Source organism: Mycobacterium sp. NGS35, assembly GCF_059812855.1.
Map to the genome: position 1 here is coordinate 1 of NZ_JCALDL010000001.1, position 55,403 is coordinate 55,403.

Here is a 55,403-nt window from a genome sequence, read left to right on the forward strand (position 1 = left end):
GAGTGGAGCTAAGGGGACTCGAACCCCTGACCCCCACACTGCCAGTGTGGTGCGCTACCAGCTGCGCCATAGCCCCGAGATACGTGCCCATCGAAGCTACACCACCAGCGAAGGCTGCTCAAAGTCGCAGCTAAGAGGCCAGCGGGCGGGCCGACGATCTCTCTGTTGCCTCGGCGAACGCCGCGTCAGGGCACCTCACCGCCCGCTTCGGGCCCTAGTGCGCGCGCCGGTGTAGGCCCTGCCGGCCGATGCCCGCGCGTCTCAGGCGCCAGCACCCAGCCTCCGGCTGCGACCAACAGGATGACCCCGCTGATCGCGAACGCCGCGCCGAACGACACATGCTGCGCGATCTGCCCCACGGCCAACGAGCCGGTGATGGATCCGAGGTCGGCCATCATCTGAAACGTCGCCAACGCGGTTCCCGCCCGCGACTTGCTGCCGATGATGTCCGCGACGGCCGCCTGCTGCGGCGAGCTGAACATACCCGCCGCCGCGCCGGCAACATAGGCACCCGCCAGAAACAGCGGTAACGACGACGCCCACCCGACCATGCCTGTCGCGATCCCCGACACCGACAGCCCGACAATCAGCAGCGTCCGCCGGCCCACCCGGTCGGACAAATATCCGCTGGGAATCACCGCCGAGACGTTGCCCACGGCGAACGTTGCCAATGCCAGCCCTGCCATCCCCGCACCGTGCGCCAGCACCTCGGACACGAACAGCGGCACCAGCGCCATGCGCAATCCGAAGACCGACCACCCAGTCGCGAAGTTCGACACCAAAGCCGCGCGATATGCCTTCTGCCGCAGAGCATCCCGCAACGTCACGTCCGGCTCCGCCTGGCGCTCCGGTGCGGCCAACGACGAATGCCGCAAGCTGAAAAACACCACCGCGGCCGCTATCACCAGCGCGATCCCGTAGATCACGAAGGGCGCCGAGAGCCCAAGTCCCGCCGTCAAACTGCCCAGCACCGGCCCGGCCACCGACCCCACGAGAAACGCCGACGAGAACATGCCCGCCACCCGGCCTCGAGCATCCTCAGGACTGACGCGGATCATCAACCCCAGCGACGACACGAAGAACATCGTCGACCCGACACCGCCGAGCGACCGGAAAAGCAAGAGCTGCCAATATGTTTCAGCGAACGCGCAGGCACCGGTGGATAGCGCGACGATCAAAATCCCGCTGACGTAGATGCGCCGCTCGCCGAGCCGTTGCACCAGCAGACCGCTGACTGGGGCGAAGCACAGCCGCATCGCCGCGAACGCGGTGATCACGAAGGTCGCCGCGCTGATGCTCACCCCGAAGTTGCGCGCGTACTGCGGCAGCACCGGCGACACCACGCCGTAGCCGAGTGCGATCACCGCATTGGCCGTGATGAGGACCCAGACCTCAGGGGGCAGTCGAGTCTGGGTCCGACACTCCCCCTCCGCAGGCGTCGCACTCACGACAGCGCCTTCGCCACCACCTCGCGCGCGGCCTCCTGCACCTCACGCAAATGGTCCGGCCCGCGGAATGACTCCGCGTAGATCTTGTACACGTCCTCGGTTCCCGACGGCCGCGCGGCGAACCACGCGTTGGCAGTCGTCACCTTCAGCCCCCCCAGCGGAGCGCCGTTGCCGGGCGCCGTGGTCAGCTTGGCCGTGATCTTCTCTCCCGCCAGCTCGGTGGCCGTCACCTCATCAGCCGACAGCTTCGACAGCCGGGCCTTCTGCTCCCGATCAGCTGGCGCGTCGGTGCGCGCATACGTTGGTGCACCGTACTTTTCGGCCAGTTCCGCGTACCGTTGCGACGGTGTCTTTCCGGTGACCGCCAAGATCTCCGATGCCAGCAGCGCCAGAATGATGCCGTCCTTGTCGGTGGTCCACACCGAACCGTCCATCCGCAAAAACGACGCGCCCGCGCTTTCTTCGCCTCCGAAACCGATGCTGCCGCCGATCAATCCGTCGACGAACCACTTGAAGCCGACTGGAACCTCGATGAGCTTGCGCCCCAAGCCGGCCACCACGCGGTCGATGATCGAACTGCTCACCACCGTCTTGCCGACTGCGGTCGACGACGGCCACGACCTTCGGTGACTGTAGAGGTAGTCGATCGCCACCGCCAGGTAGTGATTCGGGTTGAGCAGGCCGCCGTCCGGCGTCACGATGCCGTGCCGGTCGGCGTCCGCGTCGTTTCCAGTCGCGATCTGATAGCTGTCGCGATTGGCGATCAGCCCGGCCATTGCGTTCGGCGAACTGCAATCCATCCGGATCTTGCCGTCGGTATCGAGCGTCATGAACCGCCACGTCGCATCGACAAGCGGATTGACCACCGTCAAGTCGAGGTTGTGCCGCTCGGCGATCGCCGCCCAGTAGTCCACGCTCGCACCACCGAGCGGGTCGGCGCCGATGCGGATGCCTTCGGCGCGAATGGCGTGCAGGTCAACGACATTGGGCAGGTCTTCCACATAGGCGTCCAGATAGTCGTGCCGCTGCACGAACTTCAGCGCACGGGCCAGCGGTACCCGCTTCACGTCGCCCAGCCCACCACGCAGAATCTCGTTGGCGCGCTTGGCGATTGCCCCAGTGACGTCCGTGTCGGCAGGTCCGCCGTTGGGCGGGTTGTACTTGAACCCGCCGTCGCGAGGCGGGTTGTGAGACGGGGTGACGACGATCCCGTCGGCCAGACCGTCCGACCGTCCGCGGTTGTAGGTGAGGATCGCGTGACTGATCGCCGGCGTGGGCGTGTAGCGGTCGGCTGAATCGATCATCACCGCAACGTCATTGGCGGCGAGAACCTCCAAAGCCGACACCCACGCCGGCTCAGAGAGCGCATGGGTGTCTCGACCGATGAACAGCGGGCCGGTGGTGCCCTGCACGGCCCGGTACTCGGCGATCGCCTGAGAGGTGGCCAGAATGTGCGCCTCGTTGAACGCGCCGTCAAGGCTCGATCCGCGGTGCCCCGACGTGCCGAACACCACTTGCTGCGCCACATCGTCCGGCTCGGGTTCGATGGTGTAGTACGCGGTCACCACATGCGCCACATCGATGAGGTCCTCGGGTTGCGCCGGCTGACCGGCACGGGGATTGGCCGCCATGAGTGCGATTCTGCTCCAGCGGCGGCGGCGCCGAACCGCGGACCTCGCCGAGCGGTCGTGGATACTTTGCGACATGGCCTTCGACCGACGCGAGCTGGTGGCCGTGTTCGCCGGAGGAGCACTCGGCACCCTGGCCCGCGCCGGTCTCACCGCGCTGGCCGATCCACGGCCCGGGCAGTGGCCGTGGCCGACGTTCGGCGTCAACATCGTCGGCGCATTCTTGTTGGGCTACTTCACCACCCGGCTGCTGGAACGCCTGCCGCTGTCGAGCTACCGGCGGCCGCTTCTGGGCACCGGCCTGTGCGGCGGGCTGACCACGTTTTCGACCATGCAAGTGGAGACCCTGCGCATGCTCGAAGACCACCGTTACGGCCTGGCGGCCGGCTACACCGGCGCCAGCATCGCGGCGGGCCTGTTCGCGGTCTACGTGGCCACCGCCATGGTGCGGCGGGTGCGGGTTCGGGCATGACGGTCGCAGTGTGGACGGGCGTCGTGCTGCTCGGCGGTGCCGGCGCCGTGCTGCGCTTCCTGGTCGACCGCGCGGTCGCCCGACGGGTCGTCAAGCCCTTTCCGTTCGGCACGCTGACGGTCAACCTCACCGGCGCCATGCTGCTCGGTCTGCTGTCGGGTTTGACGCTGAACCACCACGTCTCGCTTCTGGCCGGCACCGCTTTCGTCGGCTCCTACACCACGTTCTCGACCTGGATGCTGGAGACTCAGCGGCTCGCCGAGGAGCGGCAGATCTGGCCCGCCGCGGCCAACATCGTCGTCAGCACGGTGCTCGGCGTCGCCGCCGCGGTGGCAGGCCAGTGGATCGCGGGCCGGCTGTGAGCGACGCGTTGAAGCTGACCGCCTACTTCGGTGAGCGCCAACGCGTCGACGGCCGGTTCCTGGCCGAGCAGATGCTGGCGCTGTACGCCGAGCGAGCCGTTGCCACCAGCGTGATGCTGCGCGGCGTCGCATCGTTCGGGCCGCGCAAACAGCTGCGCAGCGACGAGTGGCTGAGCCTGTCGGAGGACCCGCCCGTGGCGGTGGCGGCGGTGGACACGCGCGGGAAGATCTCAGCGCTTGTCGACGACGTAGCGGAGTTGACCCCGACCGGGCTGATCACGCTGGAGCGGGCCCGGCTGCTCACCGGCCTCACGGAACCGCCGCCGTCGGCCACTGATGCCGCGAAGCTCACGGTGTACATCGGCCGTCAAGAACGCGTGGACGGCGTGCCGGCATACATCGCGATCTGCGACCTGCTCTACCGCGAAGGACTGGCCGGCGCGTCGGCATTCCTCGGCGTCGACGGCACCGTGGGCGGCGAGCGCCGGCGTGCCCGGTTCTTCAGCCGCAACGTCGACGTGCCGATGATGATCATCGCGGTCGGCAGCGCCGACGCCATCGCCGACGTGCTGCCGCGGCTCAGCGCGATGGTGCGCCATCCGCTGTTCACCGTCGAGCGCGTTCGCGTATGCAAACGCGACGGCACCCTGCTGGCTCGCCCTGACCGGTTGCCGACGACCGACGGCCACGGCCGGCCGCTATGGCAGAAGCTGACGGTCTATACGTCCTCGGCCGCTCTTCACCGCGGTGCACCGGTACACCGCGCGCTGGTCCGCGAACTCCGCGCCGGCGGAGCGGCCAGCGGCGCGACGGTGCTGCGCGGCGTCTGGGGGTTTCACGGCTCGCGTAAACCTCACGGCGACAGGCTTTTTCAAGTTAGTCGGCGCGTTCCGGTGACCACGGTCGTCGTCGACACCCCAGACCGCATCGCCCGCAGCTTCGACGTGATCGACAGCTTCACCGGCGAGCACGGGCTGGTGACCAGCGAGATGGTGCCGGCGCTCGTCCTCGTGGACGGCGACGAGCGCATCGGCGGCACACAGCTGGCCGACTACCGCTACTGAATCCGTTCCCGGCTGTCAGCGCGCACGGTCAGCAGCACGACCGAATCCTCGACGGCTTGCAGACTGTGCCGGACGGGCGGGATGACCAGGTAGTCGCCGATGGCGCCCTGCCAGGAGTCCTCGCCCGCGGTCACCTTCACTTCACCTTGCAGCACCTGCAACGTGGCCTCGCCGGGACTGTTGTGCTCGGCCATTTCGTGGCCGCCCAGAATCGCTATCACCGTCTGCCGCAGAAAGTGCTCGTGGCCCCCGTAGATGGTCTGGGCCGACCGCCCACTGTTGGACTGGCGCGCCCGGGCCAGCTGTTCGTCGGCCACTGCCGTCAATGACAACGATTCCATCGTTCCTCCTCGTCGGCGTCACGCGGCCAGCAACAGAATGCCGGACACCAGCAGCGCCATCACCTTGATCCCTTCGAACCCGACGTAAACGTAATGTGCGCGCGAGCGCCCACCTTGTCCGTCCTCCCCCGCCAGCACTGCGTCAGATCGCCGCGCCAAGTGCCTGCGAACGCCCAGCAGCTGCGCGGCCAGCGCAGCGACCGCGACGAACACGGCAACGAGTACCGCCACTGGCGGCGACTTGAACGCCAGCGCCACCAGCACCACCGCGGCCAGCACCACTTCGGTGCCGTTGAGCGCACGAAACACCAGCCGACCGATGCCCAGCCCGATCTTGAGCGTGACCCCGGGCGCCCGGAACTTCAGCGGCGCCTCCAGAAACGAGATCGCCAGCACCATGCCGAGCCACACGAAAATCGCCGCCACGGCGACCGCCCAGGCTGCGGTCATGGAGTCCTTTCCAACAGTCGTGCGAGCACCACGAGATGGCTGTGCTCGACATCCTTCGCGGACGTGAGCAGCGTAACCGGCCCCGCGTCGGCGAGGTTTCGGAGCTCGTCGAGCGCCTGCTGTGCGGCCGGCTGCGCAAGCTCGTGTGCGTAACGGGCGACGAACCCGTCGTAGCGAGCGGGATCGTGGTGGTACTAACGACGTAGCTCCGACGACGGCGCGGCGTCTTTGATCCAGTGGTCAATCCGCGGATCGTCTCACAACCGGCGGGCACAGGTTTGAGCTCCGCCGCCACGCGCAATTAGTCCTCTCATGGTTTGGGAGTGCATCGTGGTGGGCGGCGGCGCGGCCGGGCTGAGCGGGGCGCTGGTGCTGGGCCGAGCCCGTCGTCGCACATTGCTGGTCGACGCCGGCGAGCAGAGCAACCTGCCATCGCAGGGCGTCGGTGGGCTGCTCGGCCATGACGGACGTCCACCTGCGGAGTTGTACGCACTCGGCCGGCGAGAGCTGTCCGCCTATCCCAGTGTGGAGATCCGCGACGGCCGGGTCACCCGAGGCGCTCCCGTCGACGACGGCTTCGAGCTCGAACTCGACGACGGCGAACTGGTTCACGCAAAACGCGTGCTGCTGACCACCGGCATGCGTTATTGCCCGCCGGAGCTGCCCGGGCTGGCCGACATGTGGGGCAAGTCGGTGTTCCAGTGCCCGTTCTGCCACGGCTGGGAGATGCGCGACAAGCGGCTGGCTTCGCTGGCGGCCGGCGAAGAGGCCGTGCATGCGGCCCTGATGCTGCGGGGGTGGAGCGAAGACGTCGTGCTGCTTACCGACGGGCCGCCGAAACTCTCCCCTGAAGAACGCCGGCTGCTGGACGCGGCCAAGATCACCATCGAGGAGCGTCGGGTCGTCGAACTGATCGGGCATGACGGGCAGCTGGGCGCCATCGCGTTCGCCGACGGCACTCGCCTGGAACGAGACGGCTTGCTGGTGGAGGCGCCACTGCGGCAGCACTCCCAACTCGCCGAACAGCTCGGGGCCACCTGCACGCCCGGCCCGCTCGCGCCAGACACCATCGGAGTGGATTCACTGCATCGCACCAGCGCGGGCTCGGTGTTCGCAGCCGGTGACGTCTGCACCGAGCAGCCGTACGTGGCAGGCGCCATCGCGGCAGGTTCGCAGGCGGCGATGATCATCGTGCAAAGCCTGCTGGCCGACGAATTCGGTATGCCATATCCGCCCGACGCGGACGACGATTAGCACAGCGTGACATCGTGCAGTCATGGGTGATCGCGCAGAAAGCGGTATGACAGACGGGTTTCGGCGGGAGCTGTTGCAAGAGCTGCTCTACACGTACGGGCCATGCGGGCAGGAGGACGAGGTCCGCGACATCTGCCGCCGCGAATTGCAACCCGTGGTCGACGAAACCTGGGTAGACGAAGCGGGAAATCTCATCGGGCTCATCCGCAGTGGCGAGCAGAATGCACCCGCCACTCGGGTGATGGCGCACATGGACGAGCTGTCGATGGTGGTCAAGCGGGTGGAGCCGGACGGCACCCTGCACCTGACGCCGCTGGGCACGATGTACCCGGGCAACTTCGGTCTGGGCCCGGTCGCGGTGCTCGGCAATCAGCAGCAGCTGATCGGCGTCTTGGCGCTGGGTTCGGAGCACACGACCGCCGAGAGCCAGCGGATCTGGCAGACCAAGCCCGACGGTGGAGATAAGTCACTGGACTGGCCGCACGTCTACGTTTTCACCGGGCGCACGCCGGAGGAACTCACCGAAGCCGGCGTGCGGCCCGGGACAAGGGTGTGCGTTCATCGAAGCAAGCGCACGCTGGTGGAGGTCGGCGATTACCTCGGTTGCTATTTCATGGACGACCGGGCGGCGATAACGGCACTCCTGCAGGTGGCGCAGATGATTCGGCAGCGCGGGCAGCGCCCGAAACGCGATGTCTACGTTGTGTTCACGACCAACGAAGAAATCGGGGGCGTCGGTGGCTCCTACGCAAGTCGGACCCTTCCCGGCGACCTCACGCTGGCGCTGGAGGTCGGCCCGACCGAAGCGGAATACACCACCAGCGTCGGCGGCGGGCCGATCGTCGCGTACGGCGATGCGCTCTGCGTCTACGACAAGGACATCGCTGACCGATTGATGGACATTGCCGGCGAATGGGCTTGTCACCCCAGGCCGCCACCCTCGGTGCATTCGAGTCCGACGCATCGCATGCGAAAGCCCAAGGCATCACACCGCGCGCAGGGCTACTCAGCCTGCCGACGCTTAGCACCCACGGCTACGAAGTCATTGCACGCGAGGCAATTCCGTCGATGAGCCGGGTGCTGGTCGAGTTTCTGCTCACTCACGAGTAGCGGCATGCCGAATGTGGGGTTGATCCACGCTTCGGGGCGCGCGGCGTGGCTCAACCCAACATTCGGCCCTGGTGCATGACGCCGTTGATGTCCATATCCGGGCCGAGTACCACCAGGTCGGCGCTCGCTCCGGGCGCCAACCCGGTGAAGGGCAGGCCGAGTGCGCGAGCCGGGTTGATCGAGGCCTGCCGCACGGCTGACATCAACGCCTCCTCACGGGGTAATCCGCTGTGCGCCAACGCGAATGTGAACACGTGGTCCATGGTGGCGGTGCCACCGGCGATGGTGTGGGTGCCCGCAACTCGGGCCACACCGTCCACGACATCCACTGCCACCGGCCCGAGTCGGTAAGCGCCGTCGGGCATTCCGGCCGCGGCGATCGCGTCGGTGACCAACGACACCCGGTCGGGGCCGGCGCTGCGGCACACATGCCGGTACAACGCAGGGTCGACGTGCACGCCGTCGGCGATCAATTCGACTGTCACACGGGCATCTTCGAGCAGCGCAATCACCGGCCCGGGCTGCCGATGGTTGATCGGGCGCATCGCGTTGAACAGATGTGTCCCCACCGTCGCGCCCGCGTCGATCGCCGCCCGCGTCTGTTCGTAAGTCGCGTCGGTGTGCCCGATCGCCGCAATCACGCCGGCGTCGACGATCCGCCGGATCGCCGCCAGCGCACCGGGTCGCTCCGGCGCCAGTGTGATCATCTTGATGGTCCCGCCACCCGCGGCGAGCAGCCGGTCGAGTTCGCTTGGATCCGGATCGCGCATCAAAGACGGCTCGTGGGCACCGCACCGCTCGGCGGCCAGCCATGGGCCTTCCAGGTGGATCCCGGCGATCGAGCCTTGCCGGACGTCCTCGGCCAGTGCCTCCACCTGGCGAAGCAGTTGTGCCGGACCCGCAGTGACAAGCGAGGCCACCAGCGTCGTGGTGCCGTGCCGGCGGTGCAGTTGCGCCGCGACGGCGGTGTCGGCAGGCGATGCGGCGGAAAAGTGCGCGCCGCCGCCGCCGTGCACGTGGGTGTCGACGAACCCGGGCACCACCGTGAAAGCGCCCAGGTCACGGTCGGCAGGCCGCGGCGGTGCACCGGCATCGAGCGCAGCCACTGTGCCGCCGTGCACCTCGATCCACCCGGGTCGCAGCAAACTCGAGCCGGTCAGCACGGTGTTTGCGGTGATCAACATGCCGCTCTACTTCACCGCGGTGAAAAGCGCTGCGCCGACAGTAATTTCAGTACCGGCCGGAACGGCAGGGATGACGTTGCCCAATGTGCGTTCATCCATCACCACCACAGGCACCACGGGATTGAGCCCCTTGGATTGCACCGCCGGCACGTCGTAGGTGGCGACGAGCTGGCCCACCGCGACGTCGTCGCCCTGCTTGACATGCACGGTGAAACCTTCGCCGTTCAACCGGACCGTGTCGAGGCCCAGATGGACGAGAATGCCTTTTCCCTCGGCAGTCACCACGACGAAGGCGTGCGGCAGCAGCTTCATGATTCTTCCGGCCACCGGCGCAACCGCGTCGACGATCCGGCGGGGCGGGTCGACGGCGGCGCCGTACCCCACCATGCCTGCTGAGAAGACCGGATCGGGCACGTCGGCGAGCGCAACCACACGGCCCCCGATGGGCGCGGCGACGGCCGTCTCAATCACATCAGGAGGATAGATAGTCGCCGACGCGCACCGTACGGGAAGCCAGCAGGACCTGGAGAACTCCTGGTCTAAGCTTCCGCTGAGCTGTGCCGGTCTGACAGCCGTGCGCGGGAAGGTGCAGATGATGAGCGACAAGACCAAACCGCAAGAGCCACAGGCGAAGTCGGGTCTTCGGGTGCCCGGGTTCGCGCAGTTGCAGCGGCTGGGCAAGAGCTTGATGTTGCCGATCGCCGTTCTGCCCGCGGCCGGCATCCTGCTGCGGCTCGGCCAGGACGATCTGCTCGGCCGGATCCATTCACCGGTCATCGGATCGTTTTTCAGTGCGATGAGCGCTGCCGGCGGGGCACTGTTCACCAATCTGCCGCTGCTTTTCGCAGTCGGCGTCGCAATCGGATTCGCCCGGAAGGCCGACGGGTCCACCGCGCTGGCCGCCGTCGTCGGATACCTGGTGATGCAGGCTGTGTTCAAGACCATGTCGCCGATCGTGCTCGCCGGCGTGGTCGACAAGGCAGGCGAACAGGCGCAGATCAACTACAGCGTCTTCGGCGGCATCGTGGTCGGGCTGCTGACGGCCGCGCTGTTCGACCGCTATCACACGATCGCGCTGCCGTCATACCTCGGGTTCTTCGGCGGGCGCCGGTTCGTGCCGATCGCGGTGTCGCTGGCGAGCCTGGTGATCGCGTTCGCGATGAGCTACTTCTACCCGCTGTTCGACGCCGGACTCAAAGGCCTCGGGGCGTTTATCGGCGGCTCGGGCGCGCTGGGCGCATTCGTCTACGGATTCGCCAACCGGATGTTGATCCCGTTCGGCCTGCACCACATCCTGAACTCGTACGTGTGGTTCCTCTACGGCAGCTATCCGCACGACGGAACTGTCGCCACGGGCGAACTCACCAGGTTCGCTGCCGGCGACCCGACCGCCGGGATATTGACCTCAGGCTTTTACCCGGTGCTGATGTTCGGGCTGCCCGGCGCGGCCCTGGCCATGATCCACGTCGCCGACAAACGCCAGCGCAGGGTTGCCGTCGGCATCCTGTCGGCGGCCGCGCTCACCGCATTCCTCACCGGGGTGACGGAGCCGCTGGAGTTCGCGTTCATGTTCGTCGCGTTCCCGCTCTATCTCATCCATGCGGTTCTCACCGGGGTGTCGCTGGCCGTCGCCTACCTGCTCGACATTCATCTCGGCTTCTCGTTCTCGGCCGGTTTGATCGACCTGTTGCTCTACGGCACGGCGCCGGCCGCGAGGAACATCCCGGTGCTCCTCGTCGTTGGCGTGGTGTTCACCGCCGTCTACTACGCCATGTTTCGGTTCGCGATCACGAAGTGGAACTTGCGGACTCCGGGGCGCGAGCCCGACGCCGAGTTTCAGGCCGAGCAAGACGCGAACCTCGGCGAGGGCCGCGATTCGGCGACGTCGGTGGACGCCGCGCCCGCCAGCAAGGCCGAGCAGGTCATCGCCGCGTTCGGCGGCCGCGAGAACCTGGTCAACGTCGACGCCTGCATCACCCGGCTGCGGATCGAAGTCTCCGACCCGACCAAGGTGGACCGAGCCCGCTTGCGAAATCTCGGAGCGGCCGGCGTGGTGGAGCTGGGCAGCAGTGTGCAAGCGGTCTTCGGAACTGCGGCCGAGGATTTGAAGAACCAGATCGTCGACATCCTCTAGGGGCTACTGGCTGCGGCGGAATCGTCGTATCCGCCGTAACGCCGCGCCGGCCGCCGCCGCCGCCGCGAGAAGAAGGTACAGTCCGCCGATCAGGATCGGGTCGATCCACATGTGGTTGCGGTCCACCCGGTTGGTTCCGAACCGCGACGTCAGGTGGCCGCTCAGCATGAAGGAAGTTGAGGCTCAACGGAATTCACCCGGTCTGTGGCGATCAGCAGTAGCCTGTTCGACCACGCCGATGATTTCGTGCCCGAAGGTCATGCCGACCCGCGTGTCGGGCATCATGCGTGATAGAGGTGCAGGTCGGACCCGCAGATCGCGGCGAGCGTGACGCGCACGATCGCGTCGTTGGGGTGCTCGATCGGCGGCACGTCCTTCTCGACAACGCGCACCTTGTCAGGCCCGCGGTAGACCATCGCGCGCATGCGCGCCACCTGACGTTTGTGATTGCCCCGCGGTCGACTTCAAAGCCGGTCAGAAACCCGGCCATCGATTCGCGACGACCCTGCCGCGGTTGATACCCGCGGGCGTCGGCGCCGAAACGACGCGATGCCGTTCGGTCGTTTATGGCCAGCGTTGCCGGGTAGCCGCTGACGACAGGTGACTACTAATCGTTGAGGAGGAATCGTGGCTACGGGAGAAACCGGTTTCGACGACGTCAGCTTCGATCTGATTTCCGTTCAATACCATTCGCTGAAGGCAGGCCACGACTACGGCCAGTATGTGCGGGACGCAAAGAACGCGGGGCTGGACGACGTGGCGTCCTTCTTCGAAGAAGTCATGGCGCAAGACTCCGAGCGGGCCAAGCGCTGTCACGAATTTCTGGCGAAGCTGCACTCTGGCTAGGCGCGAGCTAGGCGCGCCGGCCTTCAGCGCGCGCCGCGCACCAGCCGACCGGGCCGCGCGCCAGTGTCGACTCCGTCGCGCCGCGTCACCACACCGCTGACAATCGTGGCGGTGTAACCGGAAGCACTCTGCACGAGCCGGTGGCCGCCGGCAGGCAGGTCGTAGGCCATCCGCGGCACGTGAAGGTTCAGCGCGTTCATGTCGATCACATTGAGGTCGGCCTTCTTTCCGGTCGCGATCACTCCGCGGTCGGTGAGACCGAACAACTGCGCTGTGTCATGAGATTGCTTGCGGATCACGTACTCCAGCGGCAGCTTGTCGCCACGCCGACGGTCGCGCGCCCAATGCGTGAGCAGAAACGTCGGATAGGAGGCGTCACAGATCATGCTGCAGTGAGCGCCGCCGTCGGACAGTCCGCAGACACCAGCGGGATGGGTCAGCATCTCGCGGATCGCGTCGTGGTTGCCCTCCGCATAGTTGTAGAGCGGCAGCAGCAGCATCGCGCCGGCATTGTTCTCCAACATCAAGTCGTACATCGTCGCCAACGGATCCTCGCCGCGCTCCCGAGCGATCGCGGCGACGGTACGGTCTGGTGTCGGCTCGTAATCGGGTGGCTCGCCGATCGCGTACAGCCTGTCCACCGAGTGCTGCGCGAACGCGAACATGCCGTCGAACAACACGTTTGGATCGGCCGGCAGATCGTCTTCCGCGAGAATGGCCGCGCGCACGGCCGGCTCGGCGAGCCGGGCGGCGAGTTCCTCACGGCTGCATTGGGCCTTCAGCCGACGATACGTCGGGCGGTGGGTGAAGGCGTGGTGACCGGGAAAGCCCAGCAGCATCCCGAAGGGGCGCGCCGCGATCTGGGGGTGCAAGCGGCTGCCTTTCTCGTGTGCCGCGGCCGAGATGTCGAGCTGCTCGCGCCACAGATTGGGGTCGGCGTCCACTTGGATCAGCGCGAAGCTCAACGCGCAGTCGATCTCAGCGCCGAGCCGCTGCATCCATTCGAGTTCCTTCTTCGGCGCGATGATGTCCTCACCGGCCGCGCCCTGCGGCGCGAGCTCGAACACCGCTCCGCCGCCTGCCGCCATCGCGCGGCCGAGAGCAAACAGCTCGTCCTCGGCCGCGAACGTGCCGGGCACCGGTTCGCCGTCCATCGCGCGGTGAGCGAGCGTGCGCGACGACGAGAACCCCAGCGCTCCGGCTTCAACCGCCTCTTGCACCAGCCGGCTCATCGTCGCGATGTCCTCCGGAGTGGCCGGCTCGTTGCGGGCGCCACGCTCCCCCATCGCGTAGGCGCGAACCGTGCCGTGTGCAATCTGGCTTCCGATGTCGATGGCGAGCCTGCGGCTGCCGATCACGTCGAGGTACTCCGCGTAGCTTTCCCAGCCCCACGTAATCCCTTCGGACAGAGCGGATCCCGGGATGTCCTCGACGCCTTCCATGAGTTCGATGAGCCATTCCTCGGTGCCGGGGCGAACCGGCGCGAAGCCGACACCGCAGTTACCGGCGACAACGGTGGTGACCCCGTGCGAGCTGGACGGCTCGAGGAGGTCGTCCCAGCTGACCTGGCCGTCGTAATGGGTGTGGATGTCGACGAAGCCCGGCGCGACGATCTTTCCGGTCGCGTCGATGGTCTGCGCGGCTTCGCCTTCTAGCGGCGGGTCGGCCGGTCCGCGGCGGCGAACCTCGACGATCTTGCCGTCCTTGACGGCCACGTCGGCGCTGAACCGCGCCGCACCCGTGCCATCCACCACGGTGCCACCGGTGATCTTGAGGTCGAACACGATTGCTCCCTACAAATGCCGCGCCAGCCGCTACAGTGGCTCACTGTAACACCGTTACAGAGCGCCGACTCAGCGATTTCGGTGCGCAAAACGGCGCGCAGCGCACGTTTGCGCACCGAAATCGCCACAGGAAGGGGTGAACAGTGACGGGCCGCCGAGAGGACGCGATCGGCACACCGCCGAAACGCCCCACGCTGGTGCCCGCGGAACGCTACTTCTCGCCGGCATTCGCACAGCTCGAGGCAGAGCACATGTGGCCGAAGGTCTGGCAGGTTGCCTGCACCCTCGACCACGTCGCCGAACCGGGCGATTACTTCGAATACCGTTGCGGCACATACTCGGTACTGATCGTCCGCGACGACGACGGCATACTGCGTGCGTTCCAGAACGTGTGCCGGCACCGAGGAAACACCCTATGCACCGGCTCGGGCTCGCAGTTGCGTGAACTGCGTTGCGGGTACCACGGCTGGACGTGGGATCTCTCCGGCGCACTTCGGCGCGTTCCCCGCCGCAAGGGCTTCGGCGCCCTGCGGATGTCCGACTTCCCGCTCGTCGCTGTCAACGTCGATACGTGGGAGCGGCTCGTTTTCGTCAACCTGGACCCGGACGCGGTGCCGTTGCTGGACTACCTCGAGGCAATGCCCGAAGACATCGCCTGGTGCGGGCTCGGCGACTTCCGCTGCTACGCCACGATGACCATCGAGGTCGACGCGAACTGGAAGACCATTGCCGACGGCTACAGCGAGACGTATCACGTCCAGACACTGCACCCCGAGTTACACCGGTGCATGGACGACGTCTATGCGCCCCAAGTGATTTGGGGACACACCGGCAAATCCGAACAGCTCTACGGCGTTCCGAGCCCGGCACTCAATGAGCCACTGTGCGACAGCGACGTCTGGGACGCGTACGTGCGCACCCAAGGTGCGCTGATGGGCGTGGCCGAAGATACTCCGTTTCCGGCCGATGCTCAGCGCGCCGGCGAGTCGGTGGCCGACGTGATTGCCGAACGCACAAGGGCTTTCGCGGCTGACAGAGGTGTCGACTTGGCGTGGGCCACCACAGACCAATTGATGCGGCTGCACCAGTACAACGTCTTTCCCAACATGACGCTTCTAACCAACGCCGACCACCTGACCGTGATGACCTCCCATCCGGGACCCGATCCCGATCGCGGCGAGCTGGTGATGTTGTTGTGGACGCGGATGGCGCCCGGCGCGCCGAGAACCAAACCGGCCGACGTCCACATGACGGCGCGGGAGGCACATCCTGGCCTGGTGATGACCCAGGACATCGCAGTGCTGGCCGGTTTGCAGCGCGGCCTGCATCAGCCGGGCTTCACGCACCTGGTGCTGTCCAACGAGGAACGCCGCGTGATCAACATGCATCGCAACCTCGAGCGCTATCTCGACCTGCCCGAGGCACAACGCATCACAGGGGGTGAGACACCTGGCGGTTCCGCAGCGCAGGCCTCGTCATAGCGCCAGAACCTCACGCCCGCAGGAGGTCATCAGCGCAGAGATGATCCTCGATGCCGCGGCGGCACTGATCGAGCGGGAAGGGGTCGAGGCGTTCACGATGCGCGCGCTCGCCGAACAACTCGGCGTTGCGGTCACCTCCATCTACTGGCATGTCGGAGGCCGCGACACATTGTTCGACAGGCTGGTCGACCGGCTGCTGAGCGACATGGCGGACCTCGCCGTCGATGGCGATACACCGGTGGAAAGGATTGCGTCCCTTGCCCGCTCGCAGCGGACGGCTTTGATCAAACGGCAGCATCTGCTCGCGATCGCACACGAGCGTGATCGCACGCCACTGCTGTTCCTGCCTATTCAGAAGACGCTGGCGGCCCAGCTGGCCGAACTCGGCGTCCACGGCGCCGATGCCGCTCTGGTGTTGCGAGCGGTTCAGGTGCACGTAATTTCGTCGGCGCTGATGCAGTTCTCGACGATCCGCCGTCCCGCCCACGAGGAAGAGGATCCGTCGCTGTGGCCCTCCGACTGGCCCGACCAGTCGCTGGCCGAGGCACTCAGGTCGCCGACCGACTATGACGCCGTTTTCGAATATGGACTCCAAGCCTTGCTGGCGCCGCTGCGGTCGCGCGCCGACGGCAAGCGTTTTCCGCGCCGACGATCCGGGTAGGCGACGCGGAGACCATTGAACGGAGGACACATGACCACCGCGGAACAGCCCAGCCAGGGCGATCAACCTCCCCAAGCCACGTCCGTCGACCAAACCCAGGAAAGCTCCCAACAGCCGCCACCGGCGTCCCCCGCCTACTCCACTCCCCCGCCAGAGGGCATCGGGGATGCCGAAGAAGGCTGAGCCACAAGACGCGTCAGGGCTGCGACATCGACGCGAGCCGCTTGAACAACGGCGCCGCATCGACCAGTAACGAGGCTTCCTCGTCGGTCATCTCGGCCAGCTGTGCGCGGATACCGGCGACCCACGCGTCTTCGATCATCCGCTTGTGCCGCACCGCTTTTGCGGTGAGCCGCAATCGGGCCGCACGGCGGTCGTGCTCGTCGGCGGTGCGGTCGACCAAGCCGCGCTCGACGAGCCGTCGCACCGTGGTGCTCACGTTGCTCTGCGCCAAGCCGAGCATGCGTGCAACGTCCGAAACGGTGATGTCTGGATGGTCCGCCACCGTACGGATGACCTCGAACTCCGAATGAGGCAACGGCTCGAGCCCGACCTGTCGTTCGCCGAAACGGCGCAGCGACCAGACGACCGTCCGCACCGCCGTCGCCACTTCGCGAGCAGCCTGAACGGGGACCGCTTTTCGAACACTCGGCACATCGCCTACAATACATATAACTTTATATGTAAATCTACGTTGTCAGGATCCCTATGAGCTCCGTTGCCGTCGACAGAACAGAAAAGGAAGACAAGCGGTCGTCCGCCGTGCCGCTGAGTTGGCTTGGCGTGCTTGCTTTACTGACTGCCGTCGCACCGTTGTCCATCGACATGTATCTGCCGGCCTTTCCTGTGATGGCCAAGCAGTTCGGAACCACCGCGTCGGCGATCCAGTTGACCCTGACCACCTTTATGGTCGGTCTGGCGCTCGGGCAGCTTTTCATCGGCCCGCTGTCGGACCGCTTCGGCCGACGCCCGCTCATGCTGGCCGGCACCGCAGTCTGCGTGCTCACGAGCGCGGCGTGTGCGCTTGCGCCCAATATCGCATTCCTGACCGCCTTCCGCTTCTTGCAGGGCTTCAGCGGTGCGGCCGGCGTGGTGCTCAGCCGGGCGGTCGTGGCGGATCGGGCGCGCGGTGCCGCAGCAGCGCGGGTGTTCAGCCTGATGATGATCATCAACGGGGCCGCACCGGTGGTCGCACCGCTGATCGGTGGATCGCTGATGAACCTGATCGGCTGGCGCGGTGTGTTTTGGATCCTCACCGGCCTGGCCGTCCTGATGTTCGCCGGCGTGAGCGTGGTGCTCACCGAGACGCATCCGCCGGAGCGTCGGAGCACCGGCGGCCCGCTCGCTATGTTGCGCGACGCCCGCTCCGTGCTGAGCAACCGCCGATACGTCGGCTACACAATGACATTCGCGTTCGGTTTCACGGTGATGTTCGCCTACATCTCAGCGTCGCCGTTCGTGTTACAGAACGTGCTCGGCCTGCCCGTGGTCGGCTACTCATTCGCCTTCGCCTCCAACGCGGTGGGCCTGGTGGTCATGAATGCGGTCAACGCGCGGATCGTCAGCCGGTTCGGCCAGCGCCGGTTGCTGCACATCGGTGTCGGATTACTCGCGCTGTTCTCGGCCCTGCTGCTGATCGACGCGGTCGTCGGGCCGGTGCTGTGGGCCACCCTGGCTCTGCTGTGGTGCACGGTAGCGAGCTTGGGACTGGTGGTGGCCAACGCGACGTCGCTCGCGCTCGACGAGGTACGCCACGCAGCGGGTTCCGGCTCAGCTGTGTTGGGCGCCTTGCAATTCGGCTCCGCGGCGGTGGTGGCGCCTCTAGTCGGAATCGGCGGCGCCCACACCGCGATTCCGATGGCGGTCGCCATGGTCATCAGTGCGGCCGTCGCGGCCACGGCGCTGCTGTTTCTGACTCGGCACCCCAAGCGGATCCCCGCCTGATCAACTGCCCGCGGACCGCCGTGCCCGGGCGCGCCGTTTGCCTTCATGCATGGCGGCCACCCGGGCCACCGGAATGGTGCGTCCCTGCTCGATGAGATCGGGTGGCAGGCGCTGCGGGGTGGGCATCGCCTCAGCCCACGGGTCGTGACCGGAAAGGGCGTTCACGGCGGTATGAAGCGTGAAGTCGGTAGGCATGATCTGGCTCAGCTGCGACCAGGCGACCGGGAACGACACCGGGATGCCGGGCCGCAGGCGTGGACTGTAGGCGGCGACGACCGTCGCACCACCGGCACGGGTGGAGTCGATGAACACTTTGCCTGCACGGTCCTCAACGATGAAAGCCGTTGTCGCACTCGATGGATCGAGCGCTTCGGCGCGGGCGGCGAGGGCGCGGGTGGCCGCCGCGACGTCGTCGACGGCAGCGCTGTCGTCCACCGGCACGAAGATGTGAATCCCCTTGGCACCACTGGTCTTCACCGCGCCGGCGAGGCCGCAGTCAGTGAGCGCCTGCTGCACCAGGTGGGCGGCCGCGACTGCGGCGGCGAAGTCTGCGCCAGCCGGTGGATCGATGTCGAGCACCAGATGCGTCGGGCGGTAGATGTTGTCGGCCAGCCCGAGTGTCGGGTGGTATTCGACCGCGCGCTGGTTGGCCAGCCACAACAGTGTTCGCTTGTCGTCGCAGACCGGGTAGCGGACCTCCCGATGAGACGCCTCGGCCCACATCGACACTGTGCGCAGCCACTCGGGGGTGTACCTGGGCACGTTCTTCTGCATGAACGGCGCGCGACCGCGCAGCACCCTCAGCACGGTCAGCGGCCGGTCGGCCAGCACAGGCAACATCCGGTCGGCTACCGCATCCAGATAGTCGACGAGGTCGCGTTTGGTCGCCCCCGCATCGGGACTCAGCGGTTGATCCAGGTTCGTCAGGTCGATGCCCGCGCGTTGTTCCCCCGCAGCCATCGGTCCACCTTATGAGCAAGTCGCGGACGATCCGCTACTTCCAGGCGAACACGGGCTGCTCGAGCTGGTCGACGCGGTCGTGCCGGCCTTCCAGACACAACCACCGAAGTTGCAGCAACACCGCACCCGTCGGCGCGTGAATGAGGTCGTTTCCCAACGGAATCTGCACGACCGGGCGCGGGCTCTCCGGAATCGTGATGAACCGTGGCGAATCGGCGCGCTGAAGTTGGTGCAGTCCGACACGGTAGACCGCAACCACCTCGTCGGGCGCCGGGTGGAGGTCGAGGCGCCCGCCGCCCCAGATGATCACCGGTGTGATGACGTAACCGGATCGGGTCGGGTAATCGTCGAGCAGTCCGAGCACAGCCGAGGGCGGCAACGTCACCCCTACCTCTTCGTCCAGTTCTCGCAACGCCGCGTCGACCACCGTTTCGCCCGGATCGAGGCGACCACCGGGCAGCGCCCACTGGGCGGCATGAGACGAGAGCCGAGATGTCCTGCGGCACAACAGGAAAGCAGCGCCACCTGACACGCCGACCATGCGGCCGTCCAAGCTCGGTTCCATCGGCCGCCCGGCGATCCAGTCGTCCACCGGCGCGGGATCCACCCGGTCCTCGCCCACGTCGGATTCGACGAGCACCACCGCCACCGCCGCCCGCCGCTTGGTGGGGTCTGTCACGGTTCGGCGCTCATGACGGGCCAGATGCGATGCAATGCGGTCCCGCAGTTCGCTGTCGTAGGCGATCGTCACCGCTGCGCTCACGGAAGTTTGATCACCGACACGTACATCTGTACGGCGGGACGATAGAGGTCGATGTCGTCGAGCTCGCTGCCCAAGACGACGGAGTCGCTGGTGGCGATCAGCACCTGAGCGAACGTCGACGCCGGAATCAGCAGCGTTCCGCCCAGCCGCTCGATGCCCTCGACGATGTACTTGGTCAGCGCCTCGACGACCTCTGACCGCTTGGCCGCCACCCTTTCCCGCGCCTCGGGATTGCGCAGCAGATAGAGAGTGAACTCGTGTCCTAACGCCGCGTGTTCGGCTCCCCGGTCATGGCTCAGCTGACGCCACCTGGCAGCGATGTCGTCGAGCTCACGCGCCCCGAGCTGCTTCGCCGCCGATATGACCTCGGCGAAATTGTCGAAGTAGCGTCGCCAATACCGGTCGCTCACCGCCAGGAAGAGGTCTTCCTTGGTGGCGAAGTGCTTGTAGATGGCGCCCTTGGTGTACCCGGCAGCGTAGGCGATGTCGTCGAGAGTCGCTGGTGCGAAACCTTTCTCGGCAAACACGTCTTCGGCGGAGTCGAGCAGCAGCGAACGAGTGTGCTCCAGACGGCGCTCTTTGGTCCAACGCTCGACCATGCGGTGATTGTGCCAGTGCCGCAGCGCCGGCCGGTCGCCGGTTAGCCTGTCGTCGTGAGCAGCCAACAAGTACCTGGTGGCGTGGTGCACAAGCTGCCCGCCGACCTGCGCGACGCTTTGACGGCCAACGCCACAGCCCTCGCCGCCTGGAAGGACATCACTCCCCTGGCCCGCAACGAGTTCATCTGCTGGGTCGAAGACGCCAAGCAGGAGAAGACCCGACAGCGGCGCATCCGCCGGACTCAAGAAGAGTTGGAGGAAGGCAAACGCCGGCCGTGCTGCTGGCCGGGTTGCAAGCACCGCGAGCGCAACGGCAAATAACCGCGGCTCAGCTCTCGGAGACCGGTCGCCGTTCCACGCGCCGACCCAGGATCACCTTCGCGGTGATGACACCGAGTTTCGCCATGCCGATGTAGGTCGACGGATTGAGCAGCGTCGGCCACACCGTGCGGGTGCGGTGCTCACTCAGCGGTCGTCCGGTGAACCGGTCGCGCAGCCAGCGCAGCGCCATCGGCGTCGACATCGGGTGCAGCAGCAGATGTCCACAGAACCGGTCGCGGTGGTACACGACCGCTGCCCCGTCCCGCACATAGGTGTCGACCAGGCGGTCGACGTCGTCGACGCTGATGATGCGGTCGTGCACGGCCTGCACTACGAGCACGGGCGGCTTCGGCACCGACTTCCCCAGCCGGGTTTCTTCGAAGATATGGCGAACCTCGGGCAGATCCCAGAGCTCGTCGGCGGTCATGTCGACATACGAACCGATGTCGGTGTGGCGCAGCCGCCACACGGCACCACCCGTGGTCATCGTGCGCAGTTCGTCGAGCAATTGTTTGCCCTCAGCGGTGGCGTGCTCGTCGACCACTCGCCGAGCGCCCGGGAAGACGTCGGTGAGCGCCGAGATCATCAGCGCCGCGAGCCCGGCGAAGAAGGACTGGTTGAGCCGGCGTGCCACGCTGCCGGGGTCAGCCACCGGCGATCCCAACACCGCGCCGACGACGTTGAGTTCGGGGGCGTAGTCGGCGAGGAGTTCAGCGGCCCACGCGGACGCCAGACCGCCACCGGAATAGCCCCACAGACCGATCGGCGACGTCGACGACAGGCCGAGACGCTCGCAGTCCAGCGCAGCGCGCAGGCCGTCGAGGATCCGGTATCCCGGTTCGCGCGGCGCCCCCCACATGCCGTGGCACCCCTCATGGTCGGGCACCGACACCGCCCACCCTTCGGCCAGAGCGGCAGCGATCAGCAGAAATTCCGACTGGACGAATGCGCCGACGGGCCGCGCACGGTGGCGCAGCGCGTACGACGGGAAGCAGCGCGACGCCACGGCGTCGATCGCACACTGATACGACAGCACCGGGCATCCCGCGTCCGGGTCGCGCTGCTCAGGGACCAGCACGGTGGTGACCGCCACTTCCGGTTCGCCGTGCAGGTTGGTGCTGCGGTAGAGCAGCTGCGTGGCGGTGAACCCCTGCGGGATCACACCGAGGAACCCGAGCTCGACATCGCGCGAGCGCAGCAGCGTCCCCGGTTCGACGTGCTGGTAGCCGCTCGGCGGCTGATAGAAGGGGTCCTGCTCCGGGGGCAGCGGCGTCTGTCCGAGGCGAAGATCCTCGTGAGGTGGGCGTGGCGGCGTCTCTGTCGCGCTGATGTTGCCGTTCATTGTGAACGTCTCCCTCCGGGCGCACATGCGTGACTGCCCTCAGGCGCAGACTACCCACGACTGAGGTTGCCGATACCAGCGGTACCGCCATCAGCCGGCGGTTCGCCGGACTCCACCGCTCACCTTTCCGGCGACGACATGGAGCAACGCACCTGCCGCAAGCAGCACGGCGGCGAACCCCCACACCTTGGCGCTCTGCTGGGTGAGCAGAAGCACACACGATGCGATACCCAGAATCGGCACCACCGTCCACACGCGGAAGTGGTCGTGCTCGACGGTGTCGCGCCGCAGCACCAGCACCGCGAGGTTCGTCGAGATGAAGACGAAGAGCAGAAACAGCACCACCGTTTCGGCGAGGGTCGCCAGGTTGCCGACCAAGCTCAACAGCATGGCCGCCACGGTCGTCGTCACGATCGCGGCCCAGGGTGTGCGCCGCTTCGGCAGCACCTTGCCGAGGATGCTGGGCACCAGGCCTTGCTCGGCCATGCCGTAGGTCAGCCGGCTGGACATGATCATCGTCAACAGCGCTCCGTTGGCGACCGCGATCAATGCGATGAAGCTGAAGAGCCAGCTCGGGATCGCCACTCCAGATTTTTCGACCACAGCCAGCAACGGGCCCGACGATCCGGCGAGCTCACCGGGCGGCAACGCTATGACGCTTGCGAGCCCCACGAGTACGTAGACCACCCCGGCGGTGACGAGCGCCGCGAACAAGGCGCGGGGATACACCCGGCTGGGATCGCGGATTTCTTCGACGACGTTGGCTGACGTCTCGAAGCCGACGAACGAGTAGTAGGCCACGATCGCGGCCCCGAGAATCGCCAACGCCGGGTTGACCCCGTGCGGCAACTGCACCACCCGATTGACGTCGCCGTCGCCTGCACCGAGCATGACGGCCCCGACCGCGACCACCAGAAGCAGACCGCTGAATTCGACGACGGTCATCAGGGCGTTCGACTTGACGGACTCGCTGATCCCTCTGGCGTTCACGCAGCCAACCACGGCCAGGAAAACGACTGCTGCCGGTATTGCCGGCACGTGGATGAATGTGGCCAGATACTCGCCGGAGAAGGCCAGCGAAAGTCCGGCTGCACTCGTCACCCCAGCCGCCAGCATGCAGAAGCCGACCAGAAACGAGACGACGGGCACCTTGAACGCGCGCTCAGCGAAGACGGCCGCGCCACCTGCCCGCGGATATTTCGTCACGAGTTCGGCATACGAGCCGGCGGTGAGCAGAGCGAGCAGGAGTGCCAAGACGAGTGGCGCCCACACGACGCCGTTGACCTTTTGCGCCAGCACACCGATCAACGCGTAGATGCCGGCGCCCAGGACATCGCCGAGGATGAACAGGAACAGAAGCGGCCCGGTGATCTTGCGCGCCAGCTTCGACGCCGAAAACGCCTCGGGGTCCTGTTCGTGTGTTCCCGCTTCCAATGCCATCGCGCCTCCATGCTGTGAATCGGTCTGCCCGTGAGGGTCTGGCCCGACATACCCCGTCAGGCGCGATTCGACGCCCAGACCGTCCGCGCGTGACCAGTCAGCCGCTCCGCAGCCCGGCGATGAACCGTTGCACGCTTCTGGTCAGCGAGCGCGGTACGTGGTCGGGGTCCATCAGCTCGTTTTCGGCCAGCGGGCTCGCTTCCCCGGCCACGGTGCGCTTGGTGAACGCCCGCAACGTGCGACCCTCTCCGCGAAGCGCCTCGATCGCCTTGAGCAACGACCCGAATTGCCGTGTAGCGCAGGCAAATTCGTCGACGGTCGTCGCGAGGTGTTCGGATATCAGCTCGTCACGCACCCAGGTGATCTGGCGGCGCACCGCGGCATGCTCGGCTGCTTGCGGGTGGGCCTCGATCGCCACATCGCATTCACTGTCGAAGCCCATGGACCGGTTGTTGAAGTTGGAGGACCCGATGCGCAGCAGCCGATCGTCGACCACCATCACCTTGGAATGCACGTAGATCGGCGCGCCGCCGTCTGTCACCGGCCAGTAGATGCCCAGGCGGCGATGATCGTCGGCGTCCCACAGCACCTGAATGAGTCGGTGGCGCGCGCCGTCCATCGTTTCCCGCTCGAGGGGGTTGTTGCCTCTTCGGGGCAGGACGATGACGATCTCCGGACCGTCGTCTTCTTTCAGACGAGCGGCCAACGCATCCACGATCCGGCGGGCCGCCAGGTACTGGTTCTCCAGATAGATGGTGTGACGGGCTGCCGCGATGGCCTCGAGGTTGAGTGTCTCTACCTCCCGCACCTCTGGACGGCCGTCAAGTTCCGGCAGCGTGCGCGCGATCCCGACGTCGACGCCGCGCAGAATCGGTGCGAGCTTCGTGGGCCAGGCGACGTGTTTGGGTTCCACTGGCGCCAAGGTTTGCTCCGTCGCGGCGTGCCAGCGTTCCCGGGCCAGCTCACCGAGCGCCCGCGCCGCGGCACCGTCCACCGCCGCGCCGACCTCATGTCGCGGTCCATAGGTACGTCCGACCGTCCGGCGGCCGCGACTTACGTGCTCGTGCGCGCGGGTGTCCCATCGTTCGACCGTGAGGTCGATGCCGCCGCAGAAAGCCACCGCATCGTCGATGACAGCGATCTTCTGGTGATGGACGGCACCGGTGGGCCGGGCCCCATCGATAGCGAAATGTATTCGCCTGCTGGTGATTTGGTTCACCAGCGACACCGGGGTGAGGCCGAACCAGATGCCGTCGAAGGCTGGAAGCAGCCGCAGGTTGGATTTCAGTAGATAGACCTCGAGGGTCGGTCGCTTCCACAACATCCAATAGAGGAACGCGCCGAGCTGGTTGGGGCCGGGCAATGTCTTGGCGCCGCGCTCGAAAGCCGTTCGGGCGTCGAAGTCCCAGCCGATAAGCATGATCCGGTGCCGCGCCCGCAGCATCGCCGACTTGACGTGCCGGAAGTACTCGGCGGCGTCCACGATGCACGCGAACTGCTCCGCACGCTCGACGCGCCAGCATGTCTCGCCCGGAGTCAGCAGCCTCCGGTCGCCGTTGCGCGCGGGCATGGCGCTGTGTCTATCACAGGCGCTCAGCGGCGGTAACGGTCGACCTGTGCCGCGAATTCGTCGAGCAAGCGCAGCGATTCGTCGTGCGGTCGGGTGGGCAACAGCAGGCCCAGCTGGCCGAATCCCAATTCGTCGGCGGAGGCCCAATACCCGGGGTCGACGGGCGTGCCGAACATCGCCAGAGGTACGTCGCGGCCACCGAGCTCGCGCATCTGATCGATGCGCTTGGCGAGCCGGTCGACCGGCAGCGGGTTCGATATCCAGCCCGCGTCATGGCGGACCACCCGCTTGACGGTGGCGTCGGAGTCGCCTCCGATGAAGATCGGCGGGTGCGGCTTCTGCACCGGCTTCGGACGACTGAAAGAAGCGTCGAAATCGACGAATTTGCCGTGGTATTCGGCGGGCTCAGTGGTCCACAGCGCCTTGATCGCCTCGATGCGTTCGTCGAGCAACGCTCCGCGTGTCTTCGGGTCCGTGCCGTGATGCCGCATCTCTTCGAGGTTCCACCCGGCGCCGACGCCGAACACGAACCGGCCGCCGGAGATCAAGTCGATGCTCGCGGCCTCCTTGGCGGTGATGATGGGATCGCGTTGGATCAGCAGCGCAATGCCCGTGAACAATTCGATGGTGGAGGTCACAGCTGCCGCCGCGGCGAGCGTGACGAAAGGGTCGAGTGTCCGGTAGTAGACAGACGGCAACTCGCCCCCGCCTGGGTAGGCCGACTCGCGGCTGGCCGGAATGTGAGTGTGCTCGGCGACCACCAGCGAGGCGAACCCGCGCTCCTCGACGGCGCGGGCAAGCGATACCGGGTCGATGCTGTCGTCGTTGACGAATGTGGAAATCCCGAACTTCATCTGCACCCTCTTCGACGGTTATGTTGCGACGGTCATGTTGCGCGGTCCTGTTGTGGCGGGCATCTTGCGCAAGCAACGCATGCCGATGCCACGCTAATCCCGGCCGTCAGCGGCGGCGCAGCGGCCGACGCAGTAGGGTCGACCAGATCCGTCGGTCCCCGGCAGCAAGAAAGCACGACACACTTATGACGAGTTCGTTTCGGACTGCAGCATTGGTCATCGCCGGCGTCCTCGCGGCGATCTTCGCCGCCGTCGGATCGTTCGGTCCGGGACTGGCGGCCGCCTCGCCTTGTGATCCGCTGGGCCTCGCCATGACACCGCAGCCTGTGCTGTCGTGTCCGAATGCGGTCGCCGCGACGCCGCCCGTCGTGAACCCGGACGGGATGCAGCCGAACGGTCAGCTCAGTTATCTCAGGGAGATTTGGCACGAATTCCACAACGGAGTTCCCGCCGATCTGCTCTTCGGACCCGCGCCGTTGGAGACCGCGCCGGCGCCGGCCGGCGAGCCTGCACCGCCGCCGGATCAGTAGCCGACCGGCACCGCCTGATCGGCAGCGGGCTACAGGGTTTCCTCGAGTTGGCCGAGCCGGTCGGTGAGCCGTAGATTCTCCGCGTAGTCGACCGGGCAAGCGATGATCGACACCCCGTCGTCGTCGAGGGCACCTTTGAGCGTCGGCAGCAGCTCGTCCGCGCTGCCGATCCGATAGCCCTTGGCGCCGAACGCTTTTGCGTATGCGATCACGTCCGGGTTGGTGAACTTGACGTTGTAGTGGTCGCCGAGCTCGAGGTCCATCTTCCATTCGATGAGCCCGTACCCGCTGTCCTCCCAGATGAGGACCACCAGTGGAATGCGCTCGCGCACGGCCGTCTCGATTTCTTGGGAATTCATCAAGAAGGCGCCGTCACCAACGACCGCCAGTACCTTGGCGTCCGGGCGGGCCAGCTTCACCCCGAGTGCGCCCGGCAGAGCAAAACCCATGGCCGACAATCCATTCGAGATCAGGCAGGTGTTGCTGGCGTAGGTGGGATACAGCCGGGCCATCCACATCTTGACCGCGCCGGTGTCGACGAGGACCACGTCGTCGCGGCCCAACGCCGCCCGGGTGTCGGCGACGACGCGTTGCGGCGCCAGCGGAAACCGCGAATCCGCTTGGCCGCGGGCGAATTCGTCGGCCAGCAGGCCGGCCACCGGAGCGTCGGCGCGATCATAGCGATGCCCGCCCATTTCGTCGGTGAGCGCGTTCAACGAGGCGCCGATGTCGCCGATGATTCCGACGTCCACCGAATAGTGCGCGTCGACCTCGGCGGGGAAGCGGTGCACATGGATGATCGCCTTGTCGGCGGTGGGGTTGATTCGCGCCGGATCCAGTTCCTGGAGCTCATATCCCACGGCGATGACCGCGTCGGCGGCGTCGAACCCGAAGTTGGCGTGGTCGTGGCCCATGAACCCGATCGCGCCCATGCTGTGGGGATGGTCGTCGGGCATGACGCCCTTGCCGTGGAAGGTGGTCGCGACCGGCACCCCGAGCTCGTCGGCCAACCGGATCAGCGCCGCAGTGGCTTGCCCGCGTGCGGCGCCGTGCCCGGCGAGCACTATCGGGCGCTTGGCGTCGCGCAGCACCGCCGCTGCGCGCTGGACCTGGGTCGGCGACGGCGCGTCGGGGCGCACCACGTTGCGGGGCAGCGGGGACAGGTCGTAGTCGGTGTCGTCCGCGTCGATGTGTTCCGGCACGGCCAGATATACCGCCGCGGGACGCTCGGTCTCGGCCAGCTTGAACGCCTTGCGCACCATTTCCGGGATGGCGCGCGGCGTGGGCACGGCATCGGCCCAGCGGGTGATGGGACGAAACATCGCCACCAAGTCGACGTATTGGTGGGATTCCTTGTACTCGCGGTCGTGGCCCACCTGCGCGGAGAGTACGACCAGCGGCGTGCTGTTGGTGCTGGCGTCGGCCACGCCGAGCTGCGCGTTGATCGCTCCTGGGCCCAGCGTGGTCGACACCACCGCGGCCCGGCCGGTCACCCGGCCGTACATCTCGGCCATGAACGCCGCGCCCTGCTCATGGCGGGTGAGCACGTATCGGATCGAGGAGTCGGCCAGCGCCTGCACCAACCGGATGTTCTCTTCGCCGGGGATGCCGAAAACTACCGAAACACCTTCGTTCTCCAGGCATCTCACGATCAGTTGGGCCGGTGTGCTCATCGGCGTGTCACCTCGCTGCTTTCAGGTGGGCCCGGGCCCGCAATCGTTGACGACCTCCGCCGAGGATGGCACAGACCTGGACCTGCGCGCCTCAGCGGCCACGGCAGTGAACATGTGTTTCATTGCACACACCTGCTGTAGCGCTGCGTTTGCACTTTCAGTGTACGAACGTTTACTATTTGTGACGACGCGGGGACGCTTGGCCGCCCCGACCGACGAGTTATGGGGAACGCACCGATGACGGCTTTCACTGCCGCAGGCTCCGAAGGGGGCGGCGCGGCACTTGACCAAGTGATCGGCCTGACGGTCACCGCTGTGGTGGTCTCGGCGGCGCTGGTCTGGATCGGCTACCTGCACCGTGCCCGGCGCATCACCTGGCTGCACCGCGCGGCCGAGGCGTGCGCGCGTCGGCTGAACCGGCCGGCGTGGGTAGCGCTGCCGGTCGTGGTGTTCGCGGCAAACATCATCTTCGCGCTGTTCGGATTCATCTGGGATGTGAGCCTGCACATCGGCAAAGGCCGCGATCCAGGGCCGCTGGCCAACCCTGCGCACTACTTCATCCTGATCGGCCTGTTCTTGCTGTTCGTCGGGGGCATGCTCGCCGTGGTGCTGCCCTATGACAAACCCGGGCCGGCGGCGGTGCGCATCACGCGCAACTGGTACGCCCCGGTCGGCGGGCTGCTGATCGCCGGGTGCGGCCTGTACGCGTTGATCGGCTTTCCCCTCGACGACATCTGGCACCGCCTGTTCGGCCAGGACGTCACACTTTGGGGCCCGACCCACCTGATGATGATCGGCGGCGCCGGCCTGTCGACGCTGGCTTCTCTCCTGCTCGAATACGAAGCGAGCAAGGCTGCGGGCGGGGCCGCAGACGACGACACCTTCGGGCAGCGAATGCGCCAGTACACCCGATTCGGCGGCCTGGTCATCGGCCTGTCGGTGTTTCAAATCGAATTCGACTTCGGGGTACCGCAGTTTCGACTGGTGTTTCAGCCGATGCTGATCGCGGCGGCCGGCGCCCTGGCGTTGGTGGCCGCACGGCTCAGTTTCGGGCGCGGCGCGGCGATTCTGGCGGCAGTGCTGTCGGTGGTGATACGTGGCGCCGTGGCGCTGGTGGTCGGTCCCATTCTTGGTGCACCGATCAGCTGGCTCCCGCTGTACCTCGGCCCGGCGATCGTCATCGAATTGCTCGCACTCACATCGCTTTTCGCCCGGCCACTGCTGTTCGGCGCGATCGGTGGGCTTGGCGCTGCCACGGCGGGGCTGTGGCTGGAGTCGTGGTGGATCAACGCCGTGTACGCCTACCCGTGGCCGATGTCGATGTGGCCTGAGGCGCTGGCGATGGCCGTGCCCGTCGCGGTGCTGGCCGGCATGTGCGGCGGAATGCTCGGCATGGTGCTGACGGGCCGGCGGTTGCCGCGCCGCGCGGTCGCCCTCGGAACCGTAGCGCTGACCGTGCTGACGATCGGCGCCGCGACCGCCAACGGCCTGCACTACACCGTGCCCGAAAACGCCAGGGCCACCGTAACATTGACCAACCAGCCGACCAGGCCCGGACAACTCACCGTGTCCGCCGACGTGCGGATCGACCCGCCGGATCTGATCAGCGCCGACCCGCAGTGGGTCTCGATCATGTCGTGGCAGGGCGGACTGGCCAACCAGCGGGGCATCATCGTCGACCACTTGCAGCGCATCGGCCCGGGTCATTACCGCTCCACCCAGCCCATCCCGGTGTGGGGCAGCTGGAAGACGCTTCTGCGAGTGCAGGACGGCCGCACGATGGCCGCCATCCCGATCTATCTGCCGCAGGACGCGGGCATCGACAAGCCCGCCGAAGGGCTGGCCGTCTCCACCCCCCTGGCCACGCCGAGCAATCCGACACCTTTCGTCCAGGAAGCCAAGATCTTGCAACGTGAGCGCAACCTGGGCGCGCCGGTGTGGCTGTGGACCGCGGGCTGCCTGGTGGTGCTGGCCTGCACGCTGAGCGTCGTCGCAGCCCTGTGCTGGGGTGCCGGGCGAATCAACAACAGCGAGACTGATATTCAGACCCATGCCCGACCGCCGGTGGCGGCCTGAAAAGAGGAAGACCAACCATGCAGACATCCTTTTCCCTCGACGTGCCCGAAGACGTCGCGCACGTGCGCGACTGGGTGCACGAGTTCGCCGCCGAAGTGATTCGGCCCGCTGCCGCCGAGTGGGATGAACGCGAAGAAACGCCGTGGCCGTTGATCCAGGAAGCCGCCAAGGTCGGCCTCTACACCCCGGAGTTGTTCGCCGAGATGGCGGCCGAGCCCAGCGGGCTCGGCCTACTGACGGTCTTCGAGGAGGTGTTCTGGGGCGACGCAGGCATTGGCCTGTCGATCCTGGGTACCGGCCTGGCGGCGGCGGCACTGGCCGCGAGCGGCACGCCCGAACAGATCGGCGAGTGGCTACCGCACATGTTCGGCACTCCCGGCGACCCGAAGATTGCCGCATTCTGTTCGTCGGAGCCCGGCGCGGGATCCGACGTGGGTGCCGTGCGAACCCGGGCACGCTACGACGAGGCCGCCGACGAGTGGGTGCTCAACGGCACCAAGACGTGGGCCACCAACGGCGGCATCGCCAACGTGCATGTGATCGTGGCCTCGGTGCACCCCGAGCTGGGCACGCGCGGGCAGGCGACGTTTCTGGTGCCGCCCGGCACACCGGGGCTGTCGCAGGGCCAGAAGTTCAAGAAGCACGGCATTCGCGCGTCACACACCGCCGAGGTGGTCCTCGACGATGTCCGGCTACCCGGCAACATGATTCTGGGTGGTCGCGAGCGCTTCGAGCGGCGAATCGCCAAGGCGCGCGAAGGCAAACGCACGTCGAGTCATGCAGCGATGATGACGTTCGAACGCACCCGTCCGGTTGTGGGCGCGATGGCGCTCGGTGTCGCGCGTGCGGCCTACGAGTATGCGCTCGACTATGCCTGCCAGCGTGAGCAATTCGGCCGCAAGATCGGCGAGTTCCAGGCCATCGCCTTCAAGCTGGCCGACATGAAAATGCGCATCGACGCCTCGCGGCTGCTGGTGTGGCGGGCGGGCTGGATGCACCGCAACAACAAGCCGTTCTCGTCGGCGGAGGGGTCGATGGCCAAGCTGCACGCCAGCGAGACCGCCGTGTATGTGACCGACGAGGCGATCCAGATCCTCGGGGGCAACGGCTACACCCGCGACTACCCGGTCGAGCGGATGCACCGCGACGCCAAGATATTCACCATCTTCGAGGGAACCAGCGAAATTCAGCGGCTCGTCATGGCCCGGGCGCTCACCGGGCTGCACATCCGCTAGCAATGGGCGGCGGTCGGCCCGCCGCGCTGCCGCAGCGGTCGGTTCGCGCCGATCCCCTCGGTGCGTCGCTCAACTGAAAGGCCTGTGCATCAATCTGTTTCGGCCCTTGTGAGCTGTGCGCCATGCACCCCCGGCAGTGAGCTGCGACATGTCAGCGCCCTTGCGCCCGATAACGATTCCCCACCTCAATGATTGCGAATCAGTACGCGGGCCTGAGTGCACCGCTTGGAAAATTATGGTTGCCAAGTGCACCGTCGAACGGCCATCAAGCTGCCCCTGCTCATCGCGGCAGGCGCTGCATTGGCGCGAGTGCCCCGCGCCTCGGCCGAACCAGGCCGGTGGTCGAGTGAGCGCGCCGACCGGTGGTATCAAGCACAAGGTTGGCTGGTCGGCGCGAACTACATCCCGGCAACCGCCATCAATCAGCTCGAGATGTTTCAGCCGGGCACATACGACGCCGGACGCATCAACCGCGAACTGGCCCTGGCTCGGCAAGTCGGATTCAACTCCGTGCGAGTCTTCCTGCACGACCAGCTGTGGGCTCAGGGTCCCCAAGCCTTTCAAAGCCGTCTCGCACAGTTCGTCGCCATCGCGGCCAGCCACCGCATCAAGCCACTCTTTGTCTTGTTCGACTCCTGCTGGGATCCGTTCCCGAAGGCAGGCCCACAGCGCGCGCCGACACCAGGAGTCACGAACTCCGGATGGGTGCAGAGCCCTGGCGCCGAACGTCTCGGCGACCGCAGTTATGCCGGCGTTCTGCGCGACTACGTCACGGGTGTGGTGAGCCAATTCCGCAACGACGACCGCGTTTTGGGCTGGGACCTGTGGAATGAACCCGACAATCCTGCGCGTGAATATCGCAAGGTGGAGAGGAAAGACAAGCAGGAGCTCGTCGCGGCGCTACTCCCCCAGGTGTTTCGGTGGGCACGGTCAGTCGATCCTGTTCAGCCGTTGACAAGTGCTGTCTGGCAAGGCAATTGGGGAGATGCAGGCAATCGCAGCACAATCAGCGCGATTCAACTCGACAACTCCGACGTGATCACGTTCCACTGCTATGACAAGCCCTCGGCCTTCGAGGCGCGGATCGCTGAACTCTCGCCTTTGGGCAGACCGATCCTGTGCACTGAGTATCTGGCTCGGTCGAGGGGTAGCACCGTTGAGGGCATATTGCCAATTGCCAAGCGACACAATGTCGGTGCGTTCAACTGGGGCTTGGTGGCTGGCAAGACCCAGACGTATTTCCCGTGGGATTCGTGGGACCACCCCTACACGGCGCCTCCGAAAGTGTGGTTTCACGACCTTCTTCGACCCGATGGACGGGCCTATCAGGACACCGAAATTCAAGTGATTCGGAATCTGAGCGGGATTGGTCAGCGCTGAGATACTTCGATCACTTCCGAAGCTTGGGCGCCGGCGCAGAGCCCGGACAGTCCGGCGACCTTCCATGACCAACGTCGCGAACAGGAACGGGTCACCGTCAGCTTCTGACATTTACCGTTGATTCGGGCCCCTCGTTTCCCGGCTTTCGGTCTCGATTCGCGCGGAGGTGACAGCAGTATGTAACCGATTCTCGGTTTCCTGTGAAATCCCTAGCAATCGACTGTCATACTGCGTTCACTCGCCCCGAGCGGGCGGCGGCTGCAAAAGCCCTATCGCGTCGTCGAGCAATACCGCCTGTAAGCGCAGGCTCAGTCATGAGACTCGCAAATGCGTCGGTGCCTGATGCCGTGTCAGCCGTTAGCGCTGCGTGAGCAAATAATCAACGAAGGGAAACTGTCTTGAAACACTCAACCAGGCTCATTGCGTCCGCGTTCGTGTTGAGCACCGCCGGCTGTCTGATATGGGCGGCGCCCATCGCCAGTGCCGACGATCCGCCGGCATGCGACCAGAACAACCAGCAGTGCCAAGACCAACAAAACCCGGCTGGACGAATCGCCAATCAGATCGCCGACGGTGTCCAGCAGGGCCTGAATCAGGTTCCTCAGCCGCAACAACCGCAGGGCATCGACCTCGCGGATATGCATTGCCAGGTGGTCGACGGCGTTCCGATGATGGTTGCCAGCGGCCAAGTCTTCCGCAACGTGCATTCGTTGCAGCCCTGCTGGGCTGTCTACGGGCTGACCCCACACCCCTGAGGCAGACGGCGAATAGCGCTTACACGAAGCACTCTAGCCTAGGGCTAAGTGCCCTTTGCGCTGCGAAACCTATTGTGGCACTTGGTTTACAACCAAGCTGCGGGAGTTGAGGCGTCACCTGCAGGCTTGCGGCGCAATATCGTCCTCGGCCACACGGAGGGAACGCGCAGCAATCACGGCGCCGATCAACAACGCGACACCGGTGATCGCTTGCGCGTTACCGATGGCGTGACGCAGCACGGTCTCGGCTCCCGGAACGCGAACCGGCAGCGCGAAATGCGGACCGGCGGCGAATACAAGAAGAGCCGCGATCAGCATCGGTCGCCATCGTCGGTATTGCCGGGCGATCACCAGCGGGATCAAGAGCACGATGTACACCCAGTGATGTGTGGCCGCCAATGGCGCTGCTAGCAGAGCGCCCAGCGCGACGACACCGGTGGCGACGACATGGTGTCCCGCCCGGCTGAACCGACGTCCGGCAAACACCACTGCGGCGACGACCGCGACCACGGCAAGCACATACAGCACGTCCATCGCGACACCGGTAACACCTGACCTTGCAATCACTCCGATGATCGCCTGGTTACCGTCAATCGCGGGACCGCCCCCTCGATCAGTGCGGAAGAACTCGACGCCCCAAAAATATTTCGAATCTCCAGGACTCACGACGACACCGATGATTGCCGTCGCAGCGATGGCGGTCAGCGCTCGGGCGACCGCCGAACCGTCACGCCGAAACAGCAACAGCAGGCCGAACGCAGCCGGGGTGATCTTGATGCCGGCCGCGATGCCAATGCCTGCGCCCCGAAGTCCGCGAGGCAGCGCGCCGAAACAATCGGCCACGACCAGGGCCATCAGCACGATATTGATCTGGCCGAAGGAGAAATTCGATCTGACCGGCTCCAGCAGGAGGGCCGGCCCGAGGGCGGCAACCGCGGTCCAGTTGTGCGACGGGACATTGAGGCGATTGAGGATGGTGCGCAACGTCCACCACACCAAGAGCAGGTTGAACGCGCTCCACCCAATCTGCAACGCAGTTGCCGGCACGGCCGCCATCGGCGCGAACAGGACAGCCGCGAACGGCGGGTAGATGAACGGAAACCCCGACGAGCTCGAAAAGCCTTGATACAACGGCAAATTGTGGGTCAGGGCATAACCCGCATCCCGAAAGACCGACAGATCCATCAGGTATCCGGTCGCAGCTTGCACGAGATACACCGAGCAGGCGACGACCGCGACGAGTGAGCCGACGATCCATCCGGCACGACGCCACCAGCGTCGCCGTGACTGAGAATCCGTCGTGGCGTCGTCCTCAGCGACGACGTCGATGACGGAATCCACGATGCGCCCCATACCCGCTACGTCAGGCGGGAAACTCCCTTGCACGAGTGGCGACCACCGTTTCTCGATGCGCCTGCGTTAACTTAGTGGAGCTGCCGGGAATCGAACCCGGGTCCTACGGCATGTCCTCAAGGCTTCTCCGTGCGCAGTCCGCTGTGTCTTTCTCGGATCTCCCGGTCTCGCGGACTAGCCGGGATGACGATCCCAGTCGCTGTTAGATGTCCCGATGAGTCCCGCGACCGGACTCACCGGTGGATCCCTCTAGCTGACGCCAGGCTCCGGGTCGAGGGAACCCCCGGGCTGACGGACTAGCTGTCGCTTAGGCAGCGAGAGCGTAGTCGCGCTGATGAGAATCGGCGCTTAATTGGTTGCAACGACGCTTACGGTGGTCTCTTGCCTGCACCGGCACGCTTCCCTTGATTCGATGCGCGAAGTCGAAACCTTTCAGCCCCTTGTCTTCGAGCATCCCTGCCGACCTTCGGCAGGATTCCCAAGTTTACCCGGCCCTACAACGCACGGCCCAGCCGATTTCTTCCGCGGCGCCTGGTGCGATTTCGGTGCGCAAACGTGCGCTCAGCGCCGGTTTGCGCACCGAAATCGCTCAGATGACGAAGGCGAGCCGCTCGACGACCTGTCGGCCCAGGTCGACGTCGCCGGTGATGTCGATCGCATTGATGTTCTCCGCCGCCGTGGTCCGCCCGCCGGCCAGCCGCGTGAACAGCACCGCGTCCAGCTGGATCGTCGTCGTCGGGCCATTCTCGAACTCGTCGACCACCTGGCCGCGACCGTTCACCGCCACCCGCAGCGTTCGCTGCAACGGCCCGGTCAGCGCAAACTCCACCCGGCTGCCGCTAGGCGCCCCGGCGAGCTTGCTGACGGTGCGGCCCAGCGCTGAGGTGATCTCGGCAAGGGCTTGCCGCGCCGGCGGGCCGGCCAGTTTCTCGTCGGTTGCCCACACTCCGACGGCATACCGGATGTCTTGCTCGTGCATCCAGCAGTCGAACACCCGAATCCGCATGAACCGGCCGTAGGTGTCCGGGCCGGCCGGCGTGGCGGTCGTCTCGTCCCACGCCTGCTCGTCCATCGCCTGCAACGCTTCACGCCGGTCCGCGGTGATCGACCGGAACCTTTCCAGCATCGCCGCGGGGGGCTCGTCGTGCAGATATCTGACCCAGCATTCGTTCATCGCCCCGATGTCGTTGCGGACATGCGCCAGCGCCTTCACATCGCAATCCGGCTCGGGCGTCGGCTCGCCCTTCAGGAACGACTCAGTGCCGATGAGGTGGCTGACGACATCGTGCACGCGCCATTCCGGCAGCGCAGTCGGTGCATTCCACTGCTCGTCGGACAGTCCGGCCAGCAGCTCGTCGATGTCGTCCCAGACCCCGAACAGGGCCTCGAGAACCTCTTGCTTGTCAAGCTGGGTCACCAGGCGATGCTAGCCCCGAGGCAGCGGGCTAGAGCATCCCCTTGACCCGCCGGCCCAGTTCGCGGGTGACTTCGCGCTGAGCATCGCGGCGCGCCATGTCCTGGCGTTTGTCGCGCGCCTGCTTGCCACGCGCCAATGCCAACTCCACCTTCACCTTGCCGCCGGTGAAGTACAGCGACAGCGGCACCAGCGTCAGGTTGCCGTCGCGGATCTTGCCGATCAGCAGATCGATCTCCCGGCGATGCAACAAGAGCTTGCGGTTACGCCGCGGCGCGTGGTTGGTCCAGGTGCCGTGGTGATACTCCGGGATGTGCATGTTGCGCAGCCACACTTCGCCGTCGTCGACAGTGGCGAACGCATCCACCAGCGACGCCTTGCCCTCGCGAAGGCTTTTGACCTCCGTGCCCACCAACACGATGCCGGCCTCGAACACGTCGAGTATCGAATAGTCGTGGCGCGCTTTGCGATTGGTCGCGACGACCTGACGCGGCGGACCGCCCTTCGACAGCTTCTTCTTGCCCACGGCTAGCGCCGTACGTAGAGGCGCAACGTCACATACGCTGTCACGCCGGCAACCACCACGCCGAGCAGCAGGAAGGGAGCGATGTAGAAGATGTCGAGGTAGTCGACCCGGGCGATCAGCGGCGGGTTAGGCGGCGGCACGTCATAGAACTGCTTGAGCGCATCCTCCAAGAAGAAGGCCCGCACCCCGAGCAATCCGACGATCGCGAGCACCACCCCGACCAGGGCGGCCAGCATCGCCTCCACCAAGAACGGCAACTGCGTGTACCAGCGGCTCGCACCCACCAACCGCATGATCCCGATTTCGGTGCGCCGGTTGAATGCAGATACTTGAACCATGTTCGCAATCAACAAGATTGCCCCGATTGCCTGCACGAAGGCGATCGCGAACGCCGCATCACGCAGGCCGTACAGCACCGAGAACAGCCGGTCGACCAGCTCCTTCTGATTCAGCACCCGCTGAACCCCTGGCTGGGCGATCATCGCCTGCGCGAATTCCTTGTCGTCATCGGGGTTGACGAGCTTCACCTTGAACGACGCCGGAAACGCCGACCTGCTGGCGACGTCTTTGAACGTCGGAATCCGTTGAATCGCATCGTCGTACGCCTGATCCGGGTTCAGATAAACCACGTGCTCGACGTCCTTGCGGTTCTGCAGCAGATCGTTGAGCGCCTTGCACGGGTTCTGCTTGCAGTCCGGATCACGTTGCGACACATCGGAATTCAGAAAGACCTGCGATTCCACCCGGCTCAGGTAGATCTTGCCGGACTGATCGGCCAGCCGCCACACCAGCAGCGCGCCGCCGAACAGGCCGATCGAGATCGCGGTGGTGAGGATCATCGCGATGGTCATGGTCAGGTTGCGACGAAAGCCGTTCCAGACCTCGTTGAGAAGGAATCTGAAGCGCACTTAGCGGTCCATCCCATAAACACCGCGCTGCTCGTCACGCACCAGCTTGCCCATGTCGAGCTCGACCACCCGCTGGCGCATCGAGTCGACGATGTGATGGTCGTGGGTGGCCATCACCACGGTGGTGCCGGTGCGGTTTATCCGCTCGAGCAGATCCACGATGTCTTTACTTGTCTCCGGGTCGAGGTTCCCGGTCGGTTCGTCGGCCAACAGCACCAGCGGACGGTTCACGAACGCCCGCGCCATCGCCACGCGCTGCTGCTCGCCACCGGACAGCTCGTGCGGCAGCCGGTTCGCCTTGCCGGACAGCCCGACCATTTCCAGCACGTCGGGCACCACGCGGTTGATCACGTCGGCGCGCTTGCCGATCACCTCCAAGGCGAACGCAACGTTTTCATAGACGGTCTTCTGCTGCAGCAGCCGGAAGTCCTGAAACACACAGCCGATCACCTGCCGAAGATGCGGGATGTTACGACCGTGCAGGTGGTTGACCCGGAACTTCGACACCTGGATCTCGCCCTTGGTGGGCTTCTCCTCGGCCAGCAGCAGCCGCATGAACGTCGACTTGCCCGAGCCGGACGGACCGATGAGGAAGACGAATTCACCCTTGTCGATCTTCACGCTCACGTTGTCCAGAGCCGGGCGGGCGGACGACTTGTACTGCTTGCTGACCTTGTCGAGGGTGATCATCACGGCACGCCAGTGTAGCGGTGGTTCACCTGCGCCCCGGTCAGCGCGACGGCGTCGGCGACGGGCCGGGACCCGGCACGGCAGGTGACGGCGACTGCGGGGCAAACCCCGGCGGAGCGGGCGTGGTGGTGGTCGGCGAGCCGCTGGTTGTGGTGTCGGTCGGCGAGGTGGGCGACGTCGTCTCCGTCGGCGTGGTGGTCGTCGGTGTCGGCGTCGTGGTGGCCGTGGTGGTGCGAGGTGTGGTTCTGCGCGGCTGCACGTCGGTGCGCGGCACCCAGGTGTAGTTGGGGTCCGGCACGAAACCCGGTGGCACCACCTGGGTGGCCGGGGCCTGCTGCGGCTGCGGCTCCGGCTGGTTGGCCTCGTAGAGCCACCAGATCAGCAGGAAGGCCACAATCAGCGCCAGCGTCGACGTGCGCAGACGACCGCCGAAGACATACGCGGGCCAGCTCTTGTTGTCCTTGGTCATTGCGGGCTCACCGAGACTCCGGCAGCTGTGCCTCTTGGGCGCTGGTCGAGGTGGCCGGGGCCGGAATCGCGCCGACCATCGGCGTCGACTCAGTGGGCGAGACGATGCCCGCCCGCCCCAGCGCGCGGACCACAAGAACCCGCAGCCGTCGGCCGACCTCGAATTGCTTGCCGGGCAGCGTGCGCGCGACCATGCGCAAAATCACGTTTTCCACCTGGATGCTCTCGACCCCCATCAGCGACGGCGCGTCCAAGAGCAAGTCTTTGAGCTGGGGGTCTTCCGTCGCCGCGTTGCAGACGTCATGCAAGACATCGTTCACGGCGTTGAGGTCGGCGGTCACCGGCACGGGGATGTCGACGACGGCGCGCGCCCAGTCCTTCGAAAGGTTCACCGATTTGACGATCTGCCCGTTGGGGATCGTGTACACCTCGCCATCGCTTGACCGCAGCTTGGTCACCCGCAACGTGACGTCTTCGACTGTGCCGCGCGCTTCGGCGGCGATGCCCGACACCGTCAGCGCTACCAGATCGCCGAACCCGTACTGGCGCTCGGTGATGATGAAAAAGCCGCTGAGCAGGTCTTGCACCAGGCGCTGCGCGCCGAAGCCGAGCGCGGCACCCAGCACGGCCGCCGGCGCCACCAGCGAACCGATCGGTACCGCCAGGATGTCGGTGATCTCGACGGCCACCATGACGTAGAGGATCGCGATCGACACCCACGAGATCACCGATGCGACGGCCTGGCGGTGCTTGGTGGCCTCCGATCGCACCAGCGCGTCGCTTTCGCGGAAACCCTCGTCGAGTCGACTGGTGATCAGCTTGGCGGCCCAGTTGATGAACCGGGCCACCAGCAGCGACCCGATCAACAGCAGCAGGATGTGCAGACCCTTTGTCAAGATCCACTCACCCAGCTGGCCGTGCCAGAAGCCACTCCACCGCTCGGCGAGGGGAAAGGCCAGGTATGTGTTAGTCGTCATCTTTTCTGTTGCGCCACCGGATTCCCGCTTCGAGGAACCCGTCGATGTCTCCGTCTAATACCGCAGCCGGATTGCCGACCTCGTAGTCGGTGCGCAGGTCCTTGACCATCTGGTACGGGTGCAGCACGTAGGAGCGCATCTGGTTACCCCACGAACTGCCGCCGTCGCCCTTCAACGCATCCAGCTCGGCTCGTTCTTCTAACCGCTTGCGTTCCAACAGCTTTGCCTGAAGCACGCGCATCGCCGAAACCTTGTTCTGCAATTGCGACTTCTCGTTCTGGCAGGTGACCACGATACCGGTCGGAATGTGCGTAAGTCGAACCGCCGAGTCGGTGGTGTTGACCGATTGGCCGCCCGGACCGCTGGATCGGTACACGTCAACGCGCACATCGCTTTCCGGAATCTCGATGTGATCTGTGGTCTCCACCACAGGCAGCACTTCGACTTCCGCGAACGAGGTCTGACGGCGACTTTGGTTGTCGAACGGGCTGATTCGCACCAGCCGGTGCGTGCCTTGCTCCACCGACAACGTGCCGTATGCGAACGGCGCGTGCACCGCGAACGTGGTGCTCTTGATGCCGGCTTCTTCGGCGTATGAGGTGTCGAAGATCTCCACCGGGTACTTGTGTTTCTCGGCCCAGCGGATGTACATCCGCATCAGCATCTCGGCCCAGTCGGCGGCGTCGACGCCGCCCGCACCGGAGCGGATGGTCACCAGCGCTTCGCGCTCGTCGTACTCGCCGGACAGCAGTGTGCGGACTTCCATCGCCTCGATGTCCTCGCGCAGGGACTTCAGCTCGGCATCTGCCTCCGCGAGTTCGTCGCTGCCACCCTCTTCGGCGGCCAGTTCGTAGAGCACCGGCAAGTCGTCGAGCCGGCGGCGAAGGTCCTCTACGCGGCGCAACTCGCCCTGAGCGTGCGACAGCTCACTGGTGACCTGCTGGGCCCGAGCCTGGTCGTTCCACAGATGGGGATCTGCGGCCTCGTGTTCCAGCTTCTCGATGCGTGCCCGCAGACCGTCGAGGTCGAGCACCCGCTCGACGCTGGTCAGCGTCGAGTCCAAGGCCGCGATGTCGGCTTGACGGTCAGGATCCACGGGTGCCTACGTTACCGGCCGGTCCCCGTTTAGCATCGAGCCGTAACTCGGCCACACGCGACAGCCCGTATCGCGCGGCCGACAACCGGGGAGGCTCCAGGATGCGTCCTTACTATGTCGCGATCGTCGGCTCGGGGCCGTCTGGGTACTTTGCGGCGGCGTCGCTGCTGAAACTGGCCGACGCCCCCGAGCCGGTACACGTCCACGTCGACATGCTCGAGATGTTGCCGACGCCGTGGGGGCTGGTGCGCTCGGGGGTGGCGCCCGACCATCCGAAGATCAAGTCGATCAGCGCCCAGTTCGAAAAGACCGCGGCGCACCCGCGGTTCCGATTCTTCGGCAACATCGCGGTCGGCGAGCATGTCCAGGCCGCTGAACTGGCGCAGCGCTACGACGCGGTCATCTATGCCGTCGGCGCGCAGGCCGACAAGCCGCTGCGGATCCCCGGCGAAGATCTGCCGGGAAGTGTCGCGGCCACCGAGCTGGTCGGCTGGTACAACGCTCATCCGCACTACGAGAAGATGCCCCTGGATCTGACGGGCGAGCGGGCCGTCGTCGTCGGCAACGGCAACGTCGCGCTTGACGTCGCACGCATTCTGGTCACCGACCCCGACGAGCTACGCACCACTGACATCGCCGACCACGCGCTGAAGCTGCTCGACCCGCGCGGGGTAGAGGAAGTGGTGATCATCGGGCGTCGGGGCCCGCTGCAGGCCACCTTCACGACCTTGGAGTTGCGCGAACTCGGCGAGCTCAAGGGCTTGGAAGGAGTCGACGTGCTGGTCGACCCGGCCACCGACGTCACCGACATCACCGACGAAGAAGCCGAGGCAGCCGGCAAGACGGTCAAGAACAACATCAAGGTGTTGCGCAAGTTCGCCGAGAGTCGGCCCACGCCGGGCAACCGACGGATCGTGTTCCGGTTCCGCACTTCTCCGATCGAGATTCGCGGCGACGGCCGGGTCGAGGAAGTGGTGGTGGGCCGCAACGAGCTGGTCACCGACGAGACCGGCCGCGTAGTGGCCCGCGACACCGGCGAACGCGAAGTGCTGCCTGCACAACTGGTGGTGCGCGCGGTCGGATACCGCGGCGTGCCGACGCCGGGTCTGCCGTTCGACGACCGGACCGGCACAATCCCCCACACCGACGGGCGCATCGAGGGCAGCCGCAACGAGTACGTCGTCGGCTGGATCAAGCGCGGGCCGTCCGGAGTGATCGGTAGCAACAAGAGCGACTCGCAGCACACTGTGGACACGTTGGTGGCCGACTTGGCCGAACCGTCACACGACGACAACTACTCCGACGAACTTCTGGAGTGGCTGCTGTCGCGGCAGCCGAAGCTGGTCACCGACGAGCACTGGCAGCTGATCGACCGCCACGAACGCACCACCGGCGAACCGCATGGCCGGCCGCGAGTGAAGCTGGCCAGCCTCGACGAATTGCTGCGCATCGGACATGGATAACTCGGTGGTGTCTTGCCATGGTGTCGTAATGGTGTCACCATGACACCATGGACTTGCAACCGTATGTCGATGCGGTCCGGCACGAATTGCTCCTCGCCGCCGAAGCCGGCGGCGAGGAAGCTGTGGCGTTAGCCGACCGGCTCACCGCGCCCCTGGAATCGGCGCTGAGGCTCGCGCTTTTGGACGCACTGTCCGGTGCAGCCGCCGAGATCACGCGTGAGCTCGCACCCCGCGCCGTCGAGGTGCGGCTGCGTGGCCGCGACCCCGAATTCGTCCTCACCGGAGACGTCGAGGAACCGGTCGATGGCCCACCGGACACCGAACCCGTCGGCGCCGATGACGGCGGCACTTGGCGGGTGACGCTGCGGCTTCCGGAGAGCCTGCGGTCGACCATCGAGGCGGCTGCCCGTCGCGACGGGATCTCACTGAACGCCTGGCTCGTGCGCGCAGCGACTGCCGCTGCCGGCGGAAAGCGGTCCACAAAGTACGCCGGCCGGGTCGTCACCGGCTGGGTGCGATGAAACACCAAGGGAGACAACAGATGCCGACATATGACACACCCGAACCGATCACCGCTCGCGTCGAGACGGCCGCCGGCGCCGTTCGACTGGTAGCGACCGAGCGCGCAGACACCGTCGTCGAGGTGCGGCCGAGCGACGCGGCGCGCCTCGCCGACGTCCGGGCTGCCGAACGCACTCGCGTCGACTTCTCCCACGGCACGCTCACCGTGTCGGTCGGTCGATGGGGCTTGTTCGGTGCGCGCACCGGAGCAGTCGACATCGACGTCGAATTGCCGTCGCGGTCGCGACTCGACATTGCGGTGTCCTCCGCGGATGTCCAGGCCGACGGCGAGTACGGCGACTGCCGGTTCGCGACTGCCAGCGGCAACGTGCGAATAGCGGTGGTGCACGGAAAGCTCAAGGCGGACGGCGCATCCGGGGATGTCACCGTCGACACTGCGCATGGCGGGGCGATAGCGACCGCGTCGGGGAACGCAGCGATCGGCGCGTGCGTCGGCGATCTGAAATTCCACGCCGCCAGCGGAAAACTGACCATCGGGCGGCTGGAGGGCAACGTCAAGGCGCAGACAGCGTCGGGATCGGTCCGCGTCACCGCAGCGGTGCGCGGCAAGATCTTCGCGCACACCGCCAGCGGCGACGTCGAGGTCGCGGTAACGCCGGGCACCGCGGCGCACCTGAACATCGCGACCGGTTCAGGCGTCGTCACCAACGAGATGCAGTTGTCCGACGGGCCCGCCGCCGGTGACCAGACACTCGAGGTGCAGGTGCGCAGCGGCTCAGGTGACATCACCGTGCGCCGGTCGGCGGCTGACTCAGCGGCCTGACCTGCTGTCACAGCAAACTCCCATCAGCCCTTGAGGTTTCGCGCCGGGGTGTCGACTGGAGAACGCGGCCCGTCGGACGCTACGGTGGATGCCCTATGAGCGACCCCCTGGGGTTGTCGATCGGGACGGCCAGCCTTGTCGCGGCGCGCGTCGGAAACCCACCTGTGCTACGTCCTGCCGCACTGACGTTGTCAGGCGGAGTGTCGATCACCGGATTTGTGGAGCGGGTCGGCGACCCGGTGCCGCTCGTCGCGGCCGACGGGACAGCGCACCGTGCCGATCGGCTGACAGTCGAGGCGCTCGCGGCGATGGTGCGAGCCGGCGGCGCACGTCCCACCGCCGTCACGATCGCCCGGCCCGCATGGTGGGGCAACGCCGCAGTGTCTGCCCTGCGGTCTGCGATCCCGGACGTAAGCGAGCTGAACCCGAATGGCCTTGCGCCACTGGTTGTTTCAGATGCCACCGCCGCGCTGACTGCGTTGGCCGTGGATCCCGGCCTGCCCACCGACGGAGTGGTTGCGCTGCTCGACTTCGGTGCGGGCGGGACGAGCATCACGCTCGCCGACGCGGGCTCGGGCTTCGGGGCGGTGGACGAGACGCTGCGATACACCGACTTCTCCGGCGACCAGATCGACCAGCTGCTGCTGACGCACATTCTGACGGGGATTGCGGGCACCCAGGGAATCGATCCCGCGGCCACCGCGGCCGTCGGCCCTCTGCGGCTGCTGCGTGAGAACTGCCGTCAGGCCAAAGAACGCTTGTCGGCCGACTCGGTGACCGAGGTGAGCGTTGAACTTCCGCGGCACCGCAGCAAGATTCGGCTCACCCGCGCTGAACTCGAGGGTCAGATCGCCCAGCCACTGACAGGGGTTATCACAGCACTGCATGAGGTCTTGCGGCGCAACGGAATTGGCCCCCAACGGCTTGCCGCGGTCGCGACGGTCGGAGGCGGGGCCGGCATTCCGGCGATCACCCTGCGCCTCTCTGAAGACTTACGCAGGCCAGTGGTGACGACGCCGCGCGCGGAGCTCAACGCGGCCGCCGGGGCGGCGTTGATGAGCGCGCGACTGCCGACAGACGAGGCCACTGTGGCGGCATGGGCGCCTTCGCCGCCTGAGCAGGCCGGATCGGCGACGTTTCGGGCATTGGCGTGGTCAGAAGACGATGCGGCCGCGCCAGACCCGGTGCCCTTCACCGGTGCCGATTACCCGGCGTGGGACTTCGACGAGGCGCGGCCACCGGTGGAGTTCCTCCCCGCCGAAGGGCCTCTCGAACGATCGCCTCGCTGGTATCGCCGACCGATGGCTGGTGTCGGTCTGGCGGCCGCGGTGCTGTTGGTCGCCCTCGGCGGGCTGGCATACAGCCTGACATCGCACGAGGACAAGCCCCGTCCGCCGACCGCGGTGACGTCATCGCCGACCAGCCCCCCTGCGCCCATGCCGTCGTCGGAGGCTGCCACCAGCGCGATCGTCAACGCCGGCCCTCCGGCGCCGGCTGAGCCACCGGCGCCGACCGTCACCGCTGTGCTGCCCCCACCCGCCACAACGGCGGTGGCCACCACCACACCAACCACAACAACGACCACCACCACGACGACCACGACGACCACCACCACCACCACGACCACCACGACGACTGCCGCCCCGACGACGACAACGACGGAACCGACCACGACGACAACGACAACCAATCCGATGACGACGACGTATCTGAATGTGCCGTTCCTGCCGGTTCCGATCCCTATTCAGGTGCCGCAGCAGTAAATTCAGGCACCCGGCGCGACCCGCCAATTGTCCGGATTTCTTGGCGAATACAGCACCGGGATGAGTTCACCCACGCGTGGCCAGCTGCCGACGTCGACGGCGTAACGCTGATACACCACATGCTCGTTGACTGTGGGACCGTTGATCACGCCGGTGACGGTGACGAACTGCTCCCCCGTCGCATCTGGCCGCGGGCTGACGCCAGTGATCAGCAAAGTGCCATCCACCGCGTCGGCGGGCTGTCTGAGTCGGCGCAGCCACGGCGCCGCCAACAACGCGAGCGCGCCGAGGACCACGATTATCCAGAAGATCTCCCACACGCCCTCATGGTAGGACTGCTGCCATGGGCGATCGGTCGGACGACCTCGAGCTGGCGCTGCGCTTGGCCGACGAAGCAGACGCGCTGACCACGCCGCGGTTCGGTGCGCTCGACCTGCGCGTCGAGACAAAACCTGATCTGACGCCGGTCACCGATGCCGATCGGAACGTGGAAGAGGCGATGCGTCAGACGCTTGCGACGCAACGTCGCGAGGATGCTGTCATTGGCGAAGAATTCGGTGGCGCAACAGAATTCGTCGGTCGTCAGTGGGTGATCGATCCCATCGACGGGACCAAGAACTTCGTTCGGGGCGTCCCGGTGTGGGCGACGTTGATCGCATTGCTTGACGACGGCGTGCCAGCGGTCGGCGTGGTCAGCGCTCCCGCGCTGCAGCGGCGGTGGTGGGCTTCTGCGGGTCGCGGCGCCTTCGCCGCGGTGGCAGGCGGCACGCCTCGGCGGCTCGCGGTGTCGGCCGTGGGTGAGATTTCGGCTGCCAGTCTGTCGTTCTCCAGCTTGTCGGGGTGGGCGGCGCGCCGCGAGCGCTTTCTTGCGCTGACCGACGCAGTGTGGCGCGTGCGCGCGTTCGGTGATTTCTTTTCGTACTGTTTGTTGGCCGAAGGCGCGGTCGACATCGCGGCCGAACCCGAAGTCTCTCTGTGGGATTTGGCCCCACTCGACATCCTCATCCGCGAGGCTGGCGGGACATTCACCAATCTCGACGGGGTTGCGGGTCCGCACGGTGGAAGTGCTGTTGCGACGAACGGCAAGCTGCACGACACCGTGCTGGCTCAGCTGTCATCCGGCTAGTGCCGACGAGCGTGAACAAGTGTTCGCCGAATGTGAATTAGTTAACAGGTTATCGCTATCTTACTCCGGAGTAAGATACCGTTATCGCATCGCCATCCATCGATTGAGGCTGATGACATGACCAATTTCCTACCGTCCAAGCGGACATCGTCGCGCCGCGAGAAGCGCCGCAATTCCGTTCCCGGCCGCGAGAGCGCGGTCGGCCTGCAACGGCACAAGCGCACTCCGACCGACATCGGGCTCGCGTTGGTCACGCCAATCGTCGGGCAGGAGTTCCTCGACCGCTACCACCTGCGCGACCCGGTCAACCGGGCGCTGCGCTACGGCATCAAGCAGGCGTTCTCGGTGGCCGGTGCCAGCACCCGGCAGTTCAAACGGGTGCAAGGTCTGCGCAGCGGCCCTACGCGGTTGAAGTCCAGCGGCAAAGACTACTTCGACCTGACGCCCGACGACGACCAGAAGATGATCGTCAGCACGGTCAGCGAATTCGCCGAGGAGGTGCTTCGGCCCGCCGCGCGGGAGGCCGACGACGCGGCCACCTACCCGCCGGACCTGATCAGCCGCGCAGCCGAATTGGGCATCACGGCCATCAACATCCCCGAGGACTTCGACGGCATCGCGGCACACCGTTCGACGGTGACCAATGCCCTTGTGGCGGAGGCGCTGGCGTACGGCGACATGGGACTGGCCCTGCCGATCCTGGCGCCGGGTGGTGTTGCGGCCGCGCTGACCAACTGGGGCAGCGCCGACCAGCAGGCCACCTACCTCAAAGAATTCGCCGGAGAAAACGTGCCGCAGTCATGCGTGGCAATCGCCGAACCGCAGCCGTTGTTCGATCCGACGGCGCTGAAGACCACCGCGGTTCGCACGCCCAGCGGCTACCGGCTGCACGGCGTCAAATCGCTTGTGCCGGCTGCCGCAGACGCGGAGCTGTTCATCGTCGGCGCCCAATTGCACGGCAGGCCAGCGCTTTTCATCGTCGAGTCGTCATCGCAGGGGCTCACCGTCAAGGCGGACCGCAGCATGGGCCTGCGGCCGGCAGCCCTGGGCCAGGTCGAGCTCGACAATGTCTCGGTACCGTTGAGCGCACGGCTCGGTGAGGACGAAGCCACCGACGCCGACTACTCCGAAGCCGTCGCGTTGTCCCGCCTGGGCTGGGCGGCGCTGGCCGTCGGCACTGCGCATGCGGTGCTCGACTACGTCGTGCCCTACGTCAAAGAGCGCCACGCGTTCGGGGAACCGATCGCTCACCGCCAATCCGTCGCGTTCATGTGCGCCAACATCGCGATCGAGCTCGACGGCCTTCGCCTGATCACGTGGCGCGGCGCATCGCGCGCGGAACAGGGCCTGCCGTTCATCCGCGAAGCCGCACTCGCGAAACGGCTCGGCACCGACAAGGGCATGCAGATCGGGCTCGACGGCGTGCAACTGCTGGGCGGCCACGGCTACACCAAGGAACACCCCGTCGAACGCTGGTACCGCGACCTCCGCGCAATCGGGGTCGCCGAGGGCGTCGTACTAATCTGAGCGAACGGAAAACCCAGTCATGGCAATCAATTTGGAACTGCCCCGCAAGCTGCAAGCGGTGGTGGACAAGGCCCACCAGGGTGCCGCCGAGATGCTGCGGCCGATCTCGCGCAAGTGGGACCTTCGCGAACACGAATACCCCGTCGAGCTCGACACCCTGGCCAACCTCTTCGAAGGCATCTCTGAGGCAAAGACGTTCGCGTTCGCCGGAGCAGAAGCATTCCGGGACGCCGACGAGGCCAAGAACGAGAATCACAACGGCGCAAACATGTCGGCCGTGCTCAACGTCATGGAAATCAGTTGGGGCGATGTGGCTTTGATGCTGTCGGTGCCGCGGCAGGGCCTGGGCAACGCAGCCATCAACAGCGTGGCAACCAAGGAGCAGCTCGAACGCCTCGGCAAGGGCGTGTGGGCGGCGATGGCGATCACCGAGCCGGGCTTCGGCTCGGACTCCGCCGCGGTGTCCACCACGGCCACCCTCGACGGCGACGAGTACGTCATCAACGGCGAGAAGATCTTCGTCACCGCAGGTTCGCGCGCCACCCACATCGTGGTGTGGGCCACGCTGGACAAGTCCAAAGGCCGCGCCGCGATCAAGTCGTTCATCGTGCCCCGCGACCATCCCGGCGTCACGGTCGAGCGGCTCGAGGACAAGCTGGGCATCAAGGCCTCCGACACCGCGGTGATCCGGTTCGACAACGTCCGCATCCCCAAGGAAAACTTGCTCGGCAGCCCCGAGATCGACGTCGAGAAGGCGTTCGCCGGGGTGATGGAGACGTTCGACAACACGCGCCCTGTGGTCGCCGCGATGGCCGTCGGCATCGGCCGCGCCGCACTGGAAGAGCTGCGCCGCATCCTCACCGACGCCGGCATCGAGATCTCCTACGACAAGCCGGCACATGCTCAAAGTGCTCCTGCCGCAGAGTTTTTGCGGATGGAGGCCGACTGGGAGGCGGGCTATCTGTTGACGGTGCGTTCGGCGTGGCAGGCCGACAACGACATCCCGAACAGCAAGGAGGCCTCGATGGGCAAGGCCAAGGCAGCACGCGTGGCCAGCGACATCACGCTCAAGGCCGTCGAATTGGCCGGCACCACAGGCTATTCCGAGCAGACGCTGTTGGAGAAGTGGGCCCGCGATTCGAAGATCCTCGACATCTTCGAGGGCACCCAGCAGATCCAGCAGCTGGTAGTCGCCCGTCGGCTACTCGGGCTGTCGTCCGCTGAGCTGAAGTAGGACTACGGCGACGGTGTCGGCGAGTCGTGAACCTGCGAGCTGATCACCGAACTGGCCGAACTGATCCACGAGCTCAGAGTCGCCGAGACCGAGCTGCGGACACTGTCCGACGTAGTGGTCGGCCCGCCGGTGGTGGTCGCAGGCCCGTTACCCGAATCGCTGCTACACGCAGACCCGACGACGGCCAGCGCGATCATCGCGGCGGCCCCGACGGTAGCGCTGAAACGACGATTCAGCACGACTGCCCTCATGTTGACGTCCAATCTCTCGCATGGCCGGGAAGCTGATCTTCGGTAGATACCCGGAAATCGCGGGGATTGATCGCCGAAGTCGGCGCCGAATGCGTCTGGCCACAATCAGGGTCGTCACGCTCAGCGCGATCCCGCACAGCGCGGCGCGCCGTCTGCGTCTCCTCTTTGCCGATCTCGTCGACCCGCCGAGGTAGTAACCGATCGACGCCGCGGCGACCAACGCGCACACCGCCTCGAGCGCCGTCATGAAGACGAGCGTGCTCTGCTGCTGTCGCGGCGAGGTCACGTCGCAGACACACCTCGGTGAACGGCACGGCTGCCTACCAGTTCTCAGGGTTTTCCCTCGCCGCCGTGACATGTCGGGTAATCATCCAAGGGACATGACCGAACATTCGTCAGGTCTCGGCCGCGACGGCGGGCTCGCCGAGGCGGTGTTGGCACGCTCCGGCATCTTGCAAGGAGTGTCGCCGGAGGCGGCGGCCGATTTGATGCGGCAACTGCAGCTGGTGGAGTTCCCGCGAGGGCACACCATCTACGCGGCGGGCGATCCCGGCGATCGGCTGTACATCGTCATCACGGGCAAAGTGAAGATCGGCCGGCGCTCACCGGACGGCCGCGAGAAGTTGCTGACGATCATGGGGCCGTCAGACATGTTCGGCGTGCTGTCGGCATTCGATCCGGGGCCGCGCACGGCGACGGCGACCGCGATCACGACGGTGTGCCTGGCGGCGATGGACCGCGCCGCGCTGACCGCCTGGATCGCCAACCGGCCGGAAATCACCGAACGGCTGTTGCAGGTGCTCGCCCGGCGGCTGCGCCGCACCAACGATCACCTGACCGATCTGATCTTCACCGACGTGCCCGGCCGCGTCGCGAAAGAGCTGCTGAAGATGGCTCAGAAGTTCGGCACCTCGGAACCCGGCGGCCTGCGCGTCAAACACGATCTCACCCAGGAGGAGATCGCCCAGCTCGTCGGTGCCTCGCGGGAAACGGTGAACAAGGCGCTGTCTGACTTCGGGCACCGCGGCTGGATTCGCTGGGACGGCAAGAGCGTGCTGATCCTAGACACCGAGCGGCTGGCTCGCCGCGCCCGCTAGCAGCCCTCAGATGCCGGTCCAGGCCTCGTCGAGGCGCTGGGCCACGTCGATCACCTGGGCCTTCTCCGACGCCGGACTGTCGATTTCGTCGCGGACATACTGAGCGATGAAGCGCTTGATCTCGGCATCCACCCCGGCCACGATCCGCAGTAGTTCCGCGCGCAACGACGTCGACGCCACATCCACCACGATGTCGGACGGCCGCGGTTTCGCCACGTCGATGAAAAGCAGCAGCGGTTCAGCCGCGCGCGCCTCGGCCCTCAACTTGATCTCGCCGGCGACGTTGAATCTGGGCTTGTCCAATCGCAGGTCGATCACCATGTCGATCGCCAGCGGGATGCGGATGTCGAACGTGATTGTCTCGCCGAGGACCCGGTACGCCTTGGGCTGCTTGATCGTCACCTTGGCGGTGACCTTGGCGAGCCCGCCCGGACCCTGACGCATCGGGCCCATCTCGAACTGGTCGCCGGCGATCGCGGCGAAGGCGGCCGCCACGCGCTCTTCGGTGACGGCAACTTCGAAGAAGTTGCGGCCGAACTGCTCGTAAGAGATGAACTGGTAGTTCTGCATTGCTGACTACCTTCCCATGGCCCGTCCTGTGCCGACAGTGCACTGCGCTTCGCGACACGCCGCCCGGAATGCGTCGAGACCTTGTGGCGGGCGGTAACGAAAAGTAAAGTCACTTTTAGTTTTGGTCCCGGCGATCCGAGGGAGCCGACGATGGAGTCGTTCGTCCACCTGCGCAAAGGCACCACGCCACGGCGCCTGCACGCAGACCTCGACGGGCTCAAGGACGACGAGCTGGGCCGCGGCGGGTTCACCGGCCGCACCGCGAACATGTACCGACGGCACGACCCCACCGCGTACCGCAGCGTGGGTCCGTTGCGGCCGGTCGACGTGCTTTCGACAGAGCTCAAGCCCAGCGACGCGACTGATGCCGCCGGCGGCCCGCTGCTGCTGTTCTCCAACCCCGATTGCCGGGTGTCGTTGAGCCGTCGCACCGAGGAGATGCCGTACTTCGTCCGCCACATCGACGGCGACCTTCTGTCGTTCGTGCACCGCGGCTCCGGGCTGCTGGAGACAGAGTTCGGCCCGATGCCCTACCGCGAGGGCGACTGGATCTATCTTCCGAAGGCGACGACGTGGCGTCAGGTGCCCGACGCTGAGACGACACTGCTGATGATCGAGGCCACCGACGAGTTCCGGGTGCCGTCGCCCGGTTACCTCGGCCGGCACTTCCCGTTCGACCCGTCACAGGTCACCATCCCCGACCCGGCACCGCTCGACGATGATGGCCGCGACCAGTACGAAGTCCGGCTCGTGCACGATGGCGGCCCGACTTTGCTTTATTATCAACACAATCCGCTCGATGTCGTCGGGTGGCGCGGTGACAACTTTCCGTTCACGTTCAACATCGCCGACTACAACGTCGTCACCTCCGACAGCGTGCACCTGCCGCCGACCGTGCACCTGTTCATGCAAGCCACCGGCGTCTACGTGATGAACTTCCTGCCCAAGCCGGCCGAAAGCGTGCCGGGCACCGAGCGCACGCCGTGGTATCACCGCAACGTCGACTACGACGAAATCGCGTTCTTCCACGGCGGTGCGCTGTACGGCATCCCGATGCCGCCTGGCCTGATATCGCACGCGCCGCAGGGCGTCCACCACGGCGCACCGGAGAAGGCGCGAGAGCGGGCCCGGCGCAAATTCGACGACTTCGACCGCGTCGACTGGCAGGTCATCGCGATCGACACCCGCCGGCGTCTCACGCCATCCGACGAGGTGCTCGCACACGACCTCGGGCAGCACTCGTGACCACGTCCGTCAAGCACGACTACGACCGCATCCCGTATCTCGTTGCGTATCACAATGATTCGGGGGTGCGCGACGTCTACGGCGGCGTCGCCGAGCTCGTGGTGCTGGAAAGCTACCTGCTGCGGCCGAAGACCAAGCAGTCCGATACCGTGCTCGTCTTCATGCATCCGATCGGCGGGGGCGCCTACCTGCCGATGATCAACGCGCTCGCCCGCGCGGGCCATCACGTCATCTACTGCAACAGCCGGTTCCGGGGCACCGACTCCGCGCTGCTGATGGAGAAGGTGGTCCAGGATCTCGGCGAAGCCGTCAAGGATGCCAAGAACCGGCTCGGCTACTCGAAGGTGGTCCTTGCGGGCTGGAGCGGCGGCGGCTCGTTGTCGGTGTTCTATCAGCAGCAAGCTCAGCACCCGACGGTGACGGCCAGCCCCTCGGGCGACGGGCCCGACCTGACCAAGCTCGGGTTGATTCCCGCCGACGGGTTGATGTTGTTGGCCGCGCACGTCAGCCGCCACGGCACGCTGACCGAATGGCTCGACGCGTCGATCCTCGACGAGTCCGACCCCACCGAACGCGATCCCGAACTGGACCTGTACCACCCCGACAACCCAAATCAGCCGCCCTACACCCAGGAGTTCCTCGCCCGGTACCGGCAGGCGCAGATCGACCGCAATCGCCGAATCACGAAGTGGGTCAAGGGGAAACTGGCCGAGCTGAAGGCATCAGGTCGGCCCGACGACGAGTTCGCGTTCGTCGTCCACGGCACCATGGCCGACCCACGCTGGCTGGACCCGACGGTGGACCCGAACGAGCGCACGCCAGGCACCTGTTATCTGGGTGATCCGCAGTGGGTCAACAACTCCCCCGTCGGGCTGGCACGGTTCTGCACGCTGCGCAGCTGGCTGTCGCAATGGAGCTATGACGACGCGAACGGTGACGCCGTCAAATGCGGGCCGGACATTGCCGTTCCGACATTGGTGATCGGCAACCTCGCCGACGATGCCTGCACACCCAGCCACACCCACCGGCTCTTCGAAGCCATCGGCCACCCGGATAAGGAAATGCACGAGATTCCCGGTGCCAACCACTACTACGCGGGGCCCGACCAACGGGACACGCTGCGCAAGGCCGTCGGCATTTGCACTGATTGGCTTACTCGGCACGGCTTCTCGCTGGAGGTGGCATGAGCGTCGCCGGTCCGCTCGACGGCATTCGGGTGGTCGAGGTCGGCACGCTGATCTCGGGCCCGTTCGCCGGCCGGCTGCTTGGCGACCTCGGCGCCGAGGTGATCAAGATCGAGCCGCCGGGCCAGCCCGATCCGCTGCGTACGTGGGGGCAGGCCGAGTTGAACGGGCACCACTTCTTCTGGACGGTGCACGCGCGCAACAAGAAGGCGGTGACGCTGAACCTGCGTGGCGCCGCCGGCCGGGAGCTCTTCCTCGACCTCGTCGAGCGCTCCGACATCGTCGTCGAGAACTTTCGCCCCGGCACATTGGAGAAGTGGGAGCTCGGCTATGAGGCTCTGCGCGAACGCAACCGAGGCATCATCCTGGTGCGCGTCTCCGGCTACGGCCAGACCGGGCCCGAGGCGCACAAGGCCGGGTACGCGTCGGTCGCCGAGGCGGTGAGCGGGCTGCGGTACATGAACGGATTCCCCGGCGGCCCGCCGCCGCGGCTCGCGCTGTCGTTGGGTGACAGCTTGGCCGGCATGTTCGCCGTGCAAGGCGCCCTCGCGGCGCTGTACCGGCGAACCGTCACCGGTGAGGGACAGGTCGTCGACGCGGCGCTGACCGAATCCTGTTTGGCGATACAGGAATCCACCATTCCCGACTACGACGTCGGTGGGATAGTGCGCGGACCTTCGGGCACCCGGTTGGAGGGCATCGCCCCGTCGAACATCTACCGCACGGCCGACGGCAGCTGGGTGGTGATCGCAGCCAATCAGGACACCGTGTTCCGGCGGCTGTGCGCAGCGATGGGCCGACCGGAGCTGGCTACCGACGACCGGTTCGCCGATCACGTTGCGCGTGGCCGCAATCAGGACGAGCTGGACAAGATCATCGCCGCATGGGCCGCCGAGCGTCAGCCCGACGACATCATCTCGACGCTGTCAGATGCAGGAGTGATCAGCGGGCCGATCAACACGGTGGCCGAGGTTGTCGAGGATCCTCAGCTGCGTGCCCGCGGGATGATCGTCGAGCATTGGGACGAACGGGTGGAGCGGACGGTGCTCGGCCCCGGTGTGGTCCCCGTGCTGTCTGACACACCGGGCACCATCCGCAACGCCGGGCCCGCACGTCCCGGACAGCACAACGAGGACGTCTACATCGGACTGCTCGGCAAGACCGCCGACGACCTCGAAGCGCTGCACGCCGAGGGAGTGATATGAGCGAGCTACCCAGCCACGTCACGATTCGCGAGGTGTCGCTGCGCGACGGGCTACAGATCGAAGAGCCGATTCCGTTGAGCGCCAAGCTGGAACTGCTCGACGCCGTGGTGGCCACCGGCGTGCGGGAAGTCGAGGCGACTGCGTTCGTATCGCCGTCGAAGGTGCCGGCGCTGGCCGACGCCGCCGAGCTGGCCGCCGAATTGGACCGGTACCGGGACTCGGCGGGCGTCGAGTTCTCCGCGCTGGTGGCGAGTCCGAACGGGGCGAAACGCGCGGTGGCCGCGGGGCTTCGGTCGATCG

Annotated in this window: 55 protein-coding genes, 1 tRNA gene, 1 other RNA gene and 3 pseudogenes (1 of these 60 running past the window's edge); 29 read left to right on the forward strand and 31 right to left on the reverse strand. The window is 66.1% G+C overall.

What is annotated here, in order from left to right:
- Positions 1-3: 3 nt before the first annotated feature.
- The 3 genes from AC5Y4C_RS00005 to pgm all read right to left on the reverse strand — a co-directional run bounded on the left by AC5Y4C_RS00005 (position 4) and on the right by pgm (position 3,079).
- Positions 4-76 (reverse strand) — tRNA-Ala (locus tag AC5Y4C_RS00005).
- A gap of 109 nt (positions 77-185) precedes the next feature.
- Complete coding sequence (locus AC5Y4C_RS00010; protein WP_499962361.1) at positions 186-1,448, reverse strand: MFS transporter; 1,263 nt, start codon at positions 1,446-1,448, stop codon at positions 186-188.
- Positions 1,445-3,079, reverse strand: coding sequence for a phosphoglucomutase (alpha-D-glucose-1,6-bisphosphate-dependent) (gene pgm, locus AC5Y4C_RS00015; RefSeq protein WP_499962359.1), 1,635 nt, complete (start codon positions 3,077-3,079; stop codon positions 1,445-1,447). The genes AC5Y4C_RS00010 and pgm overlap by 4 nt, the downstream gene beginning before the upstream one ends.
- A 73-nt stretch (positions 3,080-3,152) precedes the next feature.
- Here pgm and crcB (AC5Y4C_RS00020) point away from each other — a divergent pair, with 73 nt between their 5' ends.
- From crcB (AC5Y4C_RS00020) to AC5Y4C_RS00030, 3 genes are read left to right on the forward strand one after another with little or no spacing between them, the layout of a single operon-like run.
- Entirely contained in the window at positions 3,153-3,548 is a 396-nt protein-coding gene (gene crcB, locus AC5Y4C_RS00020) for a fluoride efflux transporter CrcB (protein WP_499962357.1), read from the forward strand.
- Positions 3,545-3,910 carry a fluoride efflux transporter CrcB gene (gene crcB / locus AC5Y4C_RS00025; RefSeq protein WP_499907898.1) on the forward strand — a complete coding sequence of 122 codons (366 nt, stop codon included), beginning with the start codon at positions 3,545-3,547 and terminating at the stop codon, positions 3,908-3,910. Before crcB (AC5Y4C_RS00020) ends, crcB (AC5Y4C_RS00025) begins: the two co-directional genes overlap by 4 nt.
- A complete protein-coding gene (locus tag AC5Y4C_RS00030) occupies positions 3,907-4,974 on the forward strand; it encodes a DUF190 domain-containing protein (RefSeq protein ID WP_499962355.1) in 1,068 nt (355 codons plus the stop codon). Before crcB (AC5Y4C_RS00025) ends, AC5Y4C_RS00030 begins: the two co-directional genes overlap by 4 nt.
- Here the strand turns inward: AC5Y4C_RS00030 and AC5Y4C_RS00035 are convergent.
- The 3 genes and pseudogenes from AC5Y4C_RS00035 to AC5Y4C_RS00045 all read right to left on the reverse strand — a co-directional run.
- Positions 4,968-5,315: a cupin domain-containing protein gene (locus AC5Y4C_RS00035; RefSeq protein ID WP_499907896.1), complete on the reverse strand. Its 348-nt coding sequence runs from the start codon at positions 5,313-5,315 to the stop codon at positions 4,968-4,970. The genes AC5Y4C_RS00030 and AC5Y4C_RS00035 overlap by 7 nt on opposite strands.
- 18 nt (positions 5,316-5,333) lie before the next feature.
- Positions 5,334-5,765 carry a hypothetical protein gene (locus AC5Y4C_RS00040; RefSeq protein WP_499948145.1) on the reverse strand — a complete coding sequence of 144 codons (432 nt, stop codon included), beginning with the start codon at positions 5,763-5,765 and terminating at the stop codon, positions 5,334-5,336.
- A pseudogene (locus AC5Y4C_RS00045) lies at positions 5,762-5,899 on the reverse strand (DUF488 family protein, N3 subclade); the annotation flags it as partial. The pseudogene AC5Y4C_RS00045 and the gene AC5Y4C_RS00040, both read right to left, overlap by 4 nt.
- Positions 5,900-6,077: 178 nt before the next feature.
- Between AC5Y4C_RS00045 and AC5Y4C_RS00050 the strand changes: the two are divergent.
- Both AC5Y4C_RS00050 and AC5Y4C_RS00055 read left to right on the forward strand, forming a co-directional pair.
- Positions 6,078-7,019 (forward strand): NAD(P)/FAD-dependent oxidoreductase, encoded by a 942-nt coding sequence (locus AC5Y4C_RS00050; protein ID WP_499907894.1) that lies wholly within the window; start codon positions 6,078-6,080, stop codon positions 7,017-7,019.
- A gap of 46 nt (positions 7,020-7,065) precedes the next feature.
- Positions 7,066-8,129: pseudogene (locus tag AC5Y4C_RS00055) on the forward strand (M42 family metallopeptidase).
- Between the two features lie 50 nt (positions 8,130-8,179).
- On the opposite strand, the gene nagA reads toward AC5Y4C_RS00055, so the two are convergent.
- Entirely contained in the window at positions 8,180-9,313 is a 1,134-nt protein-coding gene (gene nagA / locus AC5Y4C_RS00060; protein WP_499962353.1) for an N-acetylglucosamine-6-phosphate deacetylase, read from the reverse strand.
- Between the two features lie 6 nt (positions 9,314-9,319).
- Positions 9,320-9,784 (reverse strand): PTS sugar transporter subunit IIA, encoded by a 465-nt coding sequence (locus tag AC5Y4C_RS00065; RefSeq protein ID WP_499907891.1) that lies wholly within the window; start codon positions 9,782-9,784, stop codon positions 9,320-9,322.
- A 124-nt stretch (positions 9,785-9,908) separates the two neighbouring features.
- Between AC5Y4C_RS00065 and AC5Y4C_RS00070 the strand changes: the two genes are divergently transcribed.
- Positions 9,909-11,447: a PTS transporter subunit EIIC gene (locus tag AC5Y4C_RS00070; protein WP_499962351.1), complete on the forward strand. Its 1,539-nt coding sequence runs from the start codon at positions 9,909-9,911 to the stop codon at positions 11,445-11,447.
- A gap of 3 nt (positions 11,448-11,450) precedes the next feature.
- Here AC5Y4C_RS00070 and AC5Y4C_RS00075 read toward each other — a convergent pair whose 3' ends face one another.
- Both AC5Y4C_RS00075 and AC5Y4C_RS00080 read right to left on the reverse strand, forming a co-directional pair.
- On the reverse strand, positions 11,451-11,615 hold the full coding sequence (locus tag AC5Y4C_RS00075) for a hypothetical protein (RefSeq protein ID WP_500007889.1): 165 nt from the start codon (positions 11,613-11,615) through the stop codon (positions 11,451-11,453).
- 54 nt (positions 11,616-11,669) lie between these two features.
- Positions 11,670-11,872 (reverse strand): annotated as a pseudogene (locus AC5Y4C_RS00080) (alcohol dehydrogenase catalytic domain-containing protein); the annotation flags it as partial.
- Positions 11,873-12,074: 202 nt separating this feature from the next.
- On the opposite strand from AC5Y4C_RS00080, the gene AC5Y4C_RS00085 reads away from it, so the two are divergent.
- Positions 12,075-12,293, forward strand: a complete 219-nt coding sequence (locus tag AC5Y4C_RS00085; RefSeq protein ID WP_499907888.1) for an acyl carrier protein — start codon at positions 12,075-12,077, stop codon at positions 12,291-12,293.
- A 23-nt stretch (positions 12,294-12,316) separates the two neighbouring features.
- Here the strand turns inward: AC5Y4C_RS00085 and AC5Y4C_RS00090 are convergent, their stop codons facing one another.
- Positions 12,317-14,077, reverse strand: coding sequence for an N-acyl-D-amino-acid deacylase family protein (locus AC5Y4C_RS00090; RefSeq protein ID WP_499962347.1), 1,761 nt, complete (start codon positions 14,075-14,077; stop codon positions 12,317-12,319).
- Between the two features lie 143 nt (positions 14,078-14,220).
- Between AC5Y4C_RS00090 and AC5Y4C_RS00095 the strand changes: the two genes are divergently transcribed.
- The 3 genes from AC5Y4C_RS00095 to AC5Y4C_RS00105 are packed head-to-tail and all read left to right on the forward strand — an operon-like array spanning position 14,221 to position 16,402.
- A complete protein-coding gene (locus AC5Y4C_RS00095; RefSeq protein WP_499962345.1) occupies positions 14,221-15,558 on the forward strand; it encodes an aromatic ring-hydroxylating oxygenase subunit alpha in 1,338 nt (445 codons plus the stop codon).
- A gap of 40 nt (positions 15,559-15,598) precedes the next feature.
- Entirely contained in the window at positions 15,599-16,219 is a 621-nt protein-coding gene (locus AC5Y4C_RS00100; RefSeq protein WP_499948121.1) for a TetR/AcrR family transcriptional regulator, read from the forward strand.
- 30 nt (positions 16,220-16,249) lie between these two features.
- Positions 16,250-16,402, forward strand: coding sequence for a hypothetical protein (locus AC5Y4C_RS00105; protein WP_499907884.1), 153 nt, complete (start codon positions 16,250-16,252; stop codon positions 16,400-16,402).
- 13 nt (positions 16,403-16,415) lie between these two features.
- Here the strand turns inward: AC5Y4C_RS00105 and AC5Y4C_RS00110 are convergent, their stop codons facing one another.
- Complete coding sequence (locus AC5Y4C_RS00110) at positions 16,416-16,874, reverse strand: MarR family winged helix-turn-helix transcriptional regulator (protein ID WP_499948119.1); 459 nt, start codon at positions 16,872-16,874, stop codon at positions 16,416-16,418.
- Positions 16,875-16,927: 53 nt separating this feature from the next.
- On the opposite strand from AC5Y4C_RS00110, the gene AC5Y4C_RS00115 reads away from it, so the two are divergent.
- Complete coding sequence (locus tag AC5Y4C_RS00115) at positions 16,928-18,163, forward strand: multidrug effflux MFS transporter (RefSeq protein ID WP_499962343.1); 1,236 nt, start codon at positions 16,928-16,930, stop codon at positions 18,161-18,163.
- On the opposite strand, the gene AC5Y4C_RS00120 is transcribed toward AC5Y4C_RS00115, so the two are convergent.
- Genes AC5Y4C_RS00120 through AC5Y4C_RS00130 form a run of 3 tightly spaced genes read right to left on the reverse strand, consistent with a single transcriptional unit; the run spans position 18,164 to position 20,485 of the window.
- A complete protein-coding gene (locus tag AC5Y4C_RS00120; protein WP_499962341.1) occupies positions 18,164-19,123 on the reverse strand; it encodes a DNA polymerase domain-containing protein in 960 nt (319 codons plus the stop codon). It lies immediately after the preceding gene.
- Between the two features lie 34 nt (positions 19,124-19,157).
- Complete coding sequence (locus AC5Y4C_RS00125; protein ID WP_499962378.1) at positions 19,158-19,874, reverse strand: NUDIX hydrolase; 717 nt, start codon at positions 19,872-19,874, stop codon at positions 19,158-19,160.
- An 8-nt stretch (positions 19,875-19,882) separates the two neighbouring features.
- Entirely contained in the window at positions 19,883-20,485 is a 603-nt protein-coding gene (locus AC5Y4C_RS00130) for a TetR/AcrR family transcriptional regulator (protein ID WP_499948113.1), read from the reverse strand.
- 54 nt (positions 20,486-20,539) lie between these two features.
- Between AC5Y4C_RS00130 and AC5Y4C_RS00135 the strand changes: the two genes are divergently transcribed.
- Positions 20,540-20,806 carry a YdeI/OmpD-associated family protein gene (locus tag AC5Y4C_RS00135; RefSeq protein ID WP_499907879.1) on the forward strand — a complete coding sequence of 89 codons (267 nt, stop codon included), beginning with the start codon at positions 20,540-20,542 and terminating at the stop codon, positions 20,804-20,806.
- 7 nt (positions 20,807-20,813) lie between these two features.
- Here the strand turns inward: AC5Y4C_RS00135 and AC5Y4C_RS00140 are convergent, their stop codons facing one another.
- The 4 genes from AC5Y4C_RS00140 to AC5Y4C_RS00155 all read right to left on the reverse strand — a co-directional run bounded on the left by AC5Y4C_RS00140 (position 20,814) and on the right by AC5Y4C_RS00155 (position 26,012).
- The gene (locus AC5Y4C_RS00140) at positions 20,814-22,148 is read right to left on the reverse strand and encodes a lipase family protein (RefSeq protein WP_499907878.1); all 1,335 of its coding nucleotides are present in this window, start codon (positions 22,146-22,148) and stop codon (positions 20,814-20,816) included.
- 90 nt (positions 22,149-22,238) lie between these two features.
- The gene (locus AC5Y4C_RS00145; protein WP_499962338.1) at positions 22,239-23,588 is read right to left on the reverse strand and encodes an APC family permease; all 1,350 of its coding nucleotides are present in this window, start codon (positions 23,586-23,588) and stop codon (positions 22,239-22,241) included.
- 97 nt (positions 23,589-23,685) lie between these two features.
- Positions 23,686-25,158 (reverse strand): phospholipase D-like domain-containing protein, encoded by a 1,473-nt coding sequence (locus tag AC5Y4C_RS00150; RefSeq protein ID WP_499962336.1) that lies wholly within the window; start codon positions 25,156-25,158, stop codon positions 23,686-23,688.
- A 23-nt stretch (positions 25,159-25,181) separates the two neighbouring features.
- On the reverse strand, positions 25,182-26,012 hold the full coding sequence (locus AC5Y4C_RS00155) for an LLM class F420-dependent oxidoreductase (RefSeq protein WP_499907875.1): 831 nt from the start codon (positions 26,010-26,012) through the stop codon (positions 25,182-25,184).
- Positions 26,013-26,197: 185 nt separating this feature from the next.
- Between AC5Y4C_RS00155 and AC5Y4C_RS00160 the strand changes: the two genes are divergently transcribed.
- Positions 26,198-26,542: a hypothetical protein gene (locus AC5Y4C_RS00160; RefSeq protein ID WP_499907874.1), complete on the forward strand. Its 345-nt coding sequence runs from the start codon at positions 26,198-26,200 to the stop codon at positions 26,540-26,542.
- A 29-nt stretch (positions 26,543-26,571) separates the two neighbouring features.
- On the opposite strand, the gene AC5Y4C_RS00165 is transcribed toward AC5Y4C_RS00160, so the two are convergent.
- On the reverse strand, positions 26,572-28,215 hold the full coding sequence (locus tag AC5Y4C_RS00165) for an acetolactate synthase large subunit (RefSeq protein WP_499962334.1): 1,644 nt from the start codon (positions 28,213-28,215) through the stop codon (positions 26,572-26,574).
- Between the two features lie 237 nt (positions 28,216-28,452).
- On the opposite strand from AC5Y4C_RS00165, the gene AC5Y4C_RS00170 reads away from it, so the two are divergent.
- The 4 genes from AC5Y4C_RS00170 to AC5Y4C_RS00185 all read left to right on the forward strand — a co-directional run bounded on the left by AC5Y4C_RS00170 (position 28,453) and on the right by AC5Y4C_RS00185 (position 33,661).
- Positions 28,453-30,291 (forward strand): hypothetical protein, encoded by a 1,839-nt coding sequence (locus tag AC5Y4C_RS00170; RefSeq protein ID WP_499962332.1) that lies wholly within the window; start codon positions 28,453-28,455, stop codon positions 30,289-30,291.
- A 17-nt stretch (positions 30,292-30,308) separates the two neighbouring features.
- Positions 30,309-31,526, forward strand: a complete 1,218-nt coding sequence (locus tag AC5Y4C_RS00175; RefSeq protein WP_499948103.1) for an acyl-CoA dehydrogenase family protein — start codon at positions 30,309-30,311, stop codon at positions 31,524-31,526.
- Between the two features lie 246 nt (positions 31,527-31,772).
- Positions 31,773-32,906: a glycoside hydrolase 5 family protein gene (locus AC5Y4C_RS00180; RefSeq protein WP_499962376.1), complete on the forward strand. Its 1,134-nt coding sequence runs from the start codon at positions 31,773-31,775 to the stop codon at positions 32,904-32,906.
- A 434-nt stretch (positions 32,907-33,340) separates the two neighbouring features.
- Entirely contained in the window at positions 33,341-33,661 is a 321-nt protein-coding gene (locus AC5Y4C_RS00185) for a hypothetical protein (RefSeq protein ID WP_499962330.1), read from the forward strand.
- A gap of 114 nt (positions 33,662-33,775) precedes the next feature.
- On the opposite strand, the gene AC5Y4C_RS00190 is transcribed toward AC5Y4C_RS00185, so the two are convergent.
- The 9 genes from AC5Y4C_RS00190 to prfB form a co-directional block, all read right to left on the reverse strand.
- Complete coding sequence (locus AC5Y4C_RS00190) at positions 33,776-35,014, reverse strand: glycosyltransferase family 87 protein (protein WP_500007894.1); 1,239 nt, start codon at positions 35,012-35,014, stop codon at positions 33,776-33,778.
- Positions 35,015-35,086: 72 nt separating this feature from the next.
- Positions 35,087-35,454: a transfer-messenger RNA gene (ssrA, locus tag AC5Y4C_RS00195) on the reverse strand.
- A 149-nt stretch (positions 35,455-35,603) separates the two neighbouring features.
- On the reverse strand, positions 35,604-36,431 hold the full coding sequence (locus AC5Y4C_RS00200) for a maleylpyruvate isomerase family mycothiol-dependent enzyme (RefSeq protein WP_499962328.1): 828 nt from the start codon (positions 36,429-36,431) through the stop codon (positions 35,604-35,606).
- Positions 36,432-36,459: 28 nt separating this feature from the next.
- On the reverse strand, positions 36,460-36,954 hold the full coding sequence (smpB, locus tag AC5Y4C_RS00205; RefSeq protein ID WP_499962326.1) for an SsrA-binding protein SmpB: 495 nt from the start codon (positions 36,952-36,954) through the stop codon (positions 36,460-36,462).
- Between the two features lie 2 nt (positions 36,955-36,956).
- A complete protein-coding gene (gene ftsX / locus AC5Y4C_RS00210) occupies positions 36,957-37,862 on the reverse strand; it encodes a permease-like cell division protein FtsX (protein WP_499962324.1) in 906 nt (301 codons plus the stop codon).
- Positions 37,863-38,552, reverse strand: a complete 690-nt coding sequence (gene ftsE / locus AC5Y4C_RS00215) for a cell division ATP-binding protein FtsE (RefSeq protein WP_499908070.1) — start codon at positions 38,550-38,552, stop codon at positions 37,863-37,865.
- A 40-nt stretch (positions 38,553-38,592) separates the two neighbouring features.
- Complete coding sequence (locus AC5Y4C_RS00220) at positions 38,593-39,021, reverse strand: Rv3103c family proline-rich protein (protein WP_499962322.1); 429 nt, start codon at positions 39,019-39,021, stop codon at positions 38,593-38,595.
- A 7-nt stretch (positions 39,022-39,028) separates the two neighbouring features.
- Positions 39,029-39,997: a mechanosensitive ion channel family protein gene (locus AC5Y4C_RS00225; protein ID WP_499962320.1), complete on the reverse strand. Its 969-nt coding sequence runs from the start codon at positions 39,995-39,997 to the stop codon at positions 39,029-39,031.
- Positions 39,987-41,093: a peptide chain release factor 2 gene (gene prfB, locus AC5Y4C_RS00230; protein ID WP_499962318.1), complete on the reverse strand. Its 1,107-nt coding sequence runs from the start codon at positions 41,091-41,093 to the stop codon at positions 39,987-39,989. Before prfB ends, AC5Y4C_RS00225 begins: the two co-directional genes overlap by 11 nt.
- A gap of 101 nt (positions 41,094-41,194) precedes the next feature.
- On the opposite strand from prfB, the gene AC5Y4C_RS00235 reads away from it, so the two are divergent.
- From AC5Y4C_RS00235 to AC5Y4C_RS00250, 4 genes are all read left to right on the forward strand, one after another.
- The gene (locus tag AC5Y4C_RS00235) at positions 41,195-42,556 is read left to right on the forward strand and encodes an FAD-dependent oxidoreductase (protein ID WP_499907847.1); all 1,362 of its coding nucleotides are present in this window, start codon (positions 41,195-41,197) and stop codon (positions 42,554-42,556) included.
- Between the two features lie 47 nt (positions 42,557-42,603).
- Positions 42,604-43,077 (forward strand): toxin-antitoxin system HicB family antitoxin, encoded by a 474-nt coding sequence (locus tag AC5Y4C_RS00240; protein WP_499962316.1) that lies wholly within the window; start codon positions 42,604-42,606, stop codon positions 43,075-43,077.
- 20 nt (positions 43,078-43,097) lie between these two features.
- A complete protein-coding gene (locus tag AC5Y4C_RS00245; protein WP_499962314.1) occupies positions 43,098-43,901 on the forward strand; it encodes a DUF4097 family beta strand repeat-containing protein in 804 nt (267 codons plus the stop codon).
- Between the two features lie 95 nt (positions 43,902-43,996).
- Positions 43,997-45,664, forward strand: coding sequence for an Hsp70 family protein (locus tag AC5Y4C_RS00250; RefSeq protein ID WP_499962312.1), 1,668 nt, complete (start codon positions 43,997-43,999; stop codon positions 45,662-45,664).
- A 2-nt stretch (positions 45,665-45,666) separates the two neighbouring features.
- Here AC5Y4C_RS00250 and AC5Y4C_RS00255 read toward each other — a convergent pair whose 3' ends face one another.
- Positions 45,667-45,984 (reverse strand): hypothetical protein, encoded by a 318-nt coding sequence (locus AC5Y4C_RS00255; RefSeq protein ID WP_499907843.1) that lies wholly within the window; start codon positions 45,982-45,984, stop codon positions 45,667-45,669.
- 23 nt (positions 45,985-46,007) lie between these two features.
- Here AC5Y4C_RS00255 and hisN point away from each other — a divergent pair, with 23 nt between their 5' ends.
- The 4 genes from hisN (at position 46,008) to AC5Y4C_RS00275 (ending at position 50,899) form a co-directional block, all read left to right on the forward strand.
- A complete protein-coding gene (gene hisN / locus AC5Y4C_RS00260; RefSeq protein WP_499962310.1) occupies positions 46,008-46,790 on the forward strand; it encodes a histidinol-phosphatase in 783 nt (260 codons plus the stop codon).
- A gap of 117 nt (positions 46,791-46,907) precedes the next feature.
- Positions 46,908-48,317, forward strand: coding sequence for an acyl-CoA dehydrogenase family protein (locus AC5Y4C_RS00265; protein WP_499962308.1), 1,410 nt, complete (start codon positions 46,908-46,910; stop codon positions 48,315-48,317).
- Positions 48,318-48,336: 19 nt separating this feature from the next.
- Positions 48,337-49,551 (forward strand): acyl-CoA dehydrogenase family protein, encoded by a 1,215-nt coding sequence (locus tag AC5Y4C_RS00270; protein ID WP_499962306.1) that lies wholly within the window; start codon positions 48,337-48,339, stop codon positions 49,549-49,551.
- Positions 49,552-50,182: 631 nt separating this feature from the next.
- On the forward strand, positions 50,183-50,899 hold the full coding sequence (locus AC5Y4C_RS00275; RefSeq protein ID WP_499962304.1) for a Crp/Fnr family transcriptional regulator: 717 nt from the start codon (positions 50,183-50,185) through the stop codon (positions 50,897-50,899).
- A gap of 6 nt (positions 50,900-50,905) precedes the next feature.
- On the opposite strand, the gene AC5Y4C_RS00280 is transcribed toward AC5Y4C_RS00275, so the two are convergent.
- Positions 50,906-51,469 carry a hypothetical protein gene (locus AC5Y4C_RS00280; protein WP_499907837.1) on the reverse strand — a complete coding sequence of 188 codons (564 nt, stop codon included), beginning with the start codon at positions 51,467-51,469 and terminating at the stop codon, positions 50,906-50,908.
- 150 nt (positions 51,470-51,619) lie between these two features.
- Here AC5Y4C_RS00280 and AC5Y4C_RS00285 point away from each other — a divergent pair, with 150 nt between their 5' ends.
- The 4 genes in view from AC5Y4C_RS00285 to AC5Y4C_RS00300 are tightly spaced (each overlapping or abutting the next) and all read left to right on the forward strand, a layout consistent with a single transcriptional unit that may run on beyond the window.
- A complete protein-coding gene (locus AC5Y4C_RS00285; RefSeq protein WP_499907836.1) occupies positions 51,620-52,714 on the forward strand; it encodes a homogentisate 1,2-dioxygenase in 1,095 nt (364 codons plus the stop codon).
- Entirely contained in the window at positions 52,711-53,901 is a 1,191-nt protein-coding gene (locus AC5Y4C_RS00290) for an alpha/beta hydrolase family protein (protein ID WP_499907835.1), read from the forward strand. Before AC5Y4C_RS00285 ends, AC5Y4C_RS00290 begins: the two co-directional genes overlap by 4 nt.
- A complete protein-coding gene (locus AC5Y4C_RS00295; protein ID WP_499907834.1) occupies positions 53,898-55,103 on the forward strand; it encodes a CaiB/BaiF CoA transferase family protein in 1,206 nt (401 codons plus the stop codon). Before AC5Y4C_RS00290 ends, AC5Y4C_RS00295 begins: the two co-directional genes overlap by 4 nt.
- Positions 55,100-55,403 carry the 5' end (the start) of a hydroxymethylglutaryl-CoA lyase gene (locus AC5Y4C_RS00300; protein WP_499948089.1) on the forward strand. Its footprint extends 608 nt past the window's final position, so the window shows 304 of its 912 coding nt (coding positions 1-304); it begins with the start codon at positions 55,100-55,102; its stop codon lies beyond the right edge, outside the window. The genes AC5Y4C_RS00295 and AC5Y4C_RS00300 overlap by 4 nt, the downstream gene beginning before the upstream one ends.

Bases quoted from the DNA above. Each gene is read 5' to 3' on its own strand.
- AC5Y4C_RS00170 (WP_499962332.1), top strand. From the start codon at position 28,453: ATGACGGCTTTCACTGCCGCAGGCTCCGAAGGGGGCGGCGCGGCACTT.
- AC5Y4C_RS00270 (WP_499962306.1), top strand. From the start codon at position 48,337: ATGGCAATCAATTTGGAACTGCCCCGCAAGCTGCAAGCGGTGGTGGAC.
- AC5Y4C_RS00165 (WP_499962334.1), bottom strand. From the start codon at position 28,215: ATGAGCACACCGGCCCAACTGATCGTGAGATGCCTGGAGAACGAAGGT.
- AC5Y4C_RS00245 (WP_499962314.1), top strand. From the start codon at position 43,098: ATGCCGACATATGACACACCCGAACCGATCACCGCTCGCGTCGAGACG.
- AC5Y4C_RS00100 (WP_499948121.1), top strand. From the start codon at position 15,599: ATGATCCTCGATGCCGCGGCGGCACTGATCGAGCGGGAAGGGGTCGAG.
- AC5Y4C_RS00050 (WP_499907894.1), top strand. From the start codon at position 6,078: ATGGTTTGGGAGTGCATCGTGGTGGGCGGCGGCGCGGCCGGGCTGAGC.
- AC5Y4C_RS00070 (WP_499962351.1), top strand. From the start codon at position 9,909: ATGAGCGACAAGACCAAACCGCAAGAGCCACAGGCGAAGTCGGGTCTT.
- AC5Y4C_RS00040 (WP_499948145.1), bottom strand. From the start codon at position 5,765: ATGACCGCAGCCTGGGCGGTCGCCGTGGCGGCGATTTTCGTGTGGCTC.
- AC5Y4C_RS00295 (WP_499907834.1), top strand. From the start codon at position 53,898: ATGAGCGTCGCCGGTCCGCTCGACGGCATTCGGGTGGTCGAGGTCGGC.
- AC5Y4C_RS00235 (WP_499907847.1), top strand. From the start codon at position 41,195: ATGCGTCCTTACTATGTCGCGATCGTCGGCTCGGGGCCGTCTGGGTAC.
- AC5Y4C_RS00150 (WP_499962336.1), bottom strand. From the start codon at position 25,158: ATGCCCGCGCGCAACGGCGACCGGAGGCTGCTGACTCCGGGCGAGACA.
- AC5Y4C_RS00120 (WP_499962341.1), bottom strand. From the start codon at position 19,123: ATGGCTGCGGGGGAACAACGCGCGGGCATCGACCTGACGAACCTGGAT.
- AC5Y4C_RS00155 (WP_499907875.1), bottom strand. From the start codon at position 26,012: ATGAAGTTCGGGATTTCCACATTCGTCAACGACGACAGCATCGACCCG.
- AC5Y4C_RS00105 (WP_499907884.1), top strand. From the start codon at position 16,250: ATGACCACCGCGGAACAGCCCAGCCAGGGCGATCAACCTCCCCAAGCC.
- AC5Y4C_RS00275 (WP_499962304.1), top strand. From the start codon at position 50,183: ATGACCGAACATTCGTCAGGTCTCGGCCGCGACGGCGGGCTCGCCGAG.
- crcB (WP_499907898.1), top strand. From the start codon at position 3,545: ATGACGGTCGCAGTGTGGACGGGCGTCGTGCTGCTCGGCGGTGCCGGC.
- AC5Y4C_RS00035 (WP_499907896.1), bottom strand. From the start codon at position 5,315: ATGGAATCGTTGTCATTGACGGCAGTGGCCGACGAACAGCTGGCCCGG.
- AC5Y4C_RS00115 (WP_499962343.1), top strand. From the start codon at position 16,928: ATGAGCTCCGTTGCCGTCGACAGAACAGAAAAGGAAGACAAGCGGTCG.
- ftsE (WP_499908070.1), bottom strand. From the start codon at position 38,552: ATGATCACCCTCGACAAGGTCAGCAAGCAGTACAAGTCGTCCGCCCGC.
- AC5Y4C_RS00190 (WP_500007894.1), bottom strand. From the start codon at position 35,014: ATGGGGCGCATCGTGGATTCCGTCATCGACGTCGTCGCTGAGGACGAC.
- AC5Y4C_RS00225 (WP_499962320.1), bottom strand. From the start codon at position 39,997: ATGACGACTAACACATACCTGGCCTTTCCCCTCGCCGAGCGGTGGAGT.
- crcB (WP_499962357.1), top strand. From the start codon at position 3,153: ATGGCCTTCGACCGACGCGAGCTGGTGGCCGTGTTCGCCGGAGGAGCA.
- AC5Y4C_RS00160 (WP_499907874.1), top strand. From the start codon at position 26,198: ATGACGAGTTCGTTTCGGACTGCAGCATTGGTCATCGCCGGCGTCCTC.
- AC5Y4C_RS00240 (WP_499962316.1), top strand. From the start codon at position 42,604: ATGGACTTGCAACCGTATGTCGATGCGGTCCGGCACGAATTGCTCCTC.
- hisN (WP_499962310.1), top strand. From the start codon at position 46,008: ATGGGCGATCGGTCGGACGACCTCGAGCTGGCGCTGCGCTTGGCCGAC.
- AC5Y4C_RS00130 (WP_499948113.1), bottom strand. From the start codon at position 20,485: ATGGTCGAGCGTTGGACCAAAGAGCGCCGTCTGGAGCACACTCGTTCG.
- AC5Y4C_RS00140 (WP_499907878.1), bottom strand. From the start codon at position 22,148: ATGAACGGCAACATCAGCGCGACAGAGACGCCGCCACGCCCACCTCAC.
- nagA (WP_499962353.1), bottom strand. From the start codon at position 9,313: ATGTTGATCACCGCAAACACCGTGCTGACCGGCTCGAGTTTGCTGCGA.
- AC5Y4C_RS00220 (WP_499962322.1), bottom strand. From the start codon at position 39,021: ATGACCAAGGACAACAAGAGCTGGCCCGCGTATGTCTTCGGCGGTCGT.
- AC5Y4C_RS00280 (WP_499907837.1), bottom strand. From the start codon at position 51,469: ATGCAGAACTACCAGTTCATCTCTTACGAGCAGTTCGGCCGCAACTTC.
- AC5Y4C_RS00265 (WP_499962308.1), top strand. From the start codon at position 46,908: ATGACCAATTTCCTACCGTCCAAGCGGACATCGTCGCGCCGCGAGAAG.
- AC5Y4C_RS00285 (WP_499907836.1), top strand. From the start codon at position 51,620: ATGGAGTCGTTCGTCCACCTGCGCAAAGGCACCACGCCACGGCGCCTG.
- AC5Y4C_RS00075 (WP_500007889.1), bottom strand. From the start codon at position 11,615: ATGCTGAGCGGCCACCTGACGTCGCGGTTCGGAACCAACCGGGTGGAC.
- AC5Y4C_RS00175 (WP_499948103.1), top strand. From the start codon at position 30,309: ATGCAGACATCCTTTTCCCTCGACGTGCCCGAAGACGTCGCGCACGTG.
- pgm (WP_499962359.1), bottom strand. From the start codon at position 3,079: ATGGCGGCCAATCCCCGTGCCGGTCAGCCGGCGCAACCCGAGGACCTC.
- AC5Y4C_RS00250 (WP_499962312.1), top strand. From the start codon at position 43,997: ATGAGCGACCCCCTGGGGTTGTCGATCGGGACGGCCAGCCTTGTCGCG.
- AC5Y4C_RS00145 (WP_499962338.1), bottom strand. From the start codon at position 23,588: ATGGCATTGGAAGCGGGAACACACGAACAGGACCCCGAGGCGTTTTCG.